General features: G+C 74.9%; 47 protein-coding genes and 1 tRNA gene (1 of these 48 cut by a window edge). 25 read left to right on the top strand and 23 right to left on the bottom strand.

Annotated features, from left to right (window positions below):
* The 3 genes from ACZ3YO_RS05935 to ACZ3YO_RS05925 all read right to left on the bottom strand — a co-directional run.
* Window positions 1-3,378, bottom strand: the 5' portion of a protein-coding gene (locus ACZ3YO_RS05935; protein ID WP_465565366.1) for a hypothetical protein. The gene continues 1,815 nt to the left of window position 1, outside the view; 3,378 of the gene's 5,193 nt are visible here — the first part of the coding sequence; it begins with the start codon at window positions 3,376-3,378; its stop codon lies beyond the left edge, outside the window.
* A complete protein-coding gene (locus ACZ3YO_RS05930) occupies window positions 3,375-4,235 on the bottom strand; it encodes a DUF4132 domain-containing protein (protein ID WP_465565363.1) in 861 nt (286 codons plus the stop codon). Before ACZ3YO_RS05930 ends, ACZ3YO_RS05935 begins: the two co-directional genes overlap by 4 nt.
* Before the next feature lie 148 nt (window positions 4,236-4,383).
* A complete protein-coding gene (locus tag ACZ3YO_RS05925; RefSeq protein WP_465565360.1) occupies window positions 4,384-5,118 on the bottom strand; it encodes a DUF4386 domain-containing protein in 735 nt (244 codons plus the stop codon).
* Window positions 5,119-5,324: 206 nt separating this feature from the next.
* On the opposite strand from ACZ3YO_RS05925, the gene ACZ3YO_RS05920 reads away from it, so the two are divergent.
* A complete protein-coding gene (locus tag ACZ3YO_RS05920) occupies window positions 5,325-6,077 on the top strand; it encodes a TetR/AcrR family transcriptional regulator (RefSeq protein WP_465565357.1) in 753 nt (250 codons plus the stop codon).
* Window positions 6,078-6,167: 90 nt separating this feature from the next.
* On the opposite strand, the gene ACZ3YO_RS05915 is transcribed toward ACZ3YO_RS05920, so the two are convergent.
* On the bottom strand, window positions 6,168-7,331 hold the full coding sequence (locus ACZ3YO_RS05915) for a PQQ-dependent sugar dehydrogenase (protein ID WP_465565355.1): 1,164 nt from the start codon (window positions 7,329-7,331) through the stop codon (window positions 6,168-6,170).
* A 338-nt stretch (window positions 7,332-7,669) separates the two neighbouring features.
* On the opposite strand from ACZ3YO_RS05915, the gene ACZ3YO_RS05910 reads away from it, so the two are divergent.
* From ACZ3YO_RS05910 to ACZ3YO_RS05900, 3 genes are all read left to right on the top strand, one after another.
* On the top strand, window positions 7,670-8,941 hold the full coding sequence (locus ACZ3YO_RS05910; protein ID WP_465565352.1) for an MFS transporter: 1,272 nt from the start codon (window positions 7,670-7,672) through the stop codon (window positions 8,939-8,941).
* Window positions 8,942-8,945: 4 nt separating this feature from the next.
* Window positions 8,946-9,629: a TetR/AcrR family transcriptional regulator gene (locus ACZ3YO_RS05905; RefSeq protein WP_465565349.1), complete on the top strand. Its 684-nt coding sequence runs from the start codon at window positions 8,946-8,948 to the stop codon at window positions 9,627-9,629.
* A 67-nt stretch (window positions 9,630-9,696) separates the two neighbouring features.
* Window positions 9,697-10,431 (top strand): siderophore-interacting protein, encoded by a 735-nt coding sequence (locus ACZ3YO_RS05900; RefSeq protein ID WP_465565346.1) that lies wholly within the window; start codon window positions 9,697-9,699, stop codon window positions 10,429-10,431.
* A gap of 609 nt (window positions 10,432-11,040) precedes the next feature.
* Here ACZ3YO_RS05900 and ACZ3YO_RS05895 read toward each other — a convergent pair.
* Window positions 11,041-12,192 (bottom strand): CapA family protein, encoded by a 1,152-nt coding sequence (locus ACZ3YO_RS05895; RefSeq protein ID WP_465565344.1) that lies wholly within the window; start codon window positions 12,190-12,192, stop codon window positions 11,041-11,043.
* 230 nt (window positions 12,193-12,422) lie between these two features.
* Between ACZ3YO_RS05895 and ACZ3YO_RS05890 the strand changes: the two genes are divergently transcribed.
* The 3 genes from ACZ3YO_RS05890 (at window position 12,423) to ACZ3YO_RS05880 (ending at window position 15,436) form a co-directional block, all read left to right on the top strand.
* On the top strand, window positions 12,423-13,646 hold the full coding sequence (locus ACZ3YO_RS05890) for a M48 family metalloprotease (protein WP_465565341.1): 1,224 nt from the start codon (window positions 12,423-12,425) through the stop codon (window positions 13,644-13,646).
* An 84-nt stretch (window positions 13,647-13,730) separates the two neighbouring features.
* The gene (locus tag ACZ3YO_RS05885; RefSeq protein ID WP_465565339.1) at window positions 13,731-14,153 is read left to right on the top strand and encodes a MarR family winged helix-turn-helix transcriptional regulator; all 423 of its coding nucleotides are present in this window, start codon (window positions 13,731-13,733) and stop codon (window positions 14,151-14,153) included.
* 113 nt (window positions 14,154-14,266) lie between these two features.
* On the top strand, window positions 14,267-15,436 hold the full coding sequence (locus ACZ3YO_RS05880; RefSeq protein WP_465565336.1) for a PP2C family protein-serine/threonine phosphatase: 1,170 nt from the start codon (window positions 14,267-14,269) through the stop codon (window positions 15,434-15,436).
* Between the two features lie 24 nt (window positions 15,437-15,460).
* Here the strand turns inward: ACZ3YO_RS05880 and ACZ3YO_RS05875 are convergent, their stop codons facing one another.
* Together ACZ3YO_RS05875 and ACZ3YO_RS05870 are read right to left on the bottom strand one after the other, a co-directional pair.
* Window positions 15,461-16,867: an ABC transporter substrate-binding protein gene (locus tag ACZ3YO_RS05875; protein ID WP_465565333.1), complete on the bottom strand. Its 1,407-nt coding sequence runs from the start codon at window positions 16,865-16,867 to the stop codon at window positions 15,461-15,463.
* Window positions 16,858-17,490 (bottom strand): MTB12 C-terminal domain-containing protein, encoded by a 633-nt coding sequence (locus ACZ3YO_RS05870; RefSeq protein WP_465544440.1) that lies wholly within the window; start codon window positions 17,488-17,490, stop codon window positions 16,858-16,860. The genes ACZ3YO_RS05875 and ACZ3YO_RS05870 overlap by 10 nt, the downstream gene beginning before the upstream one ends.
* 169 nt (window positions 17,491-17,659) lie before the next feature.
* Between ACZ3YO_RS05870 and ACZ3YO_RS05865 the strand changes: the two genes are divergently transcribed.
* From ACZ3YO_RS05865 to ACZ3YO_RS05845, 5 genes are read left to right on the top strand one after another with little or no spacing between them, the layout of a single operon-like run.
* On the top strand, window positions 17,660-18,448 hold the full coding sequence (locus tag ACZ3YO_RS05865; protein ID WP_465565330.1) for a hypothetical protein: 789 nt from the start codon (window positions 17,660-17,662) through the stop codon (window positions 18,446-18,448).
* A 9-nt stretch (window positions 18,449-18,457) separates the two neighbouring features.
* Window positions 18,458-20,461, top strand: a complete 2,004-nt coding sequence (locus ACZ3YO_RS05860; protein ID WP_465565327.1) for a branched-chain amino acid ABC transporter permease — start codon at window positions 18,458-18,460, stop codon at window positions 20,459-20,461.
* Complete coding sequence (locus tag ACZ3YO_RS05855) at window positions 20,458-21,240, top strand: ABC transporter ATP-binding protein (RefSeq protein ID WP_465565325.1); 783 nt, start codon at window positions 20,458-20,460, stop codon at window positions 21,238-21,240. The genes ACZ3YO_RS05860 and ACZ3YO_RS05855 overlap by 4 nt, the downstream gene beginning before the upstream one ends.
* Complete coding sequence (locus tag ACZ3YO_RS05850) at window positions 21,237-21,908, top strand: ABC transporter ATP-binding protein (protein WP_465565322.1); 672 nt, start codon at window positions 21,237-21,239, stop codon at window positions 21,906-21,908. Before ACZ3YO_RS05855 ends, ACZ3YO_RS05850 begins: the two co-directional genes overlap by 4 nt.
* Window positions 21,905-22,162 (top strand): hypothetical protein, encoded by a 258-nt coding sequence (locus ACZ3YO_RS05845; protein WP_465565319.1) that lies wholly within the window; start codon window positions 21,905-21,907, stop codon window positions 22,160-22,162. Before ACZ3YO_RS05850 ends, ACZ3YO_RS05845 begins: the two co-directional genes overlap by 4 nt.
* Here the strand turns inward: ACZ3YO_RS05845 and ACZ3YO_RS05840 are convergent.
* From ACZ3YO_RS05840 to ACZ3YO_RS05815, 6 genes are all read right to left on the bottom strand, one after another.
* The gene (locus ACZ3YO_RS05840) at window positions 22,147-22,932 is read right to left on the bottom strand and encodes an SDR family NAD(P)-dependent oxidoreductase (protein ID WP_465565316.1); all 786 of its coding nucleotides are present in this window, start codon (window positions 22,930-22,932) and stop codon (window positions 22,147-22,149) included. The two genes, ACZ3YO_RS05845 and ACZ3YO_RS05840, sit on opposite strands and share 16 nt — an antisense overlap.
* A gap of 168 nt (window positions 22,933-23,100) precedes the next feature.
* Window positions 23,101-23,790 carry a response regulator gene (locus ACZ3YO_RS05835; protein ID WP_465565313.1) on the bottom strand — a complete coding sequence of 230 codons (690 nt, stop codon included), beginning with the start codon at window positions 23,788-23,790 and terminating at the stop codon, window positions 23,101-23,103.
* Window positions 23,780-25,084, bottom strand: coding sequence for a sensor histidine kinase (locus tag ACZ3YO_RS05830; RefSeq protein WP_465566261.1), 1,305 nt, complete (start codon window positions 25,082-25,084; stop codon window positions 23,780-23,782). The genes ACZ3YO_RS05835 and ACZ3YO_RS05830 overlap by 11 nt, the downstream gene beginning before the upstream one ends.
* A gap of 79 nt (window positions 25,085-25,163) precedes the next feature.
* Window positions 25,164-25,943, bottom strand: coding sequence for an ABC transporter permease (locus ACZ3YO_RS05825; RefSeq protein ID WP_465565310.1), 780 nt, complete (start codon window positions 25,941-25,943; stop codon window positions 25,164-25,166).
* Window positions 25,940-26,878: an ABC transporter ATP-binding protein gene (locus tag ACZ3YO_RS05820; RefSeq protein ID WP_465565308.1), complete on the bottom strand. Its 939-nt coding sequence runs from the start codon at window positions 26,876-26,878 to the stop codon at window positions 25,940-25,942. Before ACZ3YO_RS05820 ends, ACZ3YO_RS05825 begins: the two co-directional genes overlap by 4 nt.
* A 137-nt stretch (window positions 26,879-27,015) precedes the next feature.
* A complete protein-coding gene (locus tag ACZ3YO_RS05815; RefSeq protein WP_465565305.1) occupies window positions 27,016-27,945 on the bottom strand; it encodes an NADP-dependent oxidoreductase in 930 nt (309 codons plus the stop codon).
* A 154-nt stretch (window positions 27,946-28,099) separates the two neighbouring features.
* Here ACZ3YO_RS05815 and ACZ3YO_RS05810 point away from each other — a divergent pair, with 154 nt between their 5' ends.
* The gene (locus tag ACZ3YO_RS05810) at window positions 28,100-29,440 is read left to right on the top strand and encodes a helix-turn-helix transcriptional regulator (RefSeq protein ID WP_465565302.1); all 1,341 of its coding nucleotides are present in this window, start codon (window positions 28,100-28,102) and stop codon (window positions 29,438-29,440) included.
* A 181-nt stretch (window positions 29,441-29,621) separates the two neighbouring features.
* On the opposite strand, the gene ACZ3YO_RS05805 is transcribed toward ACZ3YO_RS05810, so the two are convergent.
* Entirely contained in the window at window positions 29,622-31,136 is a 1,515-nt protein-coding gene (locus tag ACZ3YO_RS05805; RefSeq protein ID WP_465565299.1) for a glycosyltransferase family 39 protein, read from the bottom strand.
* 68 nt (window positions 31,137-31,204) lie between these two features.
* Here ACZ3YO_RS05805 and ACZ3YO_RS05800 point away from each other — a divergent pair, with 68 nt between their 5' ends.
* Window positions 31,205-31,657, top strand: a complete 453-nt coding sequence (locus ACZ3YO_RS05800) for a protein-tyrosine phosphatase family protein (RefSeq protein WP_465565296.1) — start codon at window positions 31,205-31,207, stop codon at window positions 31,655-31,657.
* Window positions 31,658-31,687: 30 nt separating this feature from the next.
* Here the strand turns inward: ACZ3YO_RS05800 and ACZ3YO_RS05795 are convergent, their stop codons facing one another.
* Together ACZ3YO_RS05795 and ACZ3YO_RS05790 are read right to left on the bottom strand one after the other, a co-directional pair.
* Window positions 31,688-32,416 carry a hypothetical protein gene (locus ACZ3YO_RS05795; protein ID WP_465565293.1) on the bottom strand — a complete coding sequence of 243 codons (729 nt, stop codon included), beginning with the start codon at window positions 32,414-32,416 and terminating at the stop codon, window positions 31,688-31,690.
* Window positions 32,417-32,535: 119 nt separating this feature from the next.
* Window positions 32,536-33,831 carry an MFS transporter gene (locus ACZ3YO_RS05790; protein ID WP_465565290.1) on the bottom strand — a complete coding sequence of 432 codons (1,296 nt, stop codon included), beginning with the start codon at window positions 33,829-33,831 and terminating at the stop codon, window positions 32,536-32,538.
* A gap of 91 nt (window positions 33,832-33,922) precedes the next feature.
* On the opposite strand from ACZ3YO_RS05790, the gene ACZ3YO_RS05785 reads away from it, so the two are divergent.
* Window positions 33,923-34,915: an ArsR/SmtB family transcription factor gene (locus ACZ3YO_RS05785; protein ID WP_465565287.1), complete on the top strand. Its 993-nt coding sequence runs from the start codon at window positions 33,923-33,925 to the stop codon at window positions 34,913-34,915.
* Window positions 34,916-35,194: 279 nt separating this feature from the next.
* Window positions 35,195-35,725, top strand: coding sequence for a GNAT family N-acetyltransferase (locus tag ACZ3YO_RS05780; RefSeq protein ID WP_465565284.1), 531 nt, complete (start codon window positions 35,195-35,197; stop codon window positions 35,723-35,725).
* Window positions 35,726-35,839: 114 nt separating this feature from the next.
* Here ACZ3YO_RS05780 and ACZ3YO_RS05775 read toward each other — a convergent pair.
* Window positions 35,840-35,911, bottom strand: a tRNA-Glu gene (locus ACZ3YO_RS05775).
* Between the two features lie 163 nt (window positions 35,912-36,074).
* Between ACZ3YO_RS05775 and ACZ3YO_RS05770 the strand changes: the two genes are divergently transcribed.
* From ACZ3YO_RS05770 to ACZ3YO_RS05740, 7 genes are all read left to right on the top strand, one after another.
* Window positions 36,075-37,016: a hypothetical protein gene (locus tag ACZ3YO_RS05770; protein ID WP_465565281.1), complete on the top strand. Its 942-nt coding sequence runs from the start codon at window positions 36,075-36,077 to the stop codon at window positions 37,014-37,016.
* 746 nt (window positions 37,017-37,762) lie between these two features.
* Window positions 37,763-40,699: a sensor histidine kinase gene (locus ACZ3YO_RS05765; RefSeq protein WP_465566258.1), complete on the top strand. Its 2,937-nt coding sequence runs from the start codon at window positions 37,763-37,765 to the stop codon at window positions 40,697-40,699.
* Complete coding sequence (locus ACZ3YO_RS05760; protein ID WP_396319717.1) at window positions 40,696-41,127, top strand: roadblock/LC7 domain-containing protein; 432 nt, start codon at window positions 40,696-40,698, stop codon at window positions 41,125-41,127. The genes ACZ3YO_RS05765 and ACZ3YO_RS05760 overlap by 4 nt, the downstream gene beginning before the upstream one ends.
* A 7-nt stretch (window positions 41,128-41,134) precedes the next feature.
* A complete protein-coding gene (locus tag ACZ3YO_RS05755; protein WP_465565279.1) occupies window positions 41,135-41,557 on the top strand; it encodes a DUF742 domain-containing protein in 423 nt (140 codons plus the stop codon).
* Between the two features lie 3 nt (window positions 41,558-41,560).
* The gene (locus ACZ3YO_RS05750) at window positions 41,561-42,190 is read left to right on the top strand and encodes a GTP-binding protein (RefSeq protein ID WP_465565277.1); all 630 of its coding nucleotides are present in this window, start codon (window positions 41,561-41,563) and stop codon (window positions 42,188-42,190) included.
* 41 nt (window positions 42,191-42,231) lie between these two features.
* Window positions 42,232-43,374 carry an FAD-dependent monooxygenase gene (locus tag ACZ3YO_RS05745; RefSeq protein ID WP_465565274.1) on the top strand — a complete coding sequence of 381 codons (1,143 nt, stop codon included), beginning with the start codon at window positions 42,232-42,234 and terminating at the stop codon, window positions 43,372-43,374.
* Window positions 43,375-43,483: 109 nt separating this feature from the next.
* On the top strand, window positions 43,484-44,557 hold the full coding sequence (locus ACZ3YO_RS05740; RefSeq protein WP_465565271.1) for an aminotransferase class I/II-fold pyridoxal phosphate-dependent enzyme: 1,074 nt from the start codon (window positions 43,484-43,486) through the stop codon (window positions 44,555-44,557).
* Here the strand turns inward: ACZ3YO_RS05740 and ACZ3YO_RS05735 are convergent.
* The 3 genes from ACZ3YO_RS05735 to ACZ3YO_RS05725 all read right to left on the bottom strand — a co-directional run bounded on the left by ACZ3YO_RS05735 (window position 44,464) and on the right by ACZ3YO_RS05725 (window position 49,746).
* Window positions 44,464-45,291 (bottom strand): serine hydrolase, encoded by an 828-nt coding sequence (locus tag ACZ3YO_RS05735; RefSeq protein ID WP_465565268.1) that lies wholly within the window; start codon window positions 45,289-45,291, stop codon window positions 44,464-44,466. The genes ACZ3YO_RS05740 and ACZ3YO_RS05735 overlap by 94 nt on opposite strands.
* A 64-nt stretch (window positions 45,292-45,355) precedes the next feature.
* Window positions 45,356-46,144, bottom strand: a complete 789-nt coding sequence (locus tag ACZ3YO_RS05730) for a leucyl/phenylalanyl-tRNA--protein transferase (RefSeq protein WP_465565265.1) — start codon at window positions 46,142-46,144, stop codon at window positions 45,356-45,358.
* The gene (locus ACZ3YO_RS05725) at window positions 46,141-49,746 is read right to left on the bottom strand and encodes an amino acid adenylation domain-containing protein (protein ID WP_465565262.1); all 3,606 of its coding nucleotides are present in this window, start codon (window positions 49,744-49,746) and stop codon (window positions 46,141-46,143) included. Before ACZ3YO_RS05725 ends, ACZ3YO_RS05730 begins: the two co-directional genes overlap by 4 nt.
* A gap of 268 nt (window positions 49,747-50,014) precedes the next feature.
* Between ACZ3YO_RS05725 and ACZ3YO_RS05720 the strand changes: the two genes are divergently transcribed.
* Complete coding sequence (locus tag ACZ3YO_RS05720; RefSeq protein WP_465565259.1) at window positions 50,015-53,167, top strand: putative bifunctional diguanylate cyclase/phosphodiesterase; 3,153 nt, start codon at window positions 50,015-50,017, stop codon at window positions 53,165-53,167.
* A gap of 134 nt (window positions 53,168-53,301) precedes the next feature.
* Here the strand turns inward: ACZ3YO_RS05720 and ACZ3YO_RS05715 are convergent, their stop codons facing one another.
* Entirely contained in the window at window positions 53,302-54,267 is a 966-nt protein-coding gene (locus tag ACZ3YO_RS05715) for a DUF4331 family protein (RefSeq protein ID WP_465565256.1), read from the bottom strand.
* A gap of 313 nt (window positions 54,268-54,580) precedes the next feature.
* Between ACZ3YO_RS05715 and ACZ3YO_RS05710 the strand changes: the two genes are divergently transcribed.
* Complete coding sequence (locus tag ACZ3YO_RS05710; RefSeq protein WP_465565253.1) at window positions 54,581-55,150, top strand: hypothetical protein; 570 nt, start codon at window positions 54,581-54,583, stop codon at window positions 55,148-55,150.
* A gap of 637 nt (window positions 55,151-55,787) precedes the next feature.
* Here ACZ3YO_RS05710 and ACZ3YO_RS05705 read toward each other — a convergent pair.
* Together ACZ3YO_RS05705 and ACZ3YO_RS05700 are read right to left on the bottom strand one after the other, a co-directional pair.
* Window positions 55,788-56,441 carry a response regulator gene (locus tag ACZ3YO_RS05705; protein ID WP_465565251.1) on the bottom strand — a complete coding sequence of 218 codons (654 nt, stop codon included), beginning with the start codon at window positions 56,439-56,441 and terminating at the stop codon, window positions 55,788-55,790.
* On the bottom strand, window positions 56,429-56,938 hold a 510-nt coding region (locus tag ACZ3YO_RS05700; RefSeq protein WP_465565248.1), incomplete at its 5' end, for a sensor histidine kinase. The genes ACZ3YO_RS05705 and ACZ3YO_RS05700, both read right to left, overlap by 13 nt.

Here is a 56,938-nt window from a genome sequence, read left to right as displayed (position 1 = left end):
GAGGGTGCCGAGCCGGCCGAGCAGGTGGAGCCAGCCGTGGTGGTTGTCGTCGCCGTGCAGTTCCACCCGCAGCGGGGTGGACCAGCCCTCGGTGCCCTCGGGCGCCGCGGGCGGGTCGGCGAGGACGGCGGTGACGGTGCGCAGGTTGTTGATGACCCGCCACTGGCCGTCACTCCCCCAGGACCGGCCGAAGCCGCCGAGGTCGGGGAACACGACGCCGACGGCCTCGCGCAGGTCGTCGTCGCGGCCGTGCTCGGGCCGGTAGGCGGCCGGGCGGGCGGCGGCCGCCTTGGAGCGCGCCTTGGCCTCGGGCTGCGGGACGAACCGGGCGACCCCGTCGAGCAGGTCGGCGGCGGCCCGGGCGAGCCCGGCGACGCCGGCGCGCAGCAGCGGGTGGCCGATACCGGGCAGCGCCTCGCCGACGGCCGCGACGGGCACCCTGGCACGGCACTTCTTGCTGTTGGCGAGCAGGCGCCGCCCGCCCTGGACGGTGAGCCAGCGCTGCTCGTCCGCGGCGACCGGCCGGGTGTCCACCGGCCAGGCGGCGTCGATCAGCCGGGCGGCCTGCTCGTCGGTGACGGCGCGCAGGACGAGCGAGCCCTCCTCGTCGCGCGGCCGCAGGGCGTGCCAGTGGACGAGCGGCGGGACGAGCCCGGTGCCGGCGGCGTCGAGCCCGCCGGCGCGGCAGACGCCCAGGTCGGCGATGGTGCCGGTGGTTGCGTCCACCCGGGCGCCGTCGGCGTGGGTGCCGTCGGTGCCGGGCAGGGCGAGGGCGAGGGAGCCGCCGCGACCCTCGACGACCATCGGGCGGGCGCCGCCGGGCAGGGCGAGCCGGCCGACCGGGAAGCGCTGCGGGTGGCTGCCGGCTCCGGACAGGACGAGGGTGGTGCCGTCGGCGGTACCGGTGGTGACGCGGCCTGCTCCGACGCGGACCCAGCTGCCGAGCGCGGCGCCGTCGGTGCCCAGCGGGGTGGCCTCCAACCCGGGCTGCATCGGCAGCAGCCGGGTGCGGTGCACGTCGAGCCGGCCGGCGGCCGCGGTGGCGGCGATCCGGGGCGGCTCGGCGGCGCGGCCGAGGGTGCCGGTGACCGGGTCCAGCTCGGTGAGGAAGCCGCCGCCCTGGCCGTGGCGGACCGTCCAGTGGCCGGTGCCGTCGCCGATCACCGGGTGCTCGGCGGGCATCCGGGTGTCACCGGCGTGCAACGGGCGCTCGCCGGTGGTGCGCCCGCCGCCGGGCAGCGGGAGGGACGGGGCTTCGGGCTCCTGGTTGCCGCCGTAGTAGCGGACGACGGTCTCGCCGCCGAGGAGGAAGGTCTCGGCGGGGCGGCCGGACCAGTAGGCGTGCTGCTTGCCGTCCCGGTACCAGGCGACCAGCAGTTCGCCGTCGACGTAGCGGAGCCGGGGGCGCTGCCACTGCTCCAGCTTGTCGGGGATGCGCAGGGTGTGCTCCAGCAGGATGCCCTGCGGTCCGGCCACCACGACCTGGTTCTTGCGGGCCAGGACGAGGTGCGGCCAGGCGTCCTCCGCGTACAGGCCCTCGGGGAGGTGGTTGCCGGCCGTACCGCCGGGGGCCTCGCCGCGCTCGACGCCGAGCCTCTCGAGCGCCTCTTCGAGGGCGGGCCAGCCGAGTTCGTCGAAGATGCCGGCCCGCAGGGTGCGGGCGAGCAGGCCGGCGACGTCGAGGCCGGCGATCCGCTCGGCGGCGGCCGGGTTCTCGGCACGGATGGCGCGGCGGCTGCCCCGCAGCTCACGCAGCAGGTCCGCGGCGCTCGCCAGGCCGCGGGCGGCGAGGAGTTCGTCGGCGCGTGCGTCGGACCACTCGACGAACAGCTCGCGCAGCACCGGGAGGGCGGGCACCTGCTTCGCGACCGCGGCGTCCCAGACCCCGGGGACGGCGGCACGCAGCGCGGGCCGGAACCGGGGGTCGGCGGCGAGCGCGGCGAGCGTACGGCTGCCGGGGCCGGACTGGGCGACCCAGGCGCCCAGGTCGAGAGCGAGGCCGTCGGCGGGGTCGGCGACCGGGACGCCCTCGGCGAGCAGCAGGTCGAGGACCTCGATCAGGGTGGTGCTCCGGCGGCCGCCGAGGAGGTCGACCGGCACACCGTCGGCGCGCAGCCGCCCGGCCATCCGCCCGGCGAGGGCGACGGTCTCGGTGCTGAGGCCCCGGCTGCGCCAGCCCCGGCCGATGTGGCCCAGCCAGCGCTGCAGCCAGGCGGCGGCCGGCTCGACGGGCCCGGCGCCCTCCACCGGCCCGGTGCCCTCCACCGGCCTGGTGAGCTGCTGCTCGGCGCCGCTCTCGGCGAGGACGGCGAGCCAGGAGGCGTCCTGGGCGTTCTGGTCGCCGGAGCCCGCCGGGTCGGGCAGCAGCTCCAGCAGGCGGGCGCGGACCGTCCCGTCACTGCGGCCGAGGTCGACGACGGCGCCGTGCCAGGACTTCCAGAAGGCGCCGGGCGCCCGGTTGACGGCGGGTGAGGCGAGCAGCTCCGCGAGGAGGGCCCGCTCGTGCTCGGTGCGGTCCAGCCCGGCGGCCCGGATCAGGGCGCGGGCGTCCTCGGCCACGCCGGCGTACGGGGCCATGCCGGCCGCCGAGCGCTCGGTGCAGAGCTGGCGGAACCGCTGCCAGGCGGTCAGCGGGTCGAGCCGGCCGCTCAGCTCCCTGACGTACTGCCGCAGCGCCTTGACGGTGAGTGCGCCGGCCAGCGCGAACTCCAGGAAGACGGCGCGCAGCCGCTCCTCGTCAACGGTGAGGCTGTGGGTGCGCTCGGCCTCGCGGGCCTTGCCGAAGAAGGTGCCGGCGTAGGTCTGGTTGCCGTGTTCGAGGAAGATCCGGCCGACCTCCTCGCAGTAGGTGGGCAGGAAGTGCGGGACGGCGCGGCCGAGGCGCACGGCGAGCGCCTCGAAGCCGTCCTTGGCGTGCCCGGGCTTGGACCTGGCCTGGCGGGCGAGCCGCTCCATCTCCTTGACCAGGGCGAGCGCGTGGTGCCCGTTGGCCGGGTCGTGGACCAGCGCCCAGGCCGGGAAGCCCAGCGCCTCCTGGCGGATCTGGCCGACCTCGGCCGGCTCCTGCGCGGGCTTGAGGCCGAGGAAGTCGACGGCGAGGTCCTCGGCGGGGCCGAGCGCGCCGGGCACCAGCCGGACGACGCGGCGGCCGTCGAGCGCCGGGTGGGCGTAGCTGCGGGCGGTGAGCACGTCGGCGGGGCTGTCGGGCTGCCCGGCGCCGGGCAGCGCGCCGGCCGGGAGCACCGCGCCGGCGTCCAGCAGGCGCTCGTTCAATGCGGTGGCGTCCGTGCGGTCGGTGTCCGTGCGGTCCCTGTCCGTGCGGTCTGTGTCCGTGCGACCGGTGCCCGTGTGACCGGTGTTCACCTGGCTGGTGCTCATGCGGCTTCCTCCCCTTCGATCGTGCGGCCGGCGTGCAGCGCGGCGGCCATCCGCATGCCCTCGGACCAGGCGACCGGCCCGACCTGCGCGAGCGGCAGGACCTTGCCGTCCGGGCCGGTCCAGCTGAGTGCGCCGGTCTCGCACTCGTCGTAGTCGTAGAAGTCCCCGACCCAGACGCGGGCCTCCAATGCGACGCCGCCCTCGACGACCGGCAGGACGGCGTGGCCGCCGCGCACCCGGTAGCCGAGCCGGGCGCAGCGGCCGAGCAGCTCGCGCAGCTCCTTGTAGCGGCCGCCGGCGTAGGTGGTGACCTCGGTACCGGGTGCGTCGGCACCGGCCGGGCGGTGCCAGACCTCCCGGTACAGCTGCTGGACCTGCTGGGCGACGCCGAGTTCGACGGCGAACTCGCGCAGGTCGTCCAAGTCGTCCAGGAGGACGGGGTGGGGTATCCGGATCTCGCCGTCGGTGAGACGCACCGTGTCCCCGTCGAGGTCGACCAGGCCGAGCCCCCGCTCGGCGTCGGCGCCGCGCAGGAACCCGGCGACCGAACCGTCAGCCCCGGTGACCACCAGGTCACGCAGGACCTCCCGCCAGGCCTCGTCGGCCCAGACGGCGGTGACCACGGCGGCGGGCACCGGCAGCGAGCGCACCATCCACCGCTCGACGTCGTCCAGGCAGCGGCGCCGGTGCGCGGCCAGCCACTCGGTGAGCTGCCTGAGCCCGGTGACCACGGGATCGTCGTTCAGCTTCGGCGGGACGGCCTTCAGCCGGCGGCCCGCCGCGTTGCGGCAGATCACCTTGCCCTCCTCGTCGAGCGCGACTTCGTAGCCGCCCGCTCCCGCTTCCACCCACGCCACGGCCGCTCTCCTCCCAGCTGGTCAGTGATGGGAGGAACGTAGCGGGACGCACTGACAACGCGTCCGCCGCCGCTTCGCCGAGGTCATCGGCGGTACGGCGACGGCGGTGTGACGGGGGTGCCGCGGCGCGGTGGCGGCGCGGTGCCGCTCAGACCTGCGGCAGACCGACCGGGACCGGAACCGGGTCGCCACCCACCGTCAGGGGCCCGCCGGCGGCGGCCGGCGTCCGGAAGCCCCGGAAGATCAGCCGGAAGGCCAGCGCCAGTTCCCAGGCGAACACCGGGACGGCGGCCAGCTGTCCCCATGCCGAGAGCTGCCCGTAGAGGCCGAGCAGCACGGCGATCGCCGAGGCGAAGATCAACGGGCCGCCGACCAGGCCCAGGACGGCGATGAACCGCGGCACGAGGCCCGACCGGTACAGCAGATGCGCCACCAGCACGGTGTTGGCGCCCAGCACGAAGTTCGGCCCGAGCAGGAACGTCCAGTCGTGGACCGCGAGCAGCGCCCTGCCGACGGTGCGCGCCGCGGCCGGATCCGGCCCCGCCCCCTGATCCTGACGGAGCGTCACCATCGCGAGGAGGCTGACGATGCCGACGGTGATGACGGCCGCCTCCAGGGTGCGCAGGCCGAGGTAGCCGACCGCGGCGCCTTCGCCGTGCCGCCGGACGACGGGGAACAGCGCGATCGCGGTGCCGACGACGGCCAGGGCGAGCACCACCTCGAAGAGCGCCCCCAGCAGCACCCGGCCGTCCGGACCGGGGCCCACGACGAAGTCGGGGTTCCCGAGCACCGGGCCGTAGAGGACCAGCCCGCCGATCGAGGCGACGTGGGTGACCAGGTAACACACGCCCGCCGCTGTCGCGAGCCTTCTCGAGGGGATCACCGGAACTCCTTCACTGGCACGGCCGGCCGCATCCGGCACCAGAGGTGTACGGCGTACACCTTCGTCGATGACGCTAGGGTGTACCGCGTACACCTGTCAAGGAAGAATCGGCCCGGACCGGGCGGACTCCGGGACGAACGGGCTCCGGGACGAACGGAGTCCGGCCGGCGGCGTCCGGGCCGAGCCCGAGGAAAGGCGGTCAGGAGATGCCCCAGCAGACGAACGCCACCACGCGCCGGACCACCCTGAACCGGGACCGGGTGCTGCGCGCCGCCGTCGCACGTGCCGACCGGTCGGGCATCGAGGCGCTGAGCATGCGCAGCCTCGCCCAGGAGCTGGGCGTCGTGCCGATGGCGCTCTACAAGCACGTGGCGAACAAGGAGGAGCTCCTCGACGGCATGGTCGACGCCGTCATCGGGGAGATCGGGGAGATCGGCGGGGAGGGCGGGGAGGGCGGGGCGAGGGCCGACTCGCCGGCCGACGCGTCCGCCGGCGACGCCGCCTGGAAGGGCGCCGCCCGCCGGCACATCCTCTCGGCCCGGCACGCGCTGCTGCGCCACCCGTGGGCCGCGCGCGTCATCGAATCGCGCACCGGCCCCACCCCCGGCATCCTCGGCTACCTCGACTCCCTGATCGGAACGCTCCTGGCCGGCGGCCTCTCGGCGGACCTCACCCACCACGCGATGCACGCCCTGGGCAGCCGCGCGTGGGGATTCACGCAGGAGCTACTGCCCACCGCGCCCAGCCCCGACCCACAGGTCCAGGCGGCCGCCCTGCGCGAGCTGGCCGTCCGGTTCCCCCACATCGCCGAGATCGCCACCGTCCGGCCCCACGACGACGGCACCGTGGTGGGCCAGGGCTGCGACGACCAGTTCGAGTTCGAGTTCGCACTCGATCTCCTGCTGGACGGCTTCGAACGGCTCCACCGGCAGGGCTGGTCCTCCGCCGGCCGCGCGTGAAACCGGCCCCGTCCGGCACCGGTCCGGCCTGAGCCCTTCCCCCGGCGAAGCCCACCCCGTCCGCAGGCCGGCCCGCCCGGCGCGCTGTCTCTAGGAGATCGCCAGCCGTAGGAGGCGGTCGTCCCCCGGCTTCGGCTCGCCGCTCCCGTCGGTGTTGTCGGTGAGCACCAGCAGGGTGCCGTCCCGGTCCGCGACGACCGTGCGCAGGCGGCCGTAGGCACCGTCGAAGAACTCCTGGGGGGCAGACGCGAGATGCTCACCGTCGAGCGGGACGCGCCAGAGCCGGGTGCCGCGCAGCGCGGCCATCCAGACGGCCCCCTGCGCATAGGCGATGCCGCTCGGGGAGGCCTCGGAGGTGCGCCACTCGGCCACCGGGTCGGTGAACTCGGGACGGCCACCGACGCCTTCGACGACCGGCCAGCCGTAGTTGCCGCCGGCGCGGATCAGATTCAGTTCGTCCCAGTTGTCCTGGCCGAACTCCGAGGCCCAGAGCCGGCCCTGGGGGTCCCAGGTGAGCCCCTGCACGTTGCGGTGGCCGTAGGAGTAGACGGGCGACCCGGGGAAGGGGTTGCCGGGGGCGGGGGTGCCGTCGGGGGCCAGCCGGAGGATCTTGCCGCCGAGCGAGCCCTTGTCCTGGGAGAGCGCGCCGTTGCTGCTGTCACCGGTGCCCGCGTAGAGCAGCCCGTCCGGACCGAACGCGATCCGGCCGCCGTTGTGCCGGTGGCCGCGCGGAATACCCGTCAGCAGGACGGACACGTCGCCCAGCTGTTGCCCGGCGGGCCGCGTCGGGTCGTACGGGAAGCGGACGATCCGGTTGTCGTCGGCGGTACTGACGTACGCGTAGACCAGGTGGTCGGTGGCGTAGCCGGGCGACAGCGCGAGGCCGAGCAGGCCGCCCTCGCCACCGGGGACCACCCCGGGGACGGTGCCGGTCTCGGTCTTGCCGCCGCCCTTCGCGGCGATGCGGAGGATCTTCGCGGTGTCCCGTTCGGAGACCAGGAAGTCCCCGTCGGGCAGGACCACCAGGCCCCAGGGCGACGCCAGTCCGTCGGTGACCGTCGCCCGGACCGCCACCGACGGGGTGGAGGCCGGCGAGGCGGGGGACGCCAGGGTGGGGGTGCCCGAGGGCACCTCGGACGCGCCCGGGGTGGGCACCGTGGAGCTCGCGGCCCCGGAAGCCGCGGAGGAGCAGCCGCCGACCGCACCGGACCCGAACAGCACGGTCAGCAGGGCGACCACAGAACGACGACGCATGGACGTCTCCTCCAGAGAGCCTGGTGCGGCTGCCGCGCGGCTGACACGGCCGCGACCAGCTCACCACACCGGCCGCCCCGCAGCCCTCGGTACGCGCCGCGCCGGCGCAGCCGACCGGCTGCCGGTCCGAACCGGGCCTCCGCGGCAGGCTCCCGACCAGGCCCGGTGGCGCCCGCAGTGGAGCCGCCCGGCGACCGTGACCGCCGCGGGCACGCGGCCAGGAGGCCGGGGCGATCGAGCGAATCCAATCTAGACGCAACGTTGCGTCCAATGTTAGCGTCCATCCAACCGAGACGCACCGTTGCGTCCATGCTCGCCGCGGCCCCTGAGGAACCCCCATGCCATCCGCCCCGCAAACCCCGGCCGGCCCACTCGCCCGCGCCGCGGTCGCACTCGCCTTCTGGGTCACCATGGCCGGCACCACCGTCCCGACCCCGCTCTACCCGCTCTACCAACAGGCCTTCGGCTTCTCGCCGTTCATGGTCACGGTGATCTTCGCCGTCTACGCCGCCGGCGTCGTCGCCGGCCTGCTGGCCCTCGGCCGGCTCTCCGACGCGATCGGCCGCCGCCCCGTCATCGCCGCCGCCCTGCTGCTCGCCGCGGCCGCCGACGACCTCTTCGAGGTCGCGGACTCGCTGCCCTGGCTGCTCACCGCCCGGGTGGCCTCCGGCCTCGCCGCCGCCCTGGTCACCGGCGCCGCCACCGCGGCCCTGCTCGACCTCGCCCCGCCCGAGCGCCGGCTGCGCGCCCAGACCCTCGCGCTGGCCGCCAACATGGGCGGCCTGGCCGGCGGCACCCTGCTCTCCGGCACCCTCGCCGAGTGGGCCGGCTCGCCGCTGCGCCTGCCCTGGACGGTGATGCTCGCCCTCACCGCCCTCGCACTGGCCGGACTCCTCGCCGTTCCCGCAACGGCACGGGAAGCCGCCCCCGGCGCCGCACCGACGGGCTCCGGTGACCACCCCCGAAACACCCCCGCCCGGCTCCGCCCTCGCCTCCAGCCGCTGCGCATCCCGGCCGGCATCCGCCCCGCCTTCGTACGCGCCGCGCTCGCCGGCGGTTCCGGGTTCGCCGTGCTCGGGGTCCTGACCGCGGTCAGCGGTCTCTTCCTGGCCACCGTCCTGGACCTCCACCACCACGCGCTCACCGGCCTGGTGGTCTGCCTGGCCTTCGCGGCCACCGCCGTCGGCCAGTTACTCGCCCGCGTCCTGCCCAAGCCGCGTGCGCTGCCCGCCGCCTGCGCCGGCCTGGTGCTGGCCGCCGCGCTGATCGCCACGGCGCTGCTCACCGAGTCCCTGCCACCGCTGCTGCTCGGCGCCTGCGTCAACGGCCTCGCCACGGGCACCGCCGTCGGCACCGGCCTCGGCGCCATCAACAACGGGGTCGCCCCGCAGCAGCGCGGCGCGGCGGTCTCCACCTTCTTCGCCATCCTGTACGCGATGCTCTCGGTGCCGGTGGTCGGCGTCGGGGTCCTGATCCAGGCCACCGACCTGCGCACGGCGGGTGTCACGTTCAGCGCGCTGGTGGCCGCCCTGGCCGTCACCGTCGCGGCCGGGCTGGTGCGGCGGCCGCGGAGCGCGCTCCCGTCGACCGCCCGCCCGGAGGAGGCATGAGAGGATGAGCCCGACCAGCGCCCCCGGCCGGCTCCCGCACCGGCCCGCCCGTGAGGACCTCCGCACCATCGCCGCCCAGCCCCGTACCGCCACCGGCAGCAGCAGCGCGAACAGCAGCAGCCGCCGGAGCGAGGCCGCGCGCCTGGCGGTGCTCAACGCCGCCGACGACCTCCTGGTGGAGCACGGCTTCGAGGGCCTCACCATCGAGGGCATCGCCGCGGCGGCCGGCGTCGCCAAACAGACGATCTACCGCTGGTGGAAGTCCAAGGTCGACATCCTCTTCGACAACCTGGTCCTCGACGCCGCCTCCGCCCTCACCTGGCCCGAAGCCCCGTCCGACCGGACAGCCGGCGCCGCCGGCCCCCCGGGCCCTGCGGACCTGCGCGCCTACGTCCACCGCTTCGCCGCCTTCCTCGGTGAGGAGCCGGCCGGCCGCGTCCTCCAGGCCCTCCTGGGACACGCCCAACTGGACGCCCGTACGGCGGAGTTGCTGCACGGCGGATTCCTCGACGGGCTCCGCGCCCGCGATGTCGCCCACACCCGCACCACACTCGGCTGCTCCGAGGACGAGGCCGCGGCGCTGCTCGACGCCCTCCTCGCCCCGCTCTACCACCGCACCCTGGTGCTGCGCCGCCCGCTCGACGCCGCGTTCGTCGACGCACTGCTCGACCAGCACCTCCCGCGCTGAGCGCGACACCTCCCGAACTCCCTCTCACCCGGCCCGTGTTCACCTCCGGGCCCGCTCTGGAGTCACCATGTTCCGACGCCCCCGACCGGCCCACGACGTCGAGGTCACCGCGGTCACCCCGCTGACCTCCACCCTGACCAGGATCGCCTTCACCGGCCCCGGCCTGTCCGACCTCGCCGTCGAACACCCCACCCAGTGGGTCAAGTTGGCCGTGCCCGACAGTCCGCCCCGGGCCTCCCGGGACCCCGAGGGCCGCGAGGTCTCCCGCGCCTACACCATCCGTCACCACCGCCCCGCCGAAGGCGAGGTCGACATCGACCTCGTCCTGCACGGCAACGGCCCCCTCGCCCGGTGGGCCGCCGCCGCCCGCCCCGGCGACCGCGCCCGGATCGCCGGCCCTCGCGGGCGCCGCCCCTCCTTCGACGGCGCCGGCCACGTCCTCGTCGCCGCCGACGAGAGCGCCCTGCCCGCCGCGCTCACCGTCCTCGAACAACTCCCGCCCGGGGTGAGGGTGTCCGCCTACTTCGAGATCGCCGGACCGGCCGACACGCTGCCCCTGCCCGCCCGCGCCGGACTCACCGCGGCGTGGCTCCCCCGTCCGCCCGCCCACCCCAAGGGGCGCCTCCTCGCCGAGACCCTCCTCGCCACCGACCTGCCGCCCGGCACCACCGCCTGGCTCGCCGGTGAGGCCGGCGCCGTCGCCACCGTCCGCCGCCACCTCCTCACCGACCGGTCGCTCCCCGGCGACCGCGTCCACGCCAAGGGCTACTGGAAGCACGGCGAGGCCGACCATAAGGGCTGAACGTCCTTCGGCGGCGCAGACTCTCAGCCACCGCCCGCATCGCGGGGGGAGATCGTCGGGCCGCCGCCCGCTCCACCCCGGCCGGTGACCGGCCCGACCCCGCTGGACGGGCCCGCCGTTCGCGGCGGGTGTCCCGCCCCTCGGGGGGCGGACTCCGGCCCGGGGTCTCCGCCACCTGCCCTGCGAGGTCCGCCCCGGCCGCCCGCGCCCATCCGCAGACCGGGGAAATCCACATGCTGACGGTCCGTCACCGCCCTATCGTGGTACCCATGTGTACACGCGCTCGGACGTCTCGCCGGCACTTCGTCTGCCCGCCCTGCCGGGTCTCGGTGAAGCGGTGGCCGGCGCCGGGGCACGACCTCTGCCCGCGCTGCCGGGGCAAGTTGCTCGAGGCGGGGCAGGATCTGGCGGTCCCGAAGCGGCGGGACGACGCCGGGTGGCGGGCGCTGACCGCCGTGCTCGCCGCCGGGGTGACGTTCCACTCGGGGTGCTGCCACGGCCCGGGGTGGCGACCGCGGACGCCGCGCGAGGTGCGGGAGCGGCTCGCCCTGGCGCACCGCAGCGGCATCCCCGTCGCCGAGGCGGTCACCACCCGGGACTTGGACGAACTCAGCGCGCGGGGCCGGGCGCAGGGGCCAGGCCGGTACAGCCCCGGAGGCCGTCGCGCCGCTTGAGGGCGGCCTCGGCGGCGGCGCCGGTCTGCGGGACGGGGACTCCCTGGCCGTCGACGGTGGCCGGGGTGAACACCTCCCCGGTGACCTTGCCCGCCGAGGTGAGGGTCAGCGTCGTGACACCGGTCTCGTTGGAGAACGCGTAGTTGGACGTGCCGTACCAGAGGAAGTTGCCGAAGCCGTACCCGACGTAGGTGTTGCCGAGCATGCCCGAGCCGAGCATGGTGTGCGCGTGGGTGCCGACCACCGCGGTGGCACCGGCCGTCGCGAGCTTCTTGGCGATGGCGGTCTGCGGGCCGGTCGGGCAGGCCTTGCCCTCGTCTCCCCAGTGCAGGTAGACGAGGACGACGGGGGCCTGCTGCTTCGCCGCCTCGACCGCCTTGACCAGCGCGGCGGCGTCCAGCGCCGAGGCGATGCCCGGCTTGTCGGCACCGGCCCGCCACTTCTGGTTGGTGATGTCCTCGACCTGGCTGGCCGCGACCACGGCGACCTTCACCCCGCGCACGGTGGTGACGTACGGGGTGTACGCCTCCTTGGCGTTGTGGCCGACGCCGACGACCGGGATCGGCGAGGCGGCCTTGGCGGCGAGGGTGTCGGCGAGGCCGTCGGGGCCGAAGTCGACGGCGTGGTTGTTGGCCATCGAGACGACGTCGACGCCGGAGTCCTTGAGCGCGGTGAGCGCCTTGGGCGAGGTGCGGAAGGTGTAGGTCTTCGGCTCGGGCGCCCCGCGGTCGGTGATCGCGGTCTCCAGGTTGAGGACGGCGAGGTCCGCGTCGGAGATGGTTCCGGAGATCGGGCCGAGCGCCTGCTCCGGGGGCTTCACCGCGAGCCGGGACTCCGTCCGGCCCTCGAAGTGGACGTCGCCGGCGAAGGCGACCGTGATGCTGCCGTCGGGCCGGGGTGCGGCGGCGCTGCCGGACGGCGCCGGCGCCGCGGTGCCGGTCGCACCCGCCGTGGCGGACCCGGCGGCCGAGGGCCCGGCCGCATCGCCGGCCGGCGCGGCCTTGGCCGGGGCCGGGTCGTCCGGCCCGCAGGCGGCCACGGGTATCAGCCCGAGCAGCAGTGCGACGGCGGCCGCGGCACGGCGCATGTGAGATCCCCCCGGGGTCGGTCCAAGAGCGGTCAGCCTACGCCACTCCCCCGCGCCTCCTCCGCCCCGCCTCCACACCGTGTTCGGCGAGCAGCACGAGGCGCGGCGGTCCTGCGCACAGGACCGCCCGCCCGCTCCGCCACCGGGGCGGCGGAGCGGGCGGGCGGCTGACAGAATTCAGAGGACAGATGACGGACGACAGATGACAGCAAACGGATGACGGCCCACAGATGACAGATTCCGTCAGCCCGCCCCCGGGCACCCCGGCACCCGCCCCCGAGCCCCCCGACGCCCCCGGCCCCGCCGCCGACTTCACCCCCGCCGAGCTCGCCCGCGGCCGCACCCTCCGGCGTGCGCAGCTGCCGTGGGCACTGGGCGGGCGCCTGGCGGGCCTGGCACTGACGCTCGCCCTGGGGCTGACGACCGCCGGGGCGGGGCTGGTGACGGCGGCGGGCGGCTGGTTCGGCGGCTCGCGGACGGCGGAGGTCCTGGCCGGGGCGGCCGCACTGGTCGTGCTCGGGCAGATGGCGCAGCTGCCGTTCGGCGCGGGCGTCCGCGCGGTGCGCGCCCGGTACGGGCTGGTGACCCAGGGCTGGGCCGGCTGGGCGCTGGACGCGCTGCGCGGGTCGGCGCTCGCCCTGGCGCTGACGCTCCCCGTGGCGCTCGGGCTGTTCGCGCTCACCGCCTGGTCGCCGGAGCGCTGGTGGCTCCCTGCGGCGGCCGGGGCCGCGCTGCTCACGGCGGCGCTCTCGTTCCTGTACCCGCTGCTGGTGGAGCCGGTGTTCAACCGCTTCACCCCGATGGCGCCCGGCCCGCTGCGCACAGCGCTGCTGGCGCTGGCCGAACGGGACGGCGTCCGGGTGCGGGACGTCCTGGTGGCGGACGCGTCGCGGCGGACGACGGCACTGAACGCGTACGTGTCCGGCCTGGGCGCGACGCGCCGGATCGTCGCGTACGACACGCTGCTGTCGACCGCCGAGCCGCGCGAGGTGGAGCTGGTGGTGGCGCACGAGCTGGGGCACGTCAAGCACCGGGACGTGCTGACCGGCACGCTGCTGGGGGCGGCGGGAGCGGCGGCGGTGGTCGTCCTGCTCGGCCGGTTGGCCGCCTGGGGACCGCTGTTGTCGGCGGCCGGGGCCGCGGACGCGGCCGATCCGCGCGCCCTGCCGTTGCTGGTCGCCTGCGCGGCGCTGCTGGGCGCGCTGTCCGGCCCGGTGCAGTGCGCGGCGAGCCGCCGGATCGAGGCCAGGGCGGACCGTCACGCACTCGAACTCACCTCCGACGCCGAGCAGTTCGTCGCGATGCAGCGCAGACTGGCCTTGGCCAACGTGTCCGACGTCGACCCGCCGCGGATGCTTGAGCTACTGTTCGCCACCCACCCGAGCGCGACGCGCCGGATCGCGGCCGCCCGCGCCTGGCAGGCCTCGGCACCCGACGGGAGCCGGGCCGGCTGAGCGGGGCGGCGCCGGGCAGCACTGCACCACCGACCAGAAAATCGTTGTATAGTGCAACAAAATTCCCGAGGAGGTAGGTACGCCGTGCCCGGTCGTGAGTCGTCGATCGACACCATCCAGCGCGAGCTGACCGCCTTCGCCCGGCGGGCCCGCCACAAGGCCAGCCAGCTGCACCCGGACCTCTCCCTGGTCACCTACAGCATCCTGGACCTGATCAACGAGCGCGGCGGCTGCCGGGCCGCGGACGTCGCGATGCACTTCATGCTGGACAAGTCCACCGTCAGCCGTCAGGTCACCGCGCTGGAGAAGCTCGGCCTGCTGCGCCGCGAGACCGACCCGGACGACCAGCGCGGCCAGATCCTGCGCGCCACCGAGGCCGGCCTCACCCTGCTGCGCGAGGCCAACGAGCAGCGCCGGGCCTCCTTCACCGCCCGCTTCACCGACTGGTCGGACCAGGACGTGGCGCGCTTCGCCGACTACCTCGCCCGCTACGGCGCCCAGGACTGAGCCCCCGGGACTGAGCCCCGGGGACTGAGCCGCCCGCCCGGGCGCCGTCCGCGCGGCCGGCCCACCCGCGGCCCGGGGTGCGGCGCACCGCCCGGACGGTGTACAGAGGAGAGGTGCCACTTCGGCAGCGTCCCCGTGACCGCCGCCGGTCGTGGCGGCCCGGCCGCCGCGCTCTGACGGTACTGTCGCTCGCGCTGATCGTGGCGATCACCGTGGTCGACATCCTCGCCCCGCCCGAGATTCACCTGGGCCCGCTGCTGATCGTCGCCCCCGCGATCACCGCCTCCTTCGCGGGGGCCCGGGCCACCACCGCCGTCGCCCTGATCGCCCTCGCCGCACTGACCGTCATCGGCCTCCTGCGCGACGGCATCGACACCGCCAACCACCAGACCCAGCTCGGCGCGCAGATCGCCGTCTCGGCGCTGATCATCGGCCTACGGGTGCTGCGCGACCGGCACGAACGGGAGCTGGCCCAGGTCCGCTCGGTCTCCGAGGCGGCCCAGCGGGTCCTGCTGCGCCCGCTGCCCGACCGGATCGGGCCACTCCACCTCGCCTCCGTCTACCTGGCCGCCGAGGCCGAGGCACAGGTCGGCGGGGACCTCTACGCGGCGGCCCGCACCGCCACCGGCACCCGGCTGCTGGTCGGCGACGTCCGCGGCAAGGGCCTCTCCTCGCTCGGCGACGCGGCCCTGCTGCTGGGCGCTTTCCGGGCCGCCGCCCACCTCCACGCCGAGCTCCCCGACCTCGCCACCTACCTGGACGGCAGCGTCTGCTGGGACCTCGCCCAGCTCGGCGAGCAGAACCGCCTGCGCCGGGCGGTGGCGGGCGCCGTCCCCGACCCGGCCCGGGACGGCCCGGCCGCGGACGACGCCGGCGAGTCGTTCATCACCGCCGTCATCCTGGACATCCCGGACGACGGCTCCGTGCTGCGCCTGATCGACTGCGGCCACCCGCCTCCGCTGCTGCTGCACGCCGACGGCATCACCGCCCTCAGCGCCCGCCACCCCGCTCCCCCGCTCGGGCTCGGCGAGCTGGCCCCGACCAGGTACGAGGTGGAGGTGTTCCCCTTCCTCCCCGGCGACCGCCTGCTGATCTACACCGACGGCGTGATCGAGGCCCGCGACGCCGCACGCCGGTTCTACCCGCTCACCGAACGTGTCACCGCCTGGCGCGCCGACCGCCCGGCCGCCCTGCTGAACCACCTGCGCCGCGACCTGCTCCACCACGTCGGCGGCCGGCTGGACGACGACGCGGCGATCGTCCTGGCGGAGCGGCTCACCTGAGAGCCGGCCCGTCCCACGGGCGCGTCACGGCCGGTACGGCAGCTGCGGCACCTCGAAGCAGGCGGTGGTCATCGACGCCACCTGGGTGACCCAGCCGCCCTTCCCGCCCTCCGCCGCGTCCTGCCAGCGGGCCGCGTTCAGGCAGGCCCGGGTCGGCCCGGACGGCGGCGGCTGCGGCACGAAGGAGGCGGGCAGGATCAACCCGTGCGCGTCGTACGGCTCGGAGCGGTTCATGAACCGCTCGACGCAGGCCCGGGTGAGGTCCGCGCCGCAGGAGTCCATCGCGTCGGTGAGCCACTGCGCTCCCGCCCACCCCTCCAGCTCCCAGGCCGAGAGCAGCGGCTCCCGGTCGGGGTAGTACCGGGCCATCGCGGTGCGGAACTCCTGCACCGCCGGGTAGCCCACGTCCTCGTAGTTGAGGCTGGACGAGGTCGCCCAGAGCGCGTTACGGCAACCGGGTGACGACCGGTAGTCGGTACGGACGGTCTCGGACCAGTTCTGGACGTTGGTCACCTTCGCCGCGACCTTCACCCCCGAGTCGTCCAGCGCCCGGCAGAGCGCCGCGTTGCCGCGCGTGTCCATGGCGTCGAAGAGCAGCTGCGAGCCGTCGGCGCGGACGGCGGCGGCCACCGCCTGGAAGTTGGGCAGCGCGAAGTCGACCGTCTGCACCAGGACGCGGTAGCCCTCCGCCTCCAGGCCGGCCTTCAGCTGGGCGGCGTACCGGGCCGAGTCGGCCTGGTTGTAGGCGACCACGGCGGCGCTCCCGACGCCCAGCCGCTCCTTGAAGAACCGGAACACCTCGGTGCTCTGGTAGAGCGTCCCGTTCCAGCCGACGGCGTGGCCGTCGCGCGGCGCGCTGCTGCCGTAGATGCCGTAGAGGTGCGGCCAGCGGTCGTACGCCGTGCCGACCGGCTGACCGCCGATGTCCGGCACTCCCCTGCCGCTCACGTACCCGGCACCGGCGTAGTCCAGCACGCTGCCGGAGACGAAGGCGAAGACGTGTTCCTGGTCGATCAGCCGGTGCACGCAGTCCTGGTTGCCGATGCCGCTGCCGCCGTCGTCGCAGGTGACCAGCCTGACGGTGCGCCCGTGCAGGCCCCCGCGGTCGTTCAGGGCCTGGACGAAGGCCTGCGCGCCGTAGCGCGGGCCGGCGAACACCTCGCTGCCGACCGGGCTGGTCAGCGAGGTGACGATGCCGATCCTGATCTCGGCGGCGGTGACGCCGGTGTCGGAGGCCGGGTTGCCGACCGGCGTCGTGCCCCCGCCCGGGGTGGGGCGGGGGCCGAACGCGCTCTCCGGCAGCCGGGTGCCGCAGGCGGTGGCGAGCAGGACGAGCGGCAGCACGAGGAGCGACGCCAGGGCGCGGCGCGTGGGCCGCCGGCGGGTGGGTCCGTCGGCGGCCCGGCGGGACGGCGAGCCCGTCAGCTGCATCCGGGGATCGGGGTGCCGCTCGCGCCGCCGGCCTGGGTGAGCAGGCCGCACAGGGTGGAGCGGGAGACCTTCCAGGTGCCGTTCTCCAGCACGGCCTGGCCGGTGGCGCTCGGTTCGACCACGGTGCCCTGGAGGGAGAGCTCGTAGGTGACGGTGGCGCCGGTCGGCGAGGTGAACGTCACGTCCGTCACCTTGGCCTTCACCTGGCCGACCCGCGGGTCCTGGGAGAAGCCCTGGAGGACGGGGAGCAGCGCGTCACCGTTCTGGAGCAGGCTCGCCTTCTCCGGGATCGGGGTGCTGGGGTCGAAGAACTTCTCCCAGTTGGCGGTGACCTGGTTCTTTGCGGTCGCCTGGTCGGCGGGCGCGGTGGCACCGGCGCTCGCGCTGGCACTCGCACTCGCGCTCGCACTGAGCGACGCCGACGCCGACGCCAGCGCCGACTCCAACGCGGACACCGACGCGGACGCCGAGCCCGAGGCCGTGGAGCCGGACGTGCTGCTGCTGCACGCGGCCACCGTGCCCGCCAGCAGCAGCGCGAGCAGCACGCTCGCCGACCGCAGGACGGGGCCACCGCCCCGACTCGTGCCGCGGGTGTCGCGGGTGCCGCTCTGCCTCACGTGCATGGTGTTCCTCTCGACTGCGGCGATCGCCGCGCGGGCACCGTCTGCCCGTCTGCCCCGGCCGCGCGAGCCGCGCGACCCGGATGCGCCGCGCGGCCCGCTCTGCCGGTGTCCGGATGCTGTTCCAGGCCGATCCTGGAAATGTCGCAGGTGACACCATGAAGGCGGATCCATGGACGAATCGCAATCCGAGGGCGAAAGCACCCGCACCGCCGGGACGGGGCGGGTCGCCCGCCACGGCGCCGGGCCGCGGCACCCCGCGGCGCGGGCGGTGCGGACGGTCCGGGACGCGCGCGAGTGGACCGGCTGGATCATCGCGGCCGCCGGGGCCGCCCTCTGCGTGCTCGGCTGGTACGGCGTCTCCGGCGAGCGCTTCGCCGAGCAGCAGATCCCCTACCTGGCCTCGTCCACCATCCCGGGCGCGGCGCTGATCGTGGCGGGCATCGTCCTGGTCGCCCTGCGGTCGGCCGGCGGCTCCCCGGGGTCCGACGACCACGCCGCCGACCTGACCGGCCGACGGGTCGCGCGGCTGTACGACCTGCTGGTCGAGGCCGACGGCACCGCGCCGGACGAGACCGAGCCGGGCGACACCGCGCCCGAGGACACCGCGCGCAGCCGGGCCGCGCCGGGCGAAGCCGCGGGCGCCGTCGGCACCGTCGGGAGGGGCGCCGCCGCAGTGGCCGTCCCCGAGGGCACGCTCTACCACCGGCCGGACTGCCCGCTGGTGGCCGGCAAGTCCCACGCCGAGCCGGTGGACGCCGCCGCCGTCCGGGCGCGCGGGCTCACCCCGTGCCGACTCTGCGAACCGGATGCGCCCGGCGTGCCCGATCCGCCCGACGTGCCCGGTGAGCCTGACGTACCCGACGAGCCCGGTGAGCCCGATGCCCCCGGCGGACCCGAAGCGCCCGATGGACGGGCCGGCCCCACCCGTCCGGGCGACGCCGCCCCGCCGGCCGGCTGAGGCGGTCCCGTGCCGGACGTCCCCGCCCTCGACTCCCTCGCCCTCACCGTCGACCTCGCGCTCGCCGGCCTCACCGTGGGCAGCGCCGCCGCGCTCAGCGGCATCGGCCTGGTCGTCTGCCACCGCGCCACCGGCGTGCTCAACCTCGCCCAGGGCGCCCAGGCCATGCTCGTCGCCTACCTGGTGCGCGACCTGGTCGTGGTGCGGCACTGGCCGGTCTGGCCGGCCGTCGCGTGCTGCCTGCTGCTGGTCGCACCCGCGCTGGGGGTGCTGCTGGACGTCCTGGTGTACCGGCCGTTGCAGCGGCGCGGGGCCGGAACGGCCGAGACCATGGTGGCCGGGCTCGGCGTGTTCGTCCTGCTGATCGGCGTGGTGGTACTGGTCTGGGGCACGGCCCCGGTGAGCGGCGCGCCGTCCCCGTTCGGCGGCACCCCGACCGGGCTGCCCGGCGGGCACACCCTGCGCCCGGACGCCGTGGCGCAGCTCGCCGCCATCCTGGTGCTCGCCGTGACGGTGGCCGCGGTCACCCGGTTCACCCGGTTCGGCCTCCAGGTGCGCGCCGTCGTGGACGACCGGCGGCTCGCCCTGCTGGCCGGGGTGGACGCCGACCGGGTCTCGGCGGCGGGCTGGGCGTTCGGCTCGTTCACCGCGGGCCTGGTCGGCGTCGCCCTGGCGCCCTACCTGCTGCTCGACCCGTACGGGCTGCCGCTGCTGGTGATGGAGACCCTGGCGGTCGCCGTCGCGGCCCGGCTGCGCAGCATCCCGGTGGCGGTGGCGACCGGCCTCGGCCTCGGGATCGCGCAGTCCGAGCTGACCAGGCTGCAGCCGTCCGGCCGGCTGCTGCCGCTGGTGCAGGCGGTGCAGGCCAACCTGTTCGTCGTGGCGCTGCTCGCCACCGCACTGCTGGCCGGCCCCGCGATCGCCGGCGAGCGCGGCGACCGCACGCCGTTGACCGGCCGGCCGCTGACCACCCGGTGGACGGGCCGACGGGGGGCGACCGGCGGCGGGCGGGCGGCCGGGGCGGTCTGCCTGGTGCTCCTCCTGCTGCCGCTCGGCTTCCGCGACGGCGACCTGCGCAGCGCCCTGCTGGTGCCCGCGCTGGCCCTGGTGCTGCTCTCCGTCGTGGTGGTGACCGGGTACGGCGGGCAGATCTCGCTCGGCCAGGCCGGGTACGCGGGGCTGGGCGCGCTCGGGACGGCGCTGCTGATGTCGGGGCGGATCCCGGGCGTGCCGCCCCTGCCCGCCGTGCCCGCGCTGCTGTTCGCCGTGCTGGCGACGGCTCCGCTCGGGCTGCTCACCGGGTGGCCCGCGATCCGGCGGCGGGGCCCGGCCCTTGCCCTGGTCACCTTCGCGGTCGGGACGGCGATGAGCCGCTTCGTCTTCCAGCAGCCGTACGCGACCACCGGGCTGACCCTGGACCGGCCCGCCTTCCTGACCGGCGACCGGGCCTTCTACCTGGCCGAGCTGCTGCTGCTCGCGCTCGGCCTGCTGGTGGTGCACGGGCTGCACCGCGGGCGGCCGGGCCGGGCGCTGACCGCGATGCGCGACCACGAGGCGGGTGCGGTGGCCGCGGGCGTGAACGTGCCCGGGCTGAAGCTGTTCGCGTTCGTCGTGGGGGCGGCGCTGGCCGCACTCGGCGGCGGGCTGATGGGGCTCGCCGGGCGGGCCTTCGACCCGGCGTCGTTCGACCCGGTGCTCGGGCTGCTCTGGTTCGCCGCGGTGGTGGTGGCCGGCGCGGACAGCGCCCTCGGGGCGGTGCTGGCCGCCGCGCTGCTGATCGGCCTGGACGCGGGCACGATGACCGGGGTGTCGGCCGTCGCTGTCGGTGTGCTGGCGGCGGCGATCGGCCGGCTGCCCGGCGGCCTCGCGGGCCTGGCCGACCGGCTGCCGCGCCGCCGCCCGGTGCCGCCGCCCCCGGCGCTCCCACCGGTCCGCCTCACCACGGCGGGGCTCCGGACCCGTGCCCTGATCGCCGCCCGGCGGGCCGCAGGCTCCGGGGAGGTGCCGCCGTGAGCCGGCGGGGCACCGCCGTCCACCGGGCGGACACCGGCCCGGTCCGGCTGACCGCGCGGGGCGTGGTGCGCCGCTACGGCGGGATCGAGGCCGTCGCCGGGGTGGACCTGACCGCGCCGGCGGGGCGGGTCACCGCGCTGATCGGGCCGAACGGCGCCGGGAAGAGCACCCTGTTCGACTGCCTCGCCGGGACGGTCCGCCCGGACGCCGGGCGGGTGGTCCTCGGCGGCCGGGACGTCACCCGGGTGCCCGCGCACGCCCGGGTCCGGCTCGGGCTGGCCCGGACGTTCCAGCAGATCGCCGTCTTCCCGACCCTCACCGTGGCGGACAACGTCCGGATCGGCGCCGAGCAGCGACGCGGCCGCCGCCCGGACGCCGGCGCGGTGGACGCCGCGACCGCCCGGGCCCTCGCCCTGTTCGGCCTGCAGGGCGTCGCGGCGCAGCCGGCCGGCGACCAGCCCACCGGGGTGCTGCGCCTGGTGGAGCTGGCCCGCGCACTCGCGGGCGGTCCGCACGTCCTGCTGCTGGACGAGCCGGCCGCCGGTCTGGACACCGCGCAGACCGCCCGGCTGGTCTCCGTCCTGCGCGGTCTGGCCGACCGGGGCACGGCGCTGCTGCTGGTCGAGCACGATCCCGACCTGGTCCGTGAACTCGCCGACCGCGTCTACGTGATGGCGGGCGGCCGGGTGGTGGCGCGCGGCCCGGTGGCCGACGTCCTGGACGACCCGCGGGTCGCCCGGGCCTGGGGCGGCGCCGCCGCGGGGACGGGGCGGCCGTGACCGTCGAGGCCGCCCTGCACGCCGCCCGGGTCCGCTACGGCCCGTTGGAGGCCCTGCACGGCGTGGACCTCGCCTTCCCCGCCGGCGCGGTCACCGTCCTGCTCGGCCGCAACGGCTCCGGGCGGACCAGTGCGCTGCACGCCCTGGCCGGCCTGGTCCCGCTGGCCGCCGGGCGGGTGACCTGGCAGAGCCGGGACGTCACGGCGCTGGGCGTGCACCGGCGGGTGCGGCTGGGGCTGGCGCTGGTGCCGGCCGAGCGGGCGGTGTTCGCCTCGCTCACGGTGGCCGAGCACCTGGAGCTGGGCGGTTCCTCCGCCGGGGAGGCACTCGCGCTCTTTCCCGAGCTGTCCGCCCTGCTCCCCCGCCGGGCCGGGGCACTCTCCGGGGGTCAGCAGCAACTGGTCGCCGTGGCCCGGGCGGTGGCCACGCGACCGCGCCTGCTCCTGCTGGACGAGCCGGACCGGGGCCTCGCGCCCACCGTCGCGGCCCGGCTGCACGCGCACCTGCTCGCCACCGCCGGGGCCGAGGGCCGGGCGGTGGTGCTGACCGCGCGGTCGCTCCCCCGCGGCCTGGCCGGGGCGGCCGTCGTCCACGTGCTGCACCGGGGCGAGCTCGCCTTCTCCGGGGAGCCCGCCGAGTTGAGAGAGCGTCCGGCCGGAGCCCGGTGATCGCCGAGCCGGAACCGCACACTCGGACGGGCTGCCGGCCTGCTCGCCGAGGGCGCCGTGCCCGCCGCGACGCCGCGAGCGCCGCCGAGGCGCCGGCCGCGAGCCCGCTCGTCGCGCTCCGCGTCCGCGACCGCGCCGCCGCCCGCGCCGTCCTCGACACCGCGGAACGGGCCCTCGCGGCCGGGCGCGGCCCGGGCGGCGTCGCCGCCCTGCCCAGGCGTACCGGGCGGCCGGCGACCTACTGCGCCAGGTAGCCACCGTCCACCGGGAGGACCACGCCGGTGACGAAGGAGGCGTCGTCGGAGGCCAGGAAGAGTACGGCGGCGGCCACCTCGGCCGGGGCGCCGAGCCGGCCCATCGGGTGGAGCTTCTCGATCGCGGCGAGGTACTCGGGGCCGCCAGGCTCGTCCTGGAGACGGCGGACGCGCTCGGTGGTGATGGTCCCGGGGGCCACCGCGTTGACCCGGATGCCCCGGTCGGCCCACTCGACGGCGAGGTGCTTGGTCAGGCCGGACGCGACGAACTTGGCGGGCCCGTAGACGGCCTGGCCGCGCTGGCCGGCCTCGCCGGAAATGGACGAGACGCAGACGATCGCGCCGCCCTGCCCGCGGGGCGCCGCCATCGCCTCCACCGCGTGCTTGCAGGTGAGGAACATGCCGCGGCCGTCGACGGCCATCACCTGGTCCCAGTCCTCGGCGCTCGCCTCGGTGATCTCCATCAGCGGGATCACGCCCGCGTTGGCCACCAGGACGTCCAGACGGCCGTGCCGGTCGACGGCGGCGGCGACCATCCGGCGGGCGTCGTCGTCCCGGGAGACGTCGCCGACCACCGTGCTGACGGCCTCCGGGAGTTGTTCCGCCAGCCGTCGCAGGCCGTCCGCGTCCACGTCGGTCGCGACGACCGACGCGCCCTCCCGGGCGAAGCGTTCGGCCACCGCGCGGCCGATGCCGCTGGCCGCGCCCGTCACCACGCACACCTTGCCGGCCAGCCGGCCCCCGTACGAGAAGTCGCTCACATCGGTCATGGCACCGGACTCTACCGACGCTGCGTCAGAATGCCGGGACGCCAAGGGGTCCGGCGTTCGCGGCCGGCCGCCCCGGCGTCCGCGGGGCGCACCCGGCGGCGAGGGCACCGTTGAACGGCCGCGTCCGGTCGATCGATCGCGCCCACGGCGGGATCGGCCGGACAGGAGCTAACCCAGGATGCGCCGCTCGTACGCCTGGGCCACCGCCGCCGCCCGGTCGGCCGCGCCCAGCTTCGCGTAGATGTGGGTGAGATGGGTCTTCACCGTGGCCTCGCTGACGAAGAGCACCCGGGCGATCTCCCGGTTCGAGGTGCCCTTGGCCACCAGGGCCAGCACCTCGCGCTCGCGCGTCGACAGCGGGGTGTCCGCCCCGGTCTGCTCCCGGCCGCGGACCGTCTCGCCCCGGACGGCCTCGCCGCGGGCCGCCGGGGTGCGCACCGCGGCGACCAGCCGGGAGGCGACCGCCGGGGAGAGCACGGTGCGCCCCTCGGCCGCGGCCCGCACCGCGGTGAACAGTTCGTCGCGCGGCGCGTCCTTCAGCAGGTAGCCGGTGGCGCCCGCCTCGATGGCGGGCAGGGTGTCGGCGTCCGTGTCGTACGTGGTGAGGACGAGGACGCGGGCCCGCGCGCCCAGGCGGGTGAGCTCGGTGATCGCCTCGACCCCGCCGCCGCCCGGCATCCGCAGGTCCATCAGGACGACGTCGGGGTCGAGGGCGGCGACGCAGGCCACGGCCTCGGGGCCGCTCGACGCCTCGCCCAGCACCCGGAACCCGGGGTCGGCGGCGAACATGCCGCGCAGGCCGTCGCGGACGACGGGGTGGTCGTCGACGAGGAGCAGGGTGATCACGTCAGCGCTCATGGCGCACCAACGGTACGCGAGCCGAGATCGCCGTCCCGAAGCCGGGTTCGGACTCGACGGTGACGGAGCCGGCGATGCGTTCGGCCCGGGCCCGCATGCCGGCCAGGCCGAAGCCGCCGGTACCGGCGCGCGCGGAGGCGGTCGGCAGGGCGAGCGGGTCGAAGCCCCGGCCGTCGTCCCGGACGTCCAGGACGACCTCGTCGTCGATGAAGGAGAGGGTGAGGCCGAGGCGGGTCGCCCGGGCGTGCCGGGCGGCGTTGGCGAGCGCCTCCTGGGCGATCCGCAGCAGCGTGGCGGCGATCTCGGCGTGCAGCTCCTCCACCGTGCCGGTGACGGTGAACTCGGCTCGTACGCCCGTCCGTTCGCGCCAGTCGGCGACCGTCTTGCGCAGCGCCCCGGGCAGCGTGTCGTGCTCCAGCGCCGCCGGCGAGAGGTTGCGGACGGAACGCCGGGCCTCGCCCAGGCTGAGCCGGGCGAGGTCGGCGGCGCGGTCCAGGTGCTCGCGGGCCGCCGCCGGGTCGGGGGTGGTGGCGCCGGCCTGGAGCTGCGTGACGATCCCGGCCAGGCCCTGCGCGATCGTGTCGTGGATCTCGGCGGCCATCCGGGTGCGCTCGTCGGCCACCCCGGCCTCCCGGGCCTGGAGCAGCAGTTGGGCGTGCAGGGCGGCGTTCTCCGCCAGCGCCTGTTCGAGCGCGGCGTTGGCGCGGGCCAGCTCCTCGATCGTGTCGGCCTGGATCCGGGCCCGCTCGGCCTCCTGCGAGGCGATCCGGCTGACCACGACCAGCAGTGCCAGGTGGACGGTGAACACTCCGGCGAAGGCGATCCGGCCCACCGTCCCGCGCGGCGGGAGCCCGCCGGACTGGGCGCCGGCCAGGACCACCGCGGTGGCGACCAGACCGGCCCAGCGCAGCCGGCGCGGCAGCAGTCGTTCCGCGTCGAAGTAGCCGGCGGCCGCGTAGGTCGAGAAGAACGGGTTCTGCCAGGCGAGCCCGAAGGCGAGCGCCCAGCGGACCGCGTAGTAGCCGGCGCTCCGGGCCGACGGACCGGGGCGGTCCCGCGCCACCACCGCCCACCAGCCCTGCAGCGCGAACGCCGCGGCGGCCAGCGCCCCGGCGACCGCCCACCGCCCGCGGTCCATGCCGAGCAGCCGGGAGGTCACCAGCGAGACGACGAGGCCGGCGCCGAGCAGGACGAACGGGCCCCAGCGGTGGAAGGCCACCCATCGCCGCTCCACGGCCGTGAACGCCGCCGCGGCGCTCTCCGCACCCGTCCTCGCCGGGCCGTCGCCGGCCACGCCGGTCTCCCCGGCCACCGCACCCACCGCCCCGCCCGCTGCCCCGCCCGCGATGATCACCGGCCCAGTCTGCACGAGGCTATTCCCAGCGGAACCAGCGGGCGGCCGCCGCCGAGAGCGCCACCGTCCACAGCGCGAGCACCCCCAGGTGGTCCCAGCCCGGCCAGCCGCCCGCCGACGCCCGGCCGAGCGCCTGGGCGGCGGCGCCGAACGGAGTGAGGCCGACGATCCGGGCGAGCACGTCCGGCATCGCCTGGACCGGCAGCCAGACGCCCGCGCAGAACATCATCGGGAAGTAGACCGCCGAACCGATCCCGGAGGCGATCTTCGAGGTGCGGGAGAGCGCCGACACCAGCGCGCCCAGCGCCAGCGCGGCCAGGGTCGCCGGCATCAGGGCGAGCAGGTAGCCGAGCGGCCCGCGCGGCAGCGGCACGTCGAAGACGATCCGGCCCACCGTCAGCGACAGGACGGCGGAGAGCAGCGCTGCCGCGCCGTGCAGGACCGCCTGCGCCCCGAGCAGCGCGCCGGCACGCACCGGGGTGGTCGACATCCGGCGCAGGATGCCGCGTTCCCGGTAGCCGGTGACGACCGGCGCCATGGCCTGGAGCCCGGCGGTGAGCATCGCGATCAGCACCGACACCGGCGCGTACGCGTCGACGAAGCGGATGCCGCCGAGCGATGCGTCGGGGGTGCGGAAGGCCGGAATCGAGCCGAGGATCACCAGCAGCAGGGTGGGGAAGGCCAGGATCCAGAAGACGCCGGCCGGCTCGCGCAGGAAGAGGCGGGCCTCGGCCCGCAGGACGGCGGCGCCCGGGCCGCGCCGTCCGTGGGTACCGGTCCCGATGGCTGCGGCGGTCATGACGAGGCTCCGGTGAGGTCGAGGAACGCGTCGTCCAGGGTGGCGTCGGTGACGCGCAGTTGGTGGGCGGTGATGCGGTTCCGGGCGAGCAGGGTGAGGACGGCACCGACGGTCTCGTCGGTGCCGGCCAGGGTGAGGCGGCCGTCCTTGGTGGCGACGGAGACGAGCCCCGGCAGCGCGGCGAGATCGGGCCCGGCCAGCGGCGCGGAGGGCGTGAACGAGATGACGGTCGCCCCGGCGGCCCGGCCGACCAGGCCTCCCGGGGTGTCGAGTGCGACGACCCGGCCCCGGTCCAGGACGGCGATCCGGTCGCAGAGCCGCTGCGCCTCCTCCATGAAGTGGGTGACCAGGAGGACGGTGACCCCGCCAGCCCGGACCGACTCGATGAGGTCCCAGGTGGCGCGGCGGGCGCGCGGGTCGAGCCCGGTGGTCAGCTCGTCGAGGACGACGACGCGCGGCCGGCCGATCAGCGCCAGCGCGATGAACAGCCGCTGCTGCTGCCCGCCGCTGAGGTCCGTGAACCGGGCCGACAGCCGGTCGGTGAGGCTCAGGCGCTCCGCCAGCTGCCGCCAGTCGGCGGGGTCCGGATAGCAGGCGGCGTACAGCTCCAGCGCCTCGCGCACGGTCAGCTTGGGCTGGAGTTCGCTCGACTGGAGCTGGACGCCGAGGACGCGGGTGGTGGCGGCCCGGTCCGCACGCGGGTCGAGCCCGGCGACCCGCACGGCGCCGCCGTCGGGGGCGCGCAGCCCGGCGACGCACTCCACCAGGGTGGTCTTGCCGGCGCCGTTGGGGCCGAGGATGCCGAAGATCTCGCCCTCGGCGACGGAGAAGGAGACACCGTCGACCACGGTGCGGCCCGCGTAGGACTTCTGAAGGCCGGTCACCTCGATGACGTGGCCCGGTGCGGGCGTTGCTGGACTGCCGGGAGGTTTCATGGGTCCAGCGTCGCGGCCGGCGGGGCCGGGCGGCATCCGCCGATCCGCTCGGCCCCGCCGGCCGCATCAACCGATCGGCTGATGGGGCGCCCGCCCGGTCGCCCCCCGGATGGTGCGCCGCGGCCTCGACCGCAGCCTCAGCCGACCGCGAGGACGATCTTGCCCCGCAGGTGCCCGCGCTCGCTCTCCTGCTGCGCCTGCGCCGCCTCCGCCAGCGGGAACACCCGGTGCAGCGGCAGCCGCAGGGTGCCGGCCTCGTGCAGCGCGACGGCGCCGGCCAGCGCCGGGCCGTGGTACTCGACCGCCTCCGTGCCCCCGCTGAACCGCACCCCGTACGTGGCCGCACCCTCCCAGTCGGCGATGGTCAGCACGTGCTCGGCGCCGCCCACCAGCTCGATCGAGAACGGCAGGACGCCGCCCTGCCCGGCCGCGTCCAGCACCTTGTCCACGCCCTCCGGGGCGACGGCCCGCACCCGCTCGGCCAGCCCGTCCCCGTACGCCACCGGTATCGCGCCCAGCTCGCGCAGGTGCGCGTGGTTGGCCTCGCTCGCGGTGCCGATCACCCGGATCCCGCGCGAGCGGGCGAACTGCAGCAGCACCGTGCCGACGCCGCCGGCCGCGCCGTGCACCAGCAGCGTCTGGCCGCTCTTGACGCCCAGCAGGTCCAGCGAGCGCCAGGCCGTCTCGGCCGCCACCGGGATCGCCGCGGCCTCCTCCCAGCTCAGCGTGGCCGGCTTGCGGACCAGCTTGCCGGCCTCCCCCAGCGCGTGTTCGGCGTACCCGCCGCCGAGGATCAGGCCGAACACCTCGTCACCGGCCTGCCATGCGGTCACGCCCTCGCCGACCGCCTCCACGACGCCCGCCACCTCGGAGCCGGTGACGTGCGGGAGCGTCAGCGGGAAGAGCTGGGTCAGCGCGCCGTTGCGCAGCTTGTAGTCGAGCGGGTTGACGCCCGCGGTGCGGACGGCGATCCGCACCTGGCCCGGGCCGGGGGCGGGCAGGTCGATCTCGATCGGGCGCAGCACGTCCGCGCCGCCGTACTCGGAGAAGCCGATGGCCTTGGTCATGGAAATCCCACCGTTCCTGGTGTCTCGGGAGGTTCGTCGTGGTGACGGGTCCAGCCTGGCGGGCCGGCGGCCGATCACCGGCCCGCCGTTCGGCCGGTTCGACCTGTCCGAACGGCCAGGCGGCCGGCCGGCCGGCCCAACTAGGCTGGACGGCATGGTGGAACACGTGCACGACAGCGGGGAGCCGTCCGGGGCCCGGCCGTGGGAGCGGCCCGAGGACGCGCTGGCGCGGGCCGTCGAGGTGCTGCGCACCCCCCGGCCGGCCATCCTGCCGCGGCTCTCCGAGATCCTCGCCGACCTCGTCGCGCACACCGCGATCGCCCAGCTCAGCGGCGTCTGCACGTACTCCCCCACCAACGCCTTCGGCGCCGCCGACCTGGCCGGGGGGATCACCAGCCTGGAGCTGGCCCGGCTCGCGGAGGCGGTGGAGCCCGGCCACCCGTGGCAGGGCGAGGCGGTGCTCGCGGGCCGGCTCCGGCCGGCCGTGGCTGTCGCCTCGGCGCCAGCCGGCAGCAACGGCGCCCTGCTGGTACTGGTCCGGGAGAGCGCCGGCCCGCTGCCCGCGCAGCCGCTCGCCGTCCTCCAGCAGCTGTGGGAGCTGGTCACTACCCACTCCCACCACCGCGCCACCGACGCCGCCCCCGTGCACGCGGCCGCCTCCCGCGCCTCGGCCGGCGCCCGGGCCCGGGCGATCGCCGAACTGAGCGGCGCCCACGCCTCCGCCCTCACCGCGATCCTCGCCCCGCTGCGCTCCGCCGCCCTGGACGACGCCACCGCCCGCCGCAGCGCCACCGAACTCGCCGTCGACGCCCTGCTCGGCCTGCGCGCGGGCGCCGACCTCGACCGGGAGCTGAGCGAGGAGCCCGCCGCCACCGCGTTCGCCCGGCTCGCCGACGAGCTGCGCCCCCTGCTGCGGCACAGCCCCGTCCGGCTGGACCTGCTGCCCCCGGCGGCGGGGGACCGTTCCGTCCCCGCCGACACCGCGCACACCGCTCGGGCCGCCGTCCGCTCCACCGTGCTCACCATGCTGGAGCAGGACAACCTGACGCGCTTGCACGTGAGTTGGCAGTTCGTGGCGGACGCCGTCCGGGCCGTGGTCCGGGACGACGGCCCCGGCCTGCTGGCCGCCGACGCGCTCGCCGTCCACCGCACCACCGACCGGATCGCGGCCCTGGCCGGCCGCCTGACCGTCGACGCCGTCCCCGGCTGGGGCACCACCGTCACCGTGGACCTGCCGCTGAACGTGTCCGCCGCGCCCGCCGCCACGGACCCTCTGGAGGGGCTCCAGCCGCGGGAGTTGGAGGTCCTCGACCAGCTCGCCCAGGGCCGCCGCAACCGGGAGATCGCCCTGACCCTGCACATCAGCGAGTCCACGGTGAAGTTCCATGTGGCCAACATCCTGGCCAAGTTGGGCGTCGCCTCACGCGGCGAGGCCGCCGCCCTGGCCCACCGCGCCGGCATGCCCGCCACGACCGCGCTGTACGCGGCGTCGTAGCCCCGCGCCCGTGCGGCGGTGCCGGGTCCGAACGGGCGGAGCCCCCGGCCGAGGTGGCCGCCCGGATCACCGTCCCGTCGCACCGGACGGCTCGCCGAGGCTCTCCGGCCGACGGTCTGGCCGACGGCGTTCCGGCTTCAACAGCGCCGACCGCCGCCCGGTCCGGCAGCAGCCTCTAGCCCTAGTAGAAGTGCCGCAGCTCCGGCCAGAGGGCGGACCACGGCCTGGTGGTGCCGGTGCAGAGCAGGACGGGGGTGCGTTGCTCCTGGTTCGGCACGCCCCGGCCGTTGTCGACACGGGCGACCACCCGGCAGCCGGTGAAGTACCGCTCCACGAGCGGGTACCCGTCCGGATGGAGCAACAGGACCGGGCCGTCGGAGGTGTCCGGTGGCGGGCCCCAGTCGGCGAGGCTCATGTGCCCGGAGTAGGGGGCCGGCAGTCCGTGGCGCGGGCCGTACCGGGCCAGCGCGCCCGCCTCGCCGTAGTTCGAGGTGAAGATCACCGCCCGGCCTCGCCGGTCGGCCGGGATCGCGGACCAGCCGTCCGCGGCGGCCTCGGCCAGTTCGGGCCAGCCGATCTGCTCGCCCTGCTCCGGGTAGATCCAGTTCACCACCGGGACGAGGCGAGCCGGCAGCACCGGCAGGGTGATCACGACGTTCACCGCTGCCGCGAACGCCAGCCAGGCCGCGAACTGCACCCGGCCGCGGCGCGGCCGCCGCGCCACCCGCTGCACCAGCGGCTCGCAGCCCGCCGCGACCAGGACCAGCAGCAGCGGGAACGCGTAGTACGGCTTGCCGCCGCCGGCGATCACCGCGACGCAGATCACCGGGTAGGCGACGGCGAAGGCCCTGGCCCAGCGCACTGCCGGGTCCCGGAGCAGCCGCCGGATCCCCGCCACCCAGACCGGCACCAGGACCGGGGACAGGTAGAGGATCTGCATCGGCACGAACATCAGTCGGTTGTGGGCCCCGTCCTTGTCGCTGATCCCGCCGGCCACGGTCAGCTCGGGCCAGCCGTGCGCGGCCTGCCACCACAGGTTCGGCAGCGCGACGACCAGCGCGACCGCCAGTGCGGCCACCGGCCACCAGCTCCGCAGCACGCGCCGGGGCCCGACCGCGAGCACGCCGGGGACGACGGCGGCGGCGAGCAGCAGGACGAGGTCCTTGTTGAGTAGCGCGACCCCGGTGGCCGTGCCGAGCGCCACCCACCAGCGGCCGTCACCGGTCCGCAACAGGCGAAGCACCAGCAGGCAGACGGCCAGCCAGGCGAGCAGGTCGAAGGTGCTGGTGTTCAGCAGGTGGCCGATCGCGAGGACGAACGCCGAGCAGGCCGCGCAGCAGGCGGCGAGCACCTGGCCCTTCCGCCCGGCGGCCAACTCCCGCGCCAGCAGTGCCGTCAGGACGATGCTCGCGGCACACATGAGCGCCGGGACCACCCGTAGCCCGGTCAGGCTGTCGCCGAACACCGCCGTCGAGGCCCGCCCGAGCAGCGGGGTCAGCGGCGGCTGGTCGGCGTAGCCCCACGCCGGGTGCTCGCCGGCGGTCAGGAAGTACAGCTCGTCGCGGTGGAAGCCGTAGCGGCCCGCGAGCAGAACCAGCAGCGCGGCGACCGCGGCGGCGACCGCGGTGACCTGCTTCGCCGCGAACGGCGCTACGACCGTGGCCGGTGCCCCCGGCGCATCCCCCCGAATGCCCATGGGGCGAGTGTCGCAGCCGTGCCGCCGTGGAGGAAGGGGCCTACCGCCGCGACGCGTAGGCTCGGCCCATGACCGTCTCTGTCGACCGGGCCTCCGGGGAGCCCTGGGATCCGGCCACCGCCGGAGTGATGCGACTCCCCTCCGGCCGGCTGGTGCGGGGGCGCGGCCTGCTCCGGCCGGTGCCGCCGGGCCCCCGACCCGACGTCGGCTTCTACCTGTTGGGCCGCCGCCCCGCAGCCTTCCCCTGGGAGACCAGGTGGCTCCGCTGGCCGGACTTCCGGCTGCCCGCCGACCGCGCCGAGGCCGCCGAGGCGCTGCGCGAGGCCTGGGAGCGGTCCGCCGCCGAGCGGGTCGAGCTGGCCTGCGCCGGCGGGCGCGGCCGGACGGGCACGGCGCTCGCCTGCCTGGCCGTCCTGGACGGGGTGCCGGCCGGCGAGGCGGTGGCGTACGTGCGGGAGCACTACGACCGGCACGCGGTGGAGACGCCGTGGCAGCGGCGGTTCGTGGGGCGGTTCGGGTAACGGCCCGCGTTACGGACAGGCCCGGGGCGGCTACCGGGCAGACGCGGCGGCCAGGACGTGGTCCACGTCGACCAGGGCGGCCCACCAGGTGGACATGTCGTCCTCGGGGTCGTCGGGCTGCGGGGTGCGCCAGCTCGTGGCCGCGTGCAGGACGGCGTGGTCGCCCGGTTCGAAGGACGGGAGGGTCCAGGACAGGCCGCGGTGGCCGTCCACGTACTCGACGCCCCAGGTGAGGCGGGGCGAGCGGCGGTGGACGTCGTCGAGGTGGGCGGCCCAGCGGCGGGGCAGGGAGTCCCCGGCAGCCGCGCGGGCACAGATGTCCTCCTCGTCGGGGCCGCCGAGGGTGAGGACGGTGCCGGCCCTCTCCAGGCCGAGGGCGGCCACGGCCTGCCCGCCCTCGTAGCCGCTCTCGACGTCGGCGGGCACGTCGCGGAAGACCGCGGACAGCCGGACGCGGTCGAGCGCCGCCCGGGCGTCGATGCGCCAGACCGCGCCCCAGCAGGCGTCGACCGGGAGCGTGAACTCGGTCGGGTCGGCCTCGAACGGGCAGAGCAGAAGCTCCAGTTCGGCCGAGGCAAGCTCCCAGTGGTACACCAGCGCACCGCCCGGCAGCCGCTCCACGCGCTGCGGCCGCCCCGCCACCTGTTGCCCGTCGACGGCCGCGTGGAACTCCAGCAGGCCCACCGGTGTCCCCACCGAGGGCGCCACGGGCACGATCGGTCCGGGTGAGCGGGGAACGGAGGGCAGCAGACCGGGCATGCCGGCAGCCTATGCACACCGCCGGGTGGGGACCTCGGCACCCGCCCTGCGCAGAAGTCGGCCGGTCCGACTTCCTGCGCAGGGCAGCGCGGCGGGCCGCGGGTACGGACATCGCTGGCTCAGAGGCCCGGCAGCTCGCGCAGCCCGCGCAGGGGCGAGAAGCAGACCGGCACCCAGACGAGGGCGAGGCCCACGGCGCCCGCCCAGAGGGCGGCCCGGGTGGAGAGCAGTTCGCCGAGCAGCCCGGCCAGTGCCGCCCCGGCGGCCAGGGAGCCGGTGAGGACGAAGCGCATGGTGGCGTTCATCCGGCCGAGCAGTCGGTCGGGGGTGACGCTCTGGCGATAACTGACCTTGAGGACGTTGTCGATGCCGACCTTGAAGGTGGTGACCAGCCAGCCGCCGCCGGCGAGCCACAGCGCCGGGCCGCGATCGACCAGCGCCACCGTGATGCCGAGCGGTGCGACCGCCAGGCCCATCGACCAGAGCACCCGCCCGGCGCCGAGTCGGCGGGCCAGCGGGCGGGCCGCCAGCGAGCCGAGGAAGACGCCTGTCCCGCCGGCGGCGAAGAACAGGCCGATCGCGGCGTCGGGGAGCCGGAGTTCACGGACGAACAGGACGGGGAGCACGGTCTGGCAGAGCTGGATGGACAGGTTGGTGCAGCCACCCGCCAGGGCGACGGCCCGCAGCGAAGGGTGCCCGAAGACGAAGCGCAGGCCCTCCCGGACCTCCCCGGCCAGCCGCCGGCGATCCGTGCCCACGGGCTCCGACGCCGGCTCCGGCTCCGGCTCCGGTCGGCGCAGCCGCATCAAGCAGGCCGCCGACCAGAGGTAGCTGACGGCGTCGACGGCGAGCGCGAGGGGCGCGGAGACCAGTGCCACCAGGAAGCCGCCCACACCCCGGCCCCCGACCTGGGTCGCGGCGTCGACCGTCACGAGATACGAGTTGGCCCGGGCGAGACGGTCCCGGCCGACCAGGTCCGGCAGGTGGCTCAATGCGGCGACGTCGAAGAAGACCGTGGCCGCGCCCGTGAGCAGGGCCACGAGGCAGAGCTGTCCGAGGGTGAGCGCGCCGAACGCCCAGGCGACCGGAACCGAGGCGAGGAGCACCGCCCGGACGAGATCGGCGGCCACCATGACGGGCCGCCGGCGCAGCCGGTCGACCCAGGCCCCCGCGGGCAGGCCGATCAGCACGGCCGCCAGCGTGCTCATCGTCGCCAGCAGGCCGACCTGCCCGGCGGAGCTGTCCAGTGCCACCACGGCGACCAGCGGGAGAGCGAACTGGCCGAGCGCACTGCCGAGTTTGCTCACCCCCGTCGCGCCGAGGAGCAGGCGGAAGTCGGGGTCGTGGAGGAGCGCGCGGCCGGTCGCGGGCCGGGCCGCGGGCGGGCGGCCGGTGCCGAGGTGAGTCGTGGTCATGGGGTGAGCCTGGCGCCGCCCTCGGAGCCGAGCCATGAATTTAGGCTGTACTGAAAGACGAGGTGGCCGGAGCGAGTGACGAGGATGCGCAGTGCTGGAGTTGGAGTTCACCGCCCGCGATCTGGCGCGGACCAGGTTCGCCCTGTCCCCGCTCTGGGAGGTCGTCGCCAGTATCCGGATCCTCAGGAACCCGGACGAGCACCGTCTGTACCGGCCCTGGAGCGACCGGGTCCGCCCGCGGCTGGCCGCCGCCGGGCTGGACCGGAGCCTGCTCGCCGATCTCGTCCCGGACCCGCCCCGGGCGATCCCGATCTTCGTCGCTCCCCCGCCCGCAACTCCGCTGTCCGACCTGAAGGTCGAGTTGGCCGTACTCCGGGCGACCCCGGCCGAGCGGGTCCGCTCCGGTCTCGGCGGGAAGCGGGCGCCGCGCTCCGCCCGCATCGATGCGCTGCTCGAAGACCCCCACCGCGGCCTGGCGGAGCTCGCCGAACTCGTCGAGGAATACTGGGAGATCGCGCTCGCGCCGTACTGGCCGCGGATGCGGTCGCTACTGGAGGGCGACATCCTCCACCGGGCCAGGCTGCTGGCCGAGGGCGGCGCCGACCGGCTGCTCAACGACCTCGACCCGGCCGTCGTCTGGGACAGCGACACGCTGCGCATCCGGCACCGTTTCCCGGGCGGCTCCCGACGGCTCGGCGGGCACGGCCTGCTGCTCGTGCCGTCGGTGTTCGCCTGGCCGCGCGTCTTCTCCGTCACCGCCCCCGCCTGGCAGCCCACCCTGCGGTACCCGCCGCGCGGTATCGCCACCCTGTGGGAACGGCGCACGGCGGTGGCCCGACCCCTCGCTGCGGTGATCGGCCGGACAAGGGCGCACCTGCTGGCCGAGCTCGACCTCCCCGCCTCCACCACCGACCTCGCCGGGCGCACCGGCATCACGGCGGGTGGGATCTCCCAGCACCTGACCGCCCTGCGCACCGCCGGCCTGGTCGATGCCCACCGGACCGGCCGGTACGTCCTCTACACCCGCACCGAGGCCGCCGAGGTGCTGCTCGCCGCTGCGGAGCGGGGCCAGCGGGAGGGGTAGGGAGGGCAGGGGGTAGGGAGACGGCCGGCAGCAGGGAGCCGCGAGCGGGCTGCCGAGGGGCCTCGGAAAATCAGGAGAGTTCTCCCTCCCGCCCTGCTACGGTCGTGCCGTCCGTGTTCGACCAGGATGCCGAGAGAGACGGGGAAGGTGAGATTGTGGCCGCGGTGATGACCGCTGCGCCTGTGCTGCGCAGCGCCCGGACGACCGTTCTCATCTCCCGGGCCCTGGTCTGACCGTACTTCCACGTTGTCCCGGGGCCCTTCACCCAAGGGTTTCACCATGTCTTCTTCCGCTTCGTCCTCCTGGCTCACCCGTGCCGAGACCAGCGCGGACATCCCCACCGTCCACGCCCTCACCCTCGCCGCCTTCGGCCGTCCGATGGAGGCCGACGTCCTCGCCGCCCTTCGCGTCGACGAGGGCTGGATCGACGGCCTGTCCGTCGTGGCCACCGACCCCGCCGACCCCACCGGCACCCCCGTCGGCCACGTCGTCCTGACCCGGGCGTTCATCGGTGACGTCCCGGCCCTCGCCATGGGCCCGGTCTCCGTGCACCCGGAGCACCAGCGTTCCGGCGCCGGTTCGGCCGCCGTCATCGCCGCGCTCGACGCCGCCCGCGCCATGGGCGAGCGCTTCGTCATCCTCCTCGGGCACCCGACCTACTACCCGCGGTTCGGCTTCGTCCGTGCCTCCGCCCACGGCGTGGAGCTCACCATCGACGCGCCCGACGAGGCGTGGATGGCGCTCAGCCTGAACGAGGGCGACCCCCTGCCGTCCGGTGTGGCCCGCTGGGCAGCGGCGTTCGGGATCTGACAGCCGGCCCGGGCCGACCGGCGACCGCCCGCCCGCCCGCCCGCCAAAGCCAAAGCCACCGGGCCGGAAAACAGACAGGGGCGGAAGTCGAAAACGACTTCCGCCCCTGCGAGTTGGAGCGCCGGGCCCGAATCGAACGAACCCCTCCCACTGAAAGTGGGCGTGCTACCGCTGCACCACCGACGCCTGACCGGTCGGGCTTCCGACCACTTCCGCGATCTTGTCCCGCCGACATGGAAGAACCTATCAGCGGGTGATCAGAAGACGAAATCCGGCCCTGCCGGCGGGCCGGACGCGGAACGTCCCTGACCTCGGCGGTCATCGACGCTCCGGCCCGCCGACCGCAAGGGTGGTCTCCTCACCGGACCAGCACCTGATGCTCTTCCCGGAGTCCCTCTCCGGCCTGGGCGACGACTGCCCGTCCGACGCGACGGTGGCGTCGTCCGCCACCGAGTACCCCGCCCTCGCCGCGCAGGACCCGCGCATCGTCTACCTGCAGAACTTCCGCTGGCTCGGCCCGGACCAGCCGAGCACCATGCCTCTGACCGTCGCCGCCGAACGGGCGACCGGCAACGCGGTCGTCAACGCGACGCCCACCCGGCCGGCCGCCTCGGCCGGCATCTACCGGCCGTCGGAGGGGACCTTCGCCGAGACCGCCCACAACGGCGTCTTCCTCGGCTCGCCCGTCCTCGGCGGCGACCACCGGCCCGACGACGTCCCGCCGACCGGGCACCGGAGCGGACCGGGCGTCGACACCATCGGCGTCTACCACCGGGACACCCGGACCTTCGTCCTGTCGGACGACAACGCGACGCCCGGTGTCACCGTGCAGTACGGCAACACCGGCGACGTCCCGCTGGCGGGCGACTGGAGCGGCCAGGGGCGGACGACGATCGGCGTCTACCGCCCGAGCGAGCAGTCCTTCTACCTGACCGACGACAACGTCAACACCAGGTACCGGATCAAGCTGGGCAACCCGGACCGGAAACCGCTGGTCGGCGACTGGGACGGCAACGGCACCACCACCGTCGCGGTCTACGACCCCGCGACGCAGAACTTCTACCTCAACGACTCCAACGAGGCGGAGAACGTGCGTCCCGCGATCAGGTTCGGCAACCCCCGCGACATCCCGGTCAAGGGCGACTGGGACGGCACCGGCACGGACACCGTCGGCGCCTACCGGCCCGGCGACGGGAGCTTCTACGGGGCCGCCGGAAACAGCAACCTCGTCGTCTACGGCGTGAAGTTCGGCAACTGGGGCGACGTCCCGCTGCGGGGCAACTGGGGCTGACCTTCCGGCGGTCGAGGCGCCCTTCCGGTCGTGGCATGCGGCCGCGACCGGAAAGGGCACCCGGGGAGGGCGGACGCTACCGAGCCGTCCTCTCCCCGGTGCGCCGTGCGGCGTCCACCTCGGCGTCCACCTCGGCGTAGGGCAGGTGGCCCGGAACGCCTCGCACCGCCCCTCGACCGCCACCTCGCCGTGACCATCGATCAACTCCTCGGGCAACCGGGCTCCGACCCGCCCTGAGGGATCGTCCGGCCGAGCCGGCGGGCCCGCCGGAGCCGCGCAGGGGCGGTCCGGGCCACGGCTACGCGGCGCACGCCGCCCCCGGTGGCGGCGCTCCACCGGGGGCGCGGCGGGGGTCGGCCGGGGTGGCCGGGGTGGCCGGGCCAGCCGGGTTGCTGGAGGACCGACCGGAATCGGCCCAGGGCCAGTTGCTCACCGCCAGAGGACATCGGCACACGGTTCTCACACAATCCCCCCGGATACCCCGGCCTGCCCTTCCGACCACCGTCCATCTGCCCCGATAACACGTCATCGCACGTCAGAAGAGGACATCCCGCGTCACAACGGTCCTTCGCCCACCAATCATGAACTCGGGAATGACGTTGTGTTAAGGCCGTGTGTGCACCCTGTCCAGGTAGCGAACGGGTTTTCACTCCTATCACACGGTATGACTAGTATCGCCTCGTCAAAAGCCCGTGCCCGGACGGTCCGGCCCCACCAGGCCGGCCGCCTTCCCCTAGGAGTCAGCTCTGCGCGCGCGTGCGAATCGGCGGCCCCCGACGCCGAAGACCCCCCGCAGGCGTCCACGCCTGTCACTGCGGACGGCGCTGCTCGTCCTGGCCGTCGTCCCCAGCCTGGCCCTCGCCGTCCTCTGGGCGGTCACCAGCGGCCAGACCCTCCTCGACTTCAGCCGGCAGGCGGACCAGGGCCTGCTCGCCCAGAAGGCCGGACAGCCCTCCAACAAGGTCTATTACAACCTCCAGGAGGAGCGCCGGCTCAGCGCCGAGTCGCTCGCCCGGCCGGGCAGCGTCACCGAGGCGCTGCGCCGCCAGCGCCAGCTCACCGACGACGCGGTGCGCCAGTTCCAGGCGCTCTCCGGCGAGACCGCCGACAGCGCCCCCGCCGAGGTGCGCAGCGCCGTCGCCGAGGCACGGCAGGCGATGGGCAGGCTCGCCGAACAGCGCTCCGCCGTCGACCGCGCCGCCATCGACCAGCAGGCCGCCTTCACCTACTACACCGACCTGATCTCCGTCGACCTGCGGCTGTTCACCGCGCTCAGCCACGTCGACAACGGCGAGGTCACCTGGATCTCCAAGACCCTGGTCAACGCCTTCTGGGCCAAGGAGATGCTGGCCCGCGAGGACGCCATCCTGGCCCGCGGCTGGCCGTCCGGGAAGCTCACCACCGGCGACTTCCAGCAGGTCCAGCAGGCCATCGGCGCCCAGGACCACCTCTTCACCGTCCAGGTCCTCCCGTACGTCCCGGCCGCCGAGGCCGCGGCCTGGCAGGACCTGATGACCAGCCCGGCGTGGCAGGCCAAGTCCGCCGTCGAGCAGTCGCTGACCCGGGCCGTCCCGGCGGACGCGGGCGGCACCGTCAAGCTGCCTCCCTCCCAGGACCAGTGGCGCCAGGCCGTCGACCAGCTCAACCCGCAGCTGGTGAAGGCGATCGAGACCCGCACCGACGGCATCGTCGAGGTCGGCAAGGGCTCGTTCCTCTCGCTGCTCACCACCTTCGCGCTGACCACCGTGATCGGCCTGGTCGCGGTCGTCGCCGTCATCGTCACCAGCTGGCGGCTCACCCGCTCGCTGCGCCGCCGCATCAGGGAACTGCACACCCAGGCACAGGAGCTGGAGCGCACCCTGCCCGAGGTGGTCGAGCGCCTCTCCCGGGGCGAGCAGGTCGACGTCGAGGCCGAGAGCCGGGTGATCACCGCGGGCGACCAGGGCAACGGCACCGACGAGCTGGCCCGCCTCGGCCAGGCGCTCAACCTGGCCCGCGCCTCCGCGCTGGAGACCTCCGTCCGGCAGGCCGAGCAGCACCGCGGCTTCGAACGGCTGCTCCAGCGCATCGCCCGCCGCACCCAGCTGCTGATCGGCCAGCAGCTGAAGAAGCTGGACGAGCTGGAGCGCAGGCACGAGGATCCGGAGGTGCTGGAGGGCCTGTTCGACCTCGACCACCTCACCGCCCGCCTGCGCCGCTACGAGGAGAACCTCGTGATCCTGGCCGGCGGCCAGCCGCAGCGGCGCTGGCGCAAGCCCGTCCCGCTGCTGGACGTGCTCCGCTCCGCCCAGGGCGAGGTGCAGGACTACCGGCGGATCATGCTGGACGTCGAGGGACACCCGTGGCTCTCCGAGCGGGCCGTCGGCCCGGTCGCGCACGTGCTCGCCGAGCTGATGGAGAACGCGGCGAGCTTCTCCAGGCCGCCGACCCCGGTCGAGGTGCGGGCCGCCATGGTCGGCCGCGGGCTGGCGGTCGAGATCGAGGACCGCGGGCTCGGCATGGACCCGGCGCAGTACGACGCGGCCAACGAGCTGATGAGCCGTCCGCCCCGGATGGACGTGCTGGCCCGGGCGGACGACATCCGCCTCGGCTTCTACGTGGTCGCCCGCCTGGCCGCCAACACCGGCCTGCGGATCGAGTTCCGGCCGTCGGCCTTCGGCGGGACGCGGGTGGTCGTGCTCGTCCCCGCCGAGCTGGTCATCGACGGCGACGCGGGCCTGCCGGACGCCACGCCGGTCGAGCCGATCCCGCTCGTCCGGCGCTCGCGCCAGGCGGCGCCGAGTGCGGCGCCGGCCTCGGGGGCGCAGGCGGGCGGACCGCGGCCGGGCACGGACGGGCCGGTCGCCGGCGAGCCGCCGGAGATCGTGCTGGTCCCGTCCGCCGCCGGGCCGGGCCCGGTCGAGGCGTTCGCGCACGTCGAGTACGTCCAGCCGCTGGATCCGTCGCCGGAACAGCCGCTCGAACAGCCGCTGGAGTCCGCGCAGCCGGTCGAACACGGCTCCCCGGCGGACGGCACGCCCTACGCCGCCCCGGCCGGCGGCGCCGCCGCGCACGCCGCGGCCCCCGCGGGTGCGCCCCGGCCCGCACCGGCCCCGGACGCGCCCGGGCACGACACCCCCGCCTACCCGGACATCGCGTACGCCAAGGTGACGCCCGCCGAAGCCCCGTACGCCGACGAGCAGTACCGGCCGGCCCAGCACTACCGGCTCGCCGAACGGCGGGAGCGGCCCGAGTACGCCTCCTCGGTGCCGCTGAGCGAGCCGAGCGGCGGACAGCCGCCGCTGCCGCAGCGCGTGCGCCAGGCCAGCCTGGCCGCCGAGCTGCGCGTCCCGCCACCGCCCCGGACCGAGCGCACGCCCGGTCCGGCCGACCTCCCGACGGCGGACGGCTTCGGCACCGGGCAGGCCGGGACGGCCGACCCGTTCCAACGCCCGGCGCGGCGTTCGGGGGCGGCGATCGGCGCCTTCCAGCGGCAGTCCCGCGCGGCGCGTGGCCAGGGCAGCGGCCACGACTCCGGCGGGCACCGCCTCCCCGACCGGCCCCCCGGCCCCACCTTCGACCACGGCACCCGCCCGGCACGCCGGACCGAGCCCGCCGGGCCCCCGACCCCCGCGCCTGGCCCCTCCCCCTGGGCCCTCCCGGCCGCGGACCCCCGAACCACGAGGACGGAAAACCAGTCATGAACCGCACGATCGCCACCCACCAGGACCTGGACTGGCTGCTCGACGGACTCGTCGACTCGGTGCCCGGGACCAGGAACGCCGTCCTGCTCTCCGACGACGGCCTGGTCGTCAGCCACTCCCGCTCCATCGAGCGCGCCGACGCCGAGCGTCTGGCCGCCGTCGCCACCGGCCAGCAGAGCCTGGCGCGCGGCGTGGGCCAGCTCTTCGACGGCGGCCCGGTGCACCAGGTCATCGTCGAGCTGTCCGAGGTCTGGCTGTTCATCATCGCCGCCGCCCAGGGCACCCACCTGGCCGTCGTCGCCTCCCAGGAGGTGGACGCCGAGGTGATGTCGGTGGCCATGCACACGCTGGTGCAGCAGGTCGGCCAGAAACTGACCACCCCGGCGCGCAGCGAGTTCGACGCCTTCGCCGCCAGGAACCGGGGTTGATGCCCCGGTGATCCCGCACTGGAGCGAAGTCCCCGACGAGGACGGAGACGACGGCTCGGACTCGATGGTGCGCCCCTACACCATCACCCGCGGCCGCACCGCGCCCGAACGCGACGACCTCACCCTGATCACGGTGCTGACCACCGTCCTGGACGAGGCCCGCGCGGCCCTGGCCCGGGGCTCGCGCGCCGGGTCGCGCGGGCTCCAGCCCGAGCACCGGATGATCCTGGACCGCTGCCGGCGCCCGGCCGCCGTCGCCGAGGTGGCGGCCGGTCTGGACCTACCCGTCTCGGTCACCAAGATCCTCTCGGGCGACCTGATCTCCCAGGGCCTGCTGCTGGCCCGGGCCCCGCTCTCGGTGGCCCGGGCCGGCGGGGGCGCGGACCTCGGACTGCTGACAGCCGTACGCGAAGGACTCCGGAGACTCTGAACCATGGCACCGACCGCACCCCTCCCTTCCTCCGCACCGACCGTCGTCGACGCGCCCACCGCGCCGACCGCGCCCACCGCCGTGAAGATCCTCATCGCGGGCGGCTTCGGCGTCGGCAAGACCACCCTGGTCGGCTCGGTCAGCGAGGTCGCGCCGCTGCGCACCGAGGAGTACCTGACCCGCGCCAGCGTCGGCGTGGACGACCTGTCCGGTGTCGACAGCAAGGACACCACCACCGTCGCCCTCGACTTCGGCCGGATCACCGTCAACCCCGAGCTGGTGGTGTACCTGTTCGGCACGCCCGGCCAGGAGCGCTTCTGGTTCATGTGGAACGACCTGGTGAACGGCGCGCTCGGCGGGATCGTCATCGCCGACACCCGCCGGCTGGACACCAGCTTCGCCTCCATCGACTTCTTCGAGAGCCGCGGCATCCCGTTCGTGGTCGCGATCAACTGCTTCCACGGCCACAACACCCGTACGCCGGAGGAGATCCGGGCCGCCCTCGACCTCGACCCGCAGGTGCCGATGCTCCTCGGCGACGTGCGCGAGCGCGTCTTCGGGCGGGACCTGCTGCTGGCCCTGGTCGACCACCTGATGGACCTCTCCACCGCCCACGCGGCGCCGGCCGGCTGAGCCCTCTCCCCCTCCCACTCCCCCGTTTGGAGAACCCCGTCATGACCTCATCCCTGCGCGTCCTGATCCACGGCGGCGGGATCGGCGGCCTGACCCTGGCCACCGCCCTCGCCCGGCGCGGCCACCGGGTCGACGTGGCCGAGCTGCGCGACGAGCTGGAGGCGCTCGGCGTCGGCATCATCCAGCCGTCCAACGCGCTGCACGTGATGCGCGAGATCGGCGTGCTGGACGCCTGCCTGGCCGCCGGCTTCGCGTGGGAGGTGCTGACCATCTGCGACCCGGCCGGCGCCACCCTCGCCGAGATCCCGCAGCCGCGGATGGGCGACGCGCCCGCCAACAACGGCATCCCGCGCCCCGCCCTGGCCAGGGTGCTCTCCGCCGCCGCCACCGAGGCCAGCGCGTCGATCCGCTTCTCCACCACGATCACCGAACTCACCGACGACGGCGAGGGCGTGGACGTCACCCTTTCGGACGGGCGGAGCGGCCGCTACGACCTGGTGGTCGGCTTCGACGGCATCGGCTCGCCGCTGCGCAGGCGGCTGTACGGCGACACGTACACGCCCGAGTACACCGGTTTCGCCAACTGGCGGGTCACGTTGCCGCGCCTGCCCGAGGTGCAGGGCGTGGTGATGTCCGCGGGGAACCTCAGGGCGAAGGCGCTGCTCACCCCGATCACCGACGAACTCATGTACCTGGGCTCGGTGTTCGCCGAGGCCGAGGACTTCCGCCCGGACGTGGACCGCGCCCACGAGCAGCTCGCCGCGCGGCTGGCCGGCTTCGGCGGCCCGATAGCCGAGGCGCTGGCGCAGGTCACCGACCCGGCCGCGGTGGTCTACTCGCGGATCTCCCAGGTCACGGTGGAGGAGCCGTGGTACGTCGGCCGGGTGGTCCTGGCCGGCGACGCCGCGCACGCCAGCACCCCGCACCTGGCCCAGGGCGCGGCGATGGCGGTCGAGGACGCGCTCGTGCTCGCCGAGTCGCTGGACGCCGTCACGGAGTCCGGCGAGGTGGCCGCCGCGCTGGCCGCCTGGGAGGAGCGGCGCCGGCCGCGCGCGATGTGGGTGCAGGCGCTGTCCCGCGCCGTCCTCAAGCAGGAGACCGGCACCCCGACCACCCCCGAGGAGGACGAGCTGCTGAAGGTCGGCATCCCGGGCGCCGCGCACGTGCTCGTCCAGCCGTACTGACGCTCCGCCGCCCCTGCCGGTGGCCCTGCGCGGGGTTGTGCCCGCGCAGGGCCACGGAGAGACTTGACGACCGTCCGACAAGTAGCGTGACCGGCTTGAGGGGTACGGGATGTCGTCGCTGTTCCGCATGCTCGACCTGCACGAATCCGTGGAACGGGCCCGCCGGCGGCCGGACGGGCGCCTCTTCGTCTCCGACTACAACGGCGGCCACCCCTACGTCGCCGACTACCTCGGCGACCTCGCCCACACCCCGCCCTACCGCCTCGGCGACGTCACCCGCTACTCCGCGATCGACGAGGACGACGCCCTGCGCGCCAAGATCGCACGGCTGCACGAGAGTTACGACGGAGAGCCCCGTTCCCCCGACCAGGTCGTCCCGGCCGGCGGCTCCAGCAGCCTGATCGGCACCTTCTGCACCTGGCTCCGGCTGACCGGTCACACCCGGATCCACTACCTCCCGCCCGTCTACTACAAGTTCGCCTACTTCTTCCGGACGCTCGGCATCCAACCGGTATCCGTCGCCGAAACCCACGCCCACCAGGGCGAGTTCGCGTTGGACCTGCCCGACGAGCGGACCGTCCTGCTGCTCACCGACCCCGTCTGGTACACCGGCCGGCGCGTCCCCGCCGAGGTGCTCAAGCAGCTCGCCGAATGGCAACGCGCCACCGGATCCATGGTGTTCGTGGACGGCACCTTCCAGTACCTGCGGTGGGACGGCAGCCGCCGCGAGGACTCCGCCACCCTTCCCGCCGACCTCACCCTGCGGATGGTCTGCCCCACCAAGTACCTGTCCATCCACGGCTACCGCTGCGCCCACCTGCTGGTGCCCGAGCGGCTCCGCGAGCCGCTCGCCGAACTCCACCTGAACCTGCACGGCGACGTCACCGTGGCCGACCGCCTCTTCGCCCACCGCGCCGCCGACCTGATGCGGGTCGAGGGCAACCACCGGCTGATCGACCACATCCGCGCCAACCACCAACGCCTCTCGGCCGGAACGGCGTTGGCCGCTCAGGCCGCCATCGAGACCGGCTACTTCCTGTTCGCCCGCCCCAGCGCCCCCGCCGACCGCCTGCTCGCCCTGGACGGCCGCTACTTCGAACTCCCCGGCCACCCCGGGTTCGTCCGGATCAACCTGCTCAACGAGGCGGCGCTGGAGGGGCTGGAGGCACTGGCGACCTCGTGACGCCGCCCCCAGACCGCCGCCGAGATCCGCGCCAGCAGGCGGGCCGCAGGGTCCGCCTCGTCCTCGCCCGAGGCCAGCGGGCCGGTGTAGCAGACCGCGATCAGGTACGGCGGGCAGTCCTCCGGGTGGACCAGGCCGACACTGTGCCGCACACCGGGGAACCAGCCGTTCTTGAACGCGATCCGGGTGCCCGGCGGCAGCCCGGCCGCCAGATCCACCCGGAAGGCGTTGCGCTCCAGGAGTGCGAGCAACTCCGGTTCGTCCGCGAGGGATTGCAGCAGGCGGACCAGGTCGAGCGCGCTCACCCGGTTGTGCACGCCCGCCTCGCGCGCGGCGTAGTCCTCGATCCCGCGCGGGCTGGCGCTGCGGGTCGCACCCGCCCGCCGCCAGACCTCGGCCACCGCCTCGGGCCCGGCGTGCGCGAGGCAGAGGTTGGTGGCGAGGTTGGAGGAGTGCGTGATCATCCGCTCGGCGAGGGTGCGCAGCGGAGCCGTCCCGCCGAGCAGCGTCCAGGGCTGCGGGTCGCTGTCCCAGCCGGGGTCGTTGCCGAACTCCCCGCCGGCCGCCGAGGCGAACCGGTTCACCACCGGCACCTCGGCCTCGAGATCGGCCCCGCTGCGGTACAGCGCCGCCAGCACGGCCACCTTCATCGTGCTCGCCGCGTCGTGCAGCTCGTCACCGGCCCGCACGAGAACGGGCTCACCGCCCCACGGTGCCACCACCACAGAAACCATGCCCGGCCCCGTTCCCGGGCGGGGCCCCGGGTAAACGGCGGCACGGATTCACCAACCCCGGCCGTCAGACACGCCCCAGACGGGAGGCCGGAAGGGAGTCCGGGGCCAGCGGCCGGACGCCGTCCGGCGGGGCGGCGAGCTCGGCGAGATAGCGGGCGCGGGGGAGGCTGGTGGCGCCGAGGGTGCGGACGTGGGGGGTGTCCCACTGGGCGTCGAGGAGGCGGCCGCCGGCCTCGGCGAAGCGTGCGGCGAGGTCGGCGACGGCGACGCGGGCGGCGTCGGAGCGGCGGTGGAACATCGAGTCGAGGCTGAGGACGGGGCCCGCGGCGACCCCGAAGACGCCGCCGATCAGCTCCTCGCCGTCCCAGACCTCCGCGCTGTGGGCCGCACCGCGCTCGTGCAGCTGGAGGAGTGCGGCGCGCAGCTCCTCGGTGAGCCAGTATGGCCGGCGGTCCTCCGCGCAGGCGGCGAGCACCCGGGGGAAGGCCCGGTCGGCGCTGGTCCACCACGGCAGGCTGTTGCGCAGGCGCCGGGCGAGCCGGCTCCCGAGGCGCACGCCGTCCGGGGCGATCACCGGGCGCGGGTCGGGGGACCACCAGGCGAGCGCGTACGGGTCGTCGTCATCGGCGGCGGTGCCCGGGAGCAGCGCCACCGTGCCCGCGGCCACGGCGTCCTCGAACCGGGCCTCGTTGAAGGCGCTCGCGTAGTCGTCGGCGGCGGGCATCGGGAAGAGCCCGCGCCGGTACGCGGCCAGCAGCACCTCCGCCCCGAGCCCGGCCCCGAACGCCACCGGCCCGTCCCCGGGAGCCCGCGCCACGTCCAGCCCGTCGAACACCCCGGCCACGGCGCTCACCTCCGCACCACCCCGACCGGCGGGGTCAGGAAGCCCTCCGCCGCCAGCTGCTCCAGGTAGTGGTCCAGCAGCCCGTCGTCCACGGCCGGCAGGTCGATCCCGCTGCCCCCCAGCGCCTGTTCGGTGTTGGCGCGGTCGAAGAGCGGGAACGTCGGGCGGAAGTACATCTCGCTGATGGAGAGTTCCGTCCCCGGGCTGCGGTCGACGAAGAGCGGGACGAACGGGGTCATCGGGTGGGTGGGGTGGCCGGCGGCGAAGCGGACGAGGTCCTGGACCCAGATGTCGTAGGGGACTTCGTCCACCGGGTAGCCGCGGGCGCGCAGGCGGGCGGCGAGGTCGGCAAGGACGGCGGGGCGGGGTGAGGTGATGTGGTAGACCTCGCCGTTGGCGGGGGCGTGGGCGGCGATCCGGGCGACGGCCTGGCTGAAGCGGTCGGCCGGGACGAAGTCGAGCAGCAGCCGGACGTCCGGGCAACTCCCGCTGTCCGCCATGTACTTGATCAGCGCGCAGATCTCGGTGCCGGTGTTCATCACCCCCGTGGTGAGGTCGCCGGTGACGTCGTTGGTGCGCAGCACGGTGACCGGCAGGCCGGCCCCGGCCGCGTTGTGCAGCAGCTGTTCGGCGACCCACTTGCTCTCGACGTAGCCGACCGCGAGCCTCTCGGGGTACGCGAGCGGCATCCGTTCGGTCACCTCCTTGACGCCGGCCGGGCCGAAGCCGGCCAGGACGGCGAGTGTGGAGAGGTAGTGCACCGGGATGCCGCGGGAGTGCCCGGCCAGCCGGACGATCTCGCGGGTGCCGCCGACGTTGGCGGCGCGCAACTGGTGGTAGGGGTAGATGAAGTTGACCTGCCCGCCGAAGTGGTGAATGGCGTCCAGGCTGCTGGCCAGCGCCTCGAACCGGTGCTGGGTCAGGCCGAGCAGCGGTTCGGTGAGGTCGCCGACCAGCGGGACGACCCGGGCGTCGGAGAGGTCCTGCCGCAGGAACCGCTGTTGCGCGGCGCGGATGCGTTCGAGCGCGTGTTCCTCGTCGGGGGCGCGGACCAGGCAGTGGATGCGGGCGCCGGTGGTCCGGAGCAGGGTGTGCAGCAGGTGGGCACCGCAGAATCCGGTGACGCCGGTGAGCAGGATCTCGGCGGGTTCGGCGCGGGAGGGCGCGGGGCGCCAGGACTGCCGGACGGGGGTGCCGAGTTCGGCTTCCGCGACCCAGTCGACGGCGGCCTCGCCGAGGCCGTCCCGGGCCGAGCGTGCCGTCCGGGTGGCGGCGGCGAAGGCGCGCAGGGTGGAGTCGCGCAGCAGCGAGCGGGTGAGGAAGCGGATCCGGGTGACGTCGATGCCGAACATGATCCGGGCCCGGGCGATCATCTCCATGACGAGCAGGGAGTTGCCGCCGAGTTCGAAGAAGTCGTCGGAGGGCCCGACGGTGTCGACGCCGAGCAGTTCGGACCAGAGGTGGGCGATGCCGGCCTCGGTCGCGTTCCCGTTGCCGTCGGGGCGCGGGGTCCCGTCCGGACGCGGGGTCCCGTCGGCGCGTGGGACGCCGTCGGCCCGGGCGGCCTCGTCCGTGCCCACGTCGCCCGCCTTCATCGCCTGGCGGGCCCGGGCCTCTTCGTCGGCCCCTCCCCTGCCCTCCCGGCGTTGCAGCTGCGGTGCGGTGTGCGGCAGCCGCCGGCGGTCGATCTTGCCGTGGGAGGTGAGCGGCATCCGGTCGAGCAGCACGAACTCGGCCGGGACCATGAAGTCCGGCAGCCGGTCGGCCAGGTAGGCGCGGATCTGGGCGCGCCGGGCGTGGGCACCGGAGCCGGCCCGGTCGGTGAGCGTGTAGTAGGCGGTCAGGACGCGCGTCCCGTCGTCGCTGCCGTCGGCGGCGACGCGGGCCTGCCGGATGTCGGGGTGGGCGGCGAGCACCGATTCGACCTCGGCGGGGTCGACGCGGTAGCCGCGGACCTTCACCTGGTCGTCGAAGCGGCCGAGGATCTCCAGGTTGCCGTCGGCGCGCCAGCGGCCGGCGTCGCCGGTGCGGTACATGCGCTCACCGGGGGCGGGCGCGTACGGGTCGGGCAGGAACGTCTCGGCGGTGAGCCCGGGCCGGCGCCAGTAGCCGCGCGCGAGGCCGGGGCCGCCGAGGTAGATCTCGCCCTTCTCCCCCGGCCGCACCGGGGAGAGCCGCGCGTCCAGCACGTGCACCCGCACGCCCGGCAGCGGCCGCCCGATCGGCACCGGCGCCGCCCCCGTCACGCCGCCGTCCGCCGCCTCGCCGTCCGGGGCCCCGCTGTGGGCCGCGGCCCCGTGCACGGCGCACCCGTGCACCCCGCCGCCGGCGAGCACCTCGGGCGTCACCTCGCAGAGCGTGGACGTGACGGCGGCCTCGGTCACCCCGTAGGCGTTGACCAGCCGGACGCCGGGCAGCCGGGCCAGGCAGGTGCGGCAGTCGTCGGCGTGCACGGTGTCCCCGCCGACGACCATCAGGCGCAGGCCGGCGGGGGCCGGACCGCCCTCGGGGAGCAGGGCGAGCACGTGGTGCCAGTAGGCCGGTGTGAGGTCGGTGACGGTGAGTGCCAGATCGCTCATCCGGTGCACCAGTTCGGTGGGTGCCCAGGTCCGCGCCCCGCCGAGGACGAGGGTGGCGCCGCTGACCAGGGTGGCGAGCACCTGCTCCAGTGCGGTGTCGAAGCCGAGCGCGGCCAGTTGCAGGACCCGGTCACGCGGGGTGAGCTCGTAGGCGCGGATGACCCGGTCCAGGGTGAAGACCAGCGAGCGGTGGGTGACGGGTACGCCCTTGGGGGTGCCGGTGGTGCCGGAGGTGTAGATCAGATACGCGAGGTCGTCCGGTACGGCGGTGTCGGGTACCGCGGTGTCCGGTACGGCGGTGTCGGGTACCGCTGGGTCGGGTACCGCGGGGTCGGCTGCGTCGGGTGCGGCTGCGGCTGCGGAGGAGCCGGCCGCGACTGCGGCCGGGACGTCGTCGGGTGTGCCGGCGGGTGCGCCGGGGTCCGGGGCGGGAGGGGGCGCCTGCCCGTCCACGCCCAGCACCGTGACGCCCGGGAACCGCCGCCCGCGCCGCGCCACCACCACCTCGGCCCGGCAGTCCTCGACGAGCTGCGCCAGCCGCCGCTCCGGGTGGGCGGGGTCCAGCGGGAGGAACGCGCCGCCGGCCTTGAGGACGCCGAGCCAGGCCGTCACGAGGCCGGTCCCGCGCTCCAGGCAGACGGGTACCACCCGCTCCGCGCCGACGCCCCGGGCGCGCAGCGCGGCGGCCAGCCGGTCGCTGCGCCGGTCCAGTTCGCGGTAGCTCAGTGCGCCGTCCTCGGCGAGCACGGCGACGGCGTCCGGGTCGTGTGCGGCGCGGGCCCGGAAGAGCCCGTGCACGGTGTCGGCGAACCCGGCGCGGGCCGGCGGGCGGCCCGCGCCGGCTCTCCCGTCCGGTAAGGGCCCGAGCCCGAGCCCCTCCCACCGCCACTCGCGTTCCACGTAGGCCCGGCAGGCTGCCCGGTCGTCCGGCCCGAACACCGTCCGCCAACCGCTCGGGACGGTGAAATCGCCGGGCCAGATCGTATACTGACCGTCTTCGTTGCACAGCACGGCGTGACGTCCGGAGTTCACTTCCGTCCGTGCGCCCTGTGCGCTGTCTGCTGCATCGTCCACCGGCTTGACCTCATGCTGTGGCGGCAGAATGCTGGGAGGTGCGACATTTCCGACTATACGCACTCATGGCACATTTCGAACGTCCGATCGCAATCCACCGGACGGACGAAGCCCCTGCCCGAAGGGCATCCCCGGAAGACCCGTTCCTCGCCGAACTCCCCCGCCCGACCGGCGGAGTGATGTCGTGGAGGAGGTAGCCTCGTTGACACGCCGGCGACATCGCCTGATGGCCTGTTACCTGGTGTGGATGGTGCTGTTCACCTGCATCTACTACATCAATCCCGCGCAGCGGATCATCTGGTGGACGGGCATCGGCCTCGGCGGCGTCGCCGCCATCGTGGTCGGCGTCCGCCTCAACCGCCCCTCCCACGCGCTCTTCTGGTACCTGCTGGCACTCGCCAACCTCAGCTTCACCGCCGGCGAGGTGGTCCAGGTCATCCAGTTGGAGTTCCTGCACCTGGGGAGCCCCTTCCCCTCCGTCGCCGACGGTTTCTACCTCGCCGAGTACCTGCTGTACGCGGCCGGTGTGTTGGGCTTCATCCGCTGGCGGACGGCCCATCAGGACCGCGCCAGCCTGCTGGACGCGCTCATCCTCACCATGGGCCTCGCCCTGCTCGCCTGGATCTACCTGATCCTCCCGTACGCCCGGAACCCCGACCTCAGCTGGTTCCAGAAGGCCGTCTCGATGGCCTACCCGCTGGGGGACGTGATCGTCCTCTTCCTGCTGCTGCGGCTGCTGGTCCCACGCGGCGGCAGCAGCCGGGCCCTCCAACTGCTCACCGTCGGCACGGTCGGCCTGCTGATCTCGGACATCCTGTACGGGCTGATCCAGCTGCACGGCGACTGGCACATCGGCACCCCGGTCGACTTCGGCTGGGCCGCCTTCTACACCGCCTGGGGTGCGGCCGCCCTGCACCCCTCCATGGTCGAGCTGACCAGACCGGTGCCCTCGCAGGAGGCCGACCTCGGCCGCGGCCGGCTCGCCCTGCTCACCGTCGCCTCGCTGATCGCGCCGACCATCCTGATCGTCGAGTCCATCAACGGCAACACCAACAACGCCGGGGTGATCGGCGCCTTCTCCGCCCTGCTCTTCCTGCTCGTCCTGGCCCGCCTCGCCATCGTCGTCGGAGCCCGGCGGCAGGCCCTGGCCCGGGAGCGGGCGCTGCGCGAGGCCGGCGCCTCGCTGACCTCGGCCGTCACGGTCGAGGAGGTCGCCGACGCCGTCCAGAACACCGCCTCCACCCTGATGCCCGCCGAGCCCGGCCACGTCGCACTGCTCGCCGTCACCGAGGCCGGTGTGCTGCACGTCCGGCACGCCGAACGCGGCCCGACCCTGCACGCCCTCGGCAACGGCTCCGACTCGGACGAGGTGCTCGCCCTCGCCGCCGTCCGGGAGACCCGGTTACTGCCCGTCGAGGACATCGGCAGCGACCTCGCCGCCCGCCTCGACGGCATGCCGTCCGCCCTGCTCTGCCCGCTCACCCTGGCCGAGCGCCCCTCCGGTGACCCGCTGATCGGCGCCCTCATCGTCACCGGCACCGAACAGGAGCTGGCAAGCCTCTGGGGCTCGCTGGAGATCCTCGCCGCCCAGGCCGCACTGGCCGTCGAGCGCGTCATGCTGAGCCAGGAGATCAACCGCCGCAACAGCGAGGCGTACTTCCGCACCCTGGTGCAGAGCGCCAGCGACGTCATCCTGATCCTCAACGCCGACGACGGCGTCCGGTACGCCTCCTCCTCCGCCGAGCGCGTCCTCGGCTACCCCAGCCTGGACGGCACGCTGATCACCGACCTCGTCCCGCCCGAGGACAGCCGCGCCGTCGGCAGCGCGCTGGCCCGGATGCGCGGCCTGGACGGCAGCGGCGCGCGCACGGGCGACGGCCGGGAGCCGCAGCGCGAGCACTGGCGGGTGCTGCGCCACGACCGCACCCCGATCGAGGCCGAGGTCCGCTGCAACGACCTGCGCGGCGATCCGACCGTGGGCGGCCTGGTGCTCACCCTGCGCGACGTCACCGAGCAGCGGCAGATGGAGCGCGAGCTCACCCACCGCGCCTTCCACGACTCCCTGACCGGCCTCGCCAACCGCGTCCTGTTCCAGGACCGCGTGGGCCACGCCCTCTCCCGCGGCGAGCGCAGCGGCGCGATCACCGGGGTGCTCTTCATCGACCTGGACGACTTCAAGGTGGTCAACGACACCCAGGGCCACGCGGTCGGCGACGAGCTGCTCGTCGCCGTCTCGCTCCGGGTCTCCACCGCGCTGCGGACCTCCGACACCGCGGCCCGGCTCGGGGGCGACGAGTTCGCGGTGCTGGTGGAGGACGCGGTGCGCCCGGCCGACGTCGGCGCCACGGCGGACGCCGTGCTGGCCGCCTTCGCGGAGCCGTTCAAGCTGAGCGCGGGCGCGGTCCGGGTGTCGGCGAGCATCGGCGTCGCCACCACCGAGGACAGCGTGGACGCGACGGAGCTGCTCAGCCACGCCGACCTGGCCCTGTACTCGGCGAAGTCGGCCGGCAAGCGGCAGTGGTGTCACTACCAGCCCGCGTTCCAGGCCGGGCTGGTGGAGCGGCACGAGCTGAACGAGAACCTGGACTCCGCGATCGCCGAGTCCGCGTTCAACCTGTACTACCAGCCGATCGTCGACCTGCAGACCGGCGACCTGGTCGCCTTCGAAGCGCTGGTCCGCTGGCCGCACGACCGACGCGGCATGGTGCTGCCCGACGACTTCATCGCGCTCGCCGAGGAGAGCGGCCAGATCGTGCCGCTCGGCGCCTGGGTCCTGGAGCGCGCCGCCCATGAGGCGGCCGGCTGGCACCGTCTCAGCGCCGGGCACCGCAAGGCCGGCGGCCGCCCGCCGCTGCGGGTCAACGTCAACGTGTCGGCTCGGCAGTTCCGCGACGCGGGCTTCGTGGACGTGGTCCGCGGTGCGGTGCGCAGCTCCGGGATCGATCCCGGAGCGCTGGTACTGGAGCTGACCGAGTCCGTGCTGATGCGGCGCGACGAGCGCGTGCACACCGATATGCAAACGCTGAGCGAGCTGGGCGTCGGCATCGCGATCGACGACTTCGGCACCGGGTACTCGTCCCTCTCCTACCTGCGCGAGTTCCCGATCTCCATCCTGAAGATCGACAAGTCCTTCATCGACGGTCTCGGCCTCTCCCAGCAGCAGTACGCCCTGGTCGAGGGCATCACCCGGATCGCCGACACCCTCGGCGTCCAGGTCATCGCCGAGGGCATCGAGAACATCGAGCAGCGCGACCTCCTCGCCGCCATGGGCTGCCCCCTCGGCCAGGGCTACCTCTTCGCCCGCCCGCTCGCCCCCGACCAGGCCCGCGCCCTGATCCAGGAGTACGCCGACCTCAGCGACCTGCACCACGGCGATTGACGCACACCCGTTTCACGCGGCGGAATCTCGATCCGCCATGGACTGCCCACACACGCGACCATGCCTAAATCGATATGGCCGCGGCGCTCCCCCGGCCGGGCTGCCCATGGTGGGCGGGCGGCCCGGCCGCCGCGTCATTCGGCCGGGTGCGGGTGGCCGAGGTGGGGGAAGGCGGGGAGCAGGTCCGTGTGCGGCGGGATGTGGTCGCTGGTGATCTTGCCCCCGGAGACCATCGCCAGCCGGGCGGACGTCACGTCGTCCACCAGCGTGCGGCCGTTGGGGTAGGCAGCCGGGCGGGAACGGTCGTAGCGGAGGATGTCGGGCAGGACGAGCTTCAGCGTCTCGGTGGCCGCCTCCGTGGTGTAGTCCCCGGTGTGCTGGAGGACGGCCGTCCACGGCTCGCGGTACTTCTCCCAGTCGTCGGCCGGCTCGCCCGTGTTGTAGGCGTCCTTGACCTCCTCGGCGTTGAAGTAGGCGGTCAGGGACGGGTGGGCGCCCCGGTCGACCGAGACCAGCCGGCCGTTCTCGTGCAGGCTGACCCGCGCCCAGACGCCGATCTCCGGCTCCGGCCCGAGCTCGGCGTCGGGCACCTCAAGGGCGATGCCGAACACGTTGGCCTCGGCCATCGCGTCCTTGCCGGTCCAGGTGAAGTTGTTGACGATCCCTTCGAGGTCGGCGAAGAAGGGGTCGCTGCGCAGCCCGACGGACAGCTTGCAGCCGTCCCTCTCCACCACGCCCGGCCTGTAGCCGAAGGCGACCGGGACTCCGTCGAACAGCACGTCGCCGCCCGCCTCGTGCTTGCGGGCCGCCTCCCCGGTGGCACGGTGGACGGTGACGGTCTGACCACCGGTGTCGGGGTCGGAGAAGGTGAAGGAGTAGGCGACGTCCGCCTGGTTGTCGCCGTCGCTGTCGATGTTGATCCGGTAGACCGCGTCCGGGTGGAACTCCGCGGCCCGGGTGGGCGCGTACGGGTTCACGTTCATGATGAGGACGGTGCGGCCGGAGGCGTCGGCAGCCGGGAAGGCGAACACGTCGGTGAGGTCGAGCCGGGCGTCGCCCCGGGGCGAGCGGAGGTTCGGACCACTGAGGTGGTGGGACATGGCGCTGCGCTACCTCGTCTCTGCGTACCCCCCTGGCTGTCGGCTCTGTGGTACCAGTGGGATCCGTGGCACGGGGGGAGGCCGCCCGATCGGGGTCCGGCCGTCCGCCGGATGGCCGACGGACGGCTCCCCCGGCGTGCGCGCCGCATCGCGGGGCGGCCCCAGGAGCAGGGGGTGGCCGGGCCGGCTCCCTCGCGCGGGTGATGCGGCCCTCCCCACGGTGGAGGAGCGGGGGCCGGGGCAGCTGCCATCGTCGAAGCAGCCACCCCTTTCGGGGCTTCGGCCCCGGGGCTTCGGACGAGGAGGATCACCCATGACCGCGCGCACCATCCTGCAGAGGCTGCACGGCCGGCCGGCGGAGGGCGTACCCCGCTGGGCGGTGCGGACGGCCGGTCTCGTCAGCCTGCTCGTGCTGCCCTCCTGCCTCTGGCGGATCGCGGGGGTCGACCTGCGCGTGCCGCTGATGGAGCCCGGCCCCGACGCCCCCGCCGCTCCCGAGCTCTTCGGCGGCGAGTGGTGGTACGTCATCGGGATGAGCCTGTTCAGCGAAGCCGTGGCCTTCCTCGCGGTCGGCCTGGTCAGCCGGTGGGGCGAGGTGTGGCCGCGCTGGATCCCCCGCCTCGGCGGCCGGCGGGTGCCGCCCCTCGCCGCCGCCGTCCCCGCCGGACTCGGCGCGGCGGCACTGATGATCTTCCCCTACGCGCTGGCCATGATGGCCTCCGGCCGCAAGATCGACGGCTCCACCGACGCCGGCCTGATCACCCACGGCTGGCAGACCGTCACCTTCTGGGCCGCCTACCTCCCCCTCGCCGCCTGGGGCCCCCTGCTCGGCATCCTCACCGTGCACTACTACCGCCGGCGAGCGGCCCGCCCTGCCGCCTGAGGGCGGTACGGAACGCAGACTCACCCTCCCTCTCAAGCAAGGTCGAAGCTCCGCCAAGCCCTCGGGTCTCCCCCGCCGATCGCCGGGGAGACCCGATGGCCATGGGAAGGACAGGTCACCCGGTCGAGGACTTGCGAAGCAGCTGTCCGTCCCCGCAGGTCTGGTCGAGGTCCTCGACCAGACACAGGTTCATCCCGCCGTCATCCTTCTTGACACTCGCTGCAATGCTGCAAGCGATGTGCCGGCCACTTCCGCCGGCCATCAGGCTGATACTCGACCCCTTGGGGTCGCTGGTCCTCGCCACATGTGTCTGATCGCCCAGAAGAAGCCACTTCCCGGCAGCAAGGGCCTGGGCACATCCGTCCTGCAGCGAGACCGCCTTGGCAATCTTTTCCGAACGGAACGTTCCCCCTGCTCGATGACGAGGCTGGCCCCCTTCTGGTTGGTCCAGGTCCCGAGGATGTCGCCCTGGGACACCTCAACAGACGATCCGCCGGCCGAGCAGCCACTCATCAGCAGCCCTGCAAGCCCCAACGCGCACGCCAGCCGGGACAACCTCCGGGACGTGGTCTCCCCTCCCAACGCCCATCATCCCCTTTAATACTCCAGCCGTAGATCGTGATCACGGATGGGAAGGTCAGGCCCGGGACGCTCCGAGGAACCGCAGCACGGCCAGGACGCGGCGGTGGTCCGCGTCGACCACGGGCAGGTCAAGCTTGGCGAAGATGTTGTTGATGTGCTTCGCCACGGCGCTCTCGCTGACCACCAGCGCCTGCGCGATGCCGGCATTGGAGCGCCCCTCGGCCATCAGGCCGAGCACCTCCCGTTCGCGGGGGGTCAGCCGCGCGAGCGGGTCGCTGTCGCGCCGCAGCAGCAGCAACTGGGCGACGACCTGCGGGTCCAGGGCCGTGCCCCCGTCCGCCACTCGCCGGACCGCCGCCACGAAGTCGGCGACATCGGCAACCCGCTGCTTGAGCAGGTAGCCCACACCGCTGGTGTTCGCAGACAGCAGGTCAGCCGCGTACCGCTCCTCCACGTACTGCGAAAGCAGCACCACCGCCGTCCCCGGCCAGCGCCGACGGATCTCCATCGCCGCCCGCACCCCCTCGTCGGTGAAGCCGGGCGGCATCCGGACGTCGATCAAGGCAAGTTCGGGCCGGTGCTCCGCCACCGCCGCCAACAGCCCCTCCGCGTCGCCGGCTTCCCCGGCGACCTGGAACCCGCCCATCTCCAGCACCTTGATCAGGCCGACCCGCAACAACACCGAATCCTCGGCGATCACCGCGCGCACGGCAGCTCCGCGGTGATGGTGGTGGGCCCGCCAACGGGGCTGCTGACGTGGAAGGCCCCATCGAGGGAGCCGACCCGCTTGGCCAGCCCGGTCAGCCCCGTGCCGGCGGCGGCGTCGGCACCGCCCAGCCCGTCGTCGGTAACGCGCACTCGCAGCACCTCGCCAACCTGACGAACTATCACCTCTGCATGCATCGCGTTGGCGTGCTTCGTTGCATTGGCCAGCGCCTCAGAGATCACAAAGTACGCGACCGACTCCACGTTGGGCGCCACCCGCTCCTCCAGATTGACCCGCAGCCGCACCGGCAAAGGCGTGCGGGCAGCCAGCCCGGACAACGCCGCGTCCAGACCTCGGTCTTCGAGCACGGCCGGGTGCAGCCCCCGCACCAGATCATTGAGTTCGGCGATCGCCTCCTTCGCCTCCAGGTGCGCTCTCGCGATCACCTCGCGGTCATCACTCGGCAGGTCCGGGCGGGTGGCAAGGGCCAGACCCAGGTT

The sequence above is a fragment of the Kitasatospora sp. NPDC022785 genome, from assembly GCF_055561295.1.
This window is presented reverse-complemented; position numbering and strand designations above follow the sequence as displayed.

Coding starts and splice junctions, on each gene's coding strand:
- ACZ3YO_RS05745 (WP_465565274.1), top strand. CDS start 42,232: ATGACCTCATCCCTGCGCGTCCTGATCCACGGCGGCGGGATCGGCGGC.
- ACZ3YO_RS05820 (WP_465565308.1), bottom strand. CDS start 26,878: ATGAAACCTCCCGGCAGTCCAGCAACGCCCGCACCGGGCCACGTCATC.
- ACZ3YO_RS05900 (WP_465565346.1), top strand. CDS start 9,697: ATGTTCCGACGCCCCCGACCGGCCCACGACGTCGAGGTCACCGCGGTC.
- ACZ3YO_RS05905 (WP_465565349.1), top strand. CDS start 8,946: ATGAGCCCGACCAGCGCCCCCGGCCGGCTCCCGCACCGGCCCGCCCGT.
- ACZ3YO_RS05910 (WP_465565352.1), top strand. CDS start 7,670: ATGCCATCCGCCCCGCAAACCCCGGCCGGCCCACTCGCCCGCGCCGCG.
- ACZ3YO_RS05805 (WP_465565299.1), bottom strand. CDS start 31,136: ATGGGCATTCGGGGGGATGCGCCGGGGGCACCGGCCACGGTCGTAGCG.
- ACZ3YO_RS05740 (WP_465565271.1), top strand. CDS start 43,484: ATGTCGTCGCTGTTCCGCATGCTCGACCTGCACGAATCCGTGGAACGG.
- ACZ3YO_RS05760 (WP_396319717.1), top strand. CDS start 40,696: ATGAACCGCACGATCGCCACCCACCAGGACCTGGACTGGCTGCTCGAC.
- ACZ3YO_RS05825 (WP_465565310.1), bottom strand. CDS start 25,943: ATGACCGCCGCAGCCATCGGGACCGGTACCCACGGACGGCGCGGCCCG.
- ACZ3YO_RS05865 (WP_465565330.1), top strand. CDS start 17,660: ATGGACGAATCGCAATCCGAGGGCGAAAGCACCCGCACCGCCGGGACG.
- ACZ3YO_RS05710 (WP_465565253.1), top strand. CDS start 54,581: ATGACCGCGCGCACCATCCTGCAGAGGCTGCACGGCCGGCCGGCGGAG.
- ACZ3YO_RS05890 (WP_465565341.1), top strand. CDS start 12,423: ATGACAGATTCCGTCAGCCCGCCCCCGGGCACCCCGGCACCCGCCCCC.
- ACZ3YO_RS05915 (WP_465565355.1), bottom strand. CDS start 7,331: ATGCGTCGTCGTTCTGTGGTCGCCCTGCTGACCGTGCTGTTCGGGTCC.
- ACZ3YO_RS05895 (WP_465565344.1), bottom strand. CDS start 12,192: ATGCGCCGTGCCGCGGCCGCCGTCGCACTGCTGCTCGGGCTGATACCC.
- ACZ3YO_RS05810 (WP_465565302.1), top strand. CDS start 28,100: ATGGTGGAACACGTGCACGACAGCGGGGAGCCGTCCGGGGCCCGGCCG.
- ACZ3YO_RS05840 (WP_465565316.1), bottom strand. CDS start 22,932: ATGACCGATGTGAGCGACTTCTCGTACGGGGGCCGGCTGGCCGGCAAG.
- ACZ3YO_RS05870 (WP_465544440.1), bottom strand. CDS start 17,490: ATGCACGTGAGGCAGAGCGGCACCCGCGACACCCGCGGCACGAGTCGG.
- ACZ3YO_RS05720 (WP_465565259.1), top strand. CDS start 50,015: ATGGCCTGTTACCTGGTGTGGATGGTGCTGTTCACCTGCATCTACTAC.
- ACZ3YO_RS05780 (WP_465565284.1), top strand. CDS start 35,195: ATGTCTTCTTCCGCTTCGTCCTCCTGGCTCACCCGTGCCGAGACCAGC.
- ACZ3YO_RS05920 (WP_465565357.1), top strand. CDS start 5,325: ATGCCCCAGCAGACGAACGCCACCACGCGCCGGACCACCCTGAACCGG.
- ACZ3YO_RS05795 (WP_465565293.1), bottom strand. CDS start 32,416: ATGCCCGGTCTGCTGCCCTCCGTTCCCCGCTCACCCGGACCGATCGTG.
- ACZ3YO_RS05875 (WP_465565333.1), bottom strand. CDS start 16,867: ATGCAGCTGACGGGCTCGCCGTCCCGCCGGGCCGCCGACGGACCCACC.
- ACZ3YO_RS05835 (WP_465565313.1), bottom strand. CDS start 23,790: ATGAGCGCTGACGTGATCACCCTGCTCCTCGTCGACGACCACCCCGTC.
- ACZ3YO_RS05790 (WP_465565290.1), bottom strand. CDS start 33,831: ATGACCACGACTCACCTCGGCACCGGCCGCCCGCCCGCGGCCCGGCCC.
- ACZ3YO_RS05715 (WP_465565256.1), bottom strand. CDS start 54,267: ATGTCCCACCACCTCAGTGGTCCGAACCTCCGCTCGCCCCGGGGCGAC.
- ACZ3YO_RS05750 (WP_465565277.1), top strand. CDS start 41,561: ATGGCACCGACCGCACCCCTCCCTTCCTCCGCACCGACCGTCGTCGAC.
- ACZ3YO_RS05815 (WP_465565305.1), bottom strand. CDS start 27,945: ATGACCAAGGCCATCGGCTTCTCCGAGTACGGCGGCGCGGACGTGCTG.
- ACZ3YO_RS05800 (WP_465565296.1), top strand. CDS start 31,205: ATGACCGTCTCTGTCGACCGGGCCTCCGGGGAGCCCTGGGATCCGGCC.
- ACZ3YO_RS05735 (WP_465565268.1), bottom strand. CDS start 45,291: ATGGTTTCTGTGGTGGTGGCACCGTGGGGCGGTGAGCCCGTTCTCGTG.